The organism is Methanocalculus sp. MC3, assembly GCF_054767395.1.
Genome location: NZ_BAABMP010000005.1, coordinates 113,800 through 169,279, shown reverse-complemented (window position 1 = coordinate 169,279; position 55,480 = coordinate 113,800). Strand labels below are relative to the sequence as shown.

64 protein-coding genes (2 of these 64 running past the window's edge) are annotated in these 55,480 nt (G+C 50.8%); 30 read left to right on the top strand and 34 right to left on the bottom strand.

Annotated elements, in window-relative coordinates; all coding sequences use genetic code 11:
• The 22 genes from ACYUBO_RS09710 to ACYUBO_RS09605 form a co-directional block, all read left to right on the top strand.
• Positions 1 to 366 carry the 3' portion of a 30S ribosomal protein S3 gene (locus tag ACYUBO_RS09710; RefSeq protein WP_460373952.1) on the top strand. The gene continues 351 nt to the left of window position 1, outside the view, so only the last 366 of its 717 coding nucleotides appear in the window; its start codon lies off the left edge, out of view; it ends in the stop codon at positions 364 to 366.
• Positions 366 to 569, top strand: coding sequence for a 50S ribosomal protein L29 (gene rpmC, locus ACYUBO_RS09705; RefSeq protein ID WP_300328429.1), 204 nt, complete (start codon positions 366 to 368; stop codon positions 567 to 569). The genes ACYUBO_RS09710 and rpmC overlap by 1 nt, the downstream gene beginning before the upstream one ends.
• Positions 566 to 841: a ribonuclease P protein component 1 gene (locus ACYUBO_RS09700; RefSeq protein ID WP_460373949.1), complete on the top strand. Its 276-nt coding sequence runs from the start codon at positions 566 to 568 to the stop codon at positions 839 to 841. The genes rpmC and ACYUBO_RS09700 overlap by 4 nt, the downstream gene beginning before the upstream one ends.
• 9 nt (positions 842 to 850) lie before the next feature.
• Entirely contained in the window at positions 851 to 1,177 is a 327-nt protein-coding gene (locus tag ACYUBO_RS09695) for a 30S ribosomal protein S17 (RefSeq protein ID WP_300328438.1), read from the top strand.
• A complete protein-coding gene (locus tag ACYUBO_RS09690) occupies positions 1,174 to 1,572 on the top strand; it encodes a 50S ribosomal protein L14 (protein ID WP_300328442.1) in 399 nt (132 codons plus the stop codon). The genes ACYUBO_RS09695 and ACYUBO_RS09690 overlap by 4 nt, the downstream gene beginning before the upstream one ends.
• Positions 1,573 to 1,580: 8 nt before the next feature.
• A complete protein-coding gene (gene rplX / locus ACYUBO_RS09685; protein WP_300328445.1) occupies positions 1,581 to 1,946 on the top strand; it encodes a 50S ribosomal protein L24 in 366 nt (121 codons plus the stop codon).
• Entirely contained in the window at positions 1,946 to 2,674 is a 729-nt protein-coding gene (locus ACYUBO_RS09680) for a 30S ribosomal protein S4e (protein ID WP_460373946.1), read from the top strand. The genes rplX and ACYUBO_RS09680 overlap by 1 nt, the downstream gene beginning before the upstream one ends.
• Positions 2,671 to 3,183, top strand: coding sequence for a 50S ribosomal protein L5 (locus tag ACYUBO_RS09675; RefSeq protein WP_300328448.1), 513 nt, complete (start codon positions 2,671 to 2,673; stop codon positions 3,181 to 3,183). The genes ACYUBO_RS09680 and ACYUBO_RS09675 overlap by 4 nt, the downstream gene beginning before the upstream one ends.
• The gene (locus tag ACYUBO_RS09670; protein WP_460373944.1) at positions 3,183 to 3,347 is read left to right on the top strand and encodes a 30S ribosomal protein S14; all 165 of its coding nucleotides are present in this window, start codon (positions 3,183 to 3,185) and stop codon (positions 3,345 to 3,347) included. The genes ACYUBO_RS09675 and ACYUBO_RS09670 overlap by 1 nt, the downstream gene beginning before the upstream one ends.
• Positions 3,348 to 3,358: 11 nt before the next feature.
• A complete protein-coding gene (locus ACYUBO_RS09665; protein ID WP_300328454.1) occupies positions 3,359 to 3,751 on the top strand; it encodes a 30S ribosomal protein S8 in 393 nt (130 codons plus the stop codon).
• 12 nt (positions 3,752 to 3,763) lie between these two features.
• On the top strand, positions 3,764 to 4,288 hold the full coding sequence (locus ACYUBO_RS09660; RefSeq protein WP_300328456.1) for a 50S ribosomal protein L6: 525 nt from the start codon (positions 3,764 to 3,766) through the stop codon (positions 4,286 to 4,288).
• A gap of 5 nt (positions 4,289 to 4,293) precedes the next feature.
• Positions 4,294 to 4,731 carry a 50S ribosomal protein L32e gene (locus ACYUBO_RS09655; RefSeq protein WP_460373942.1) on the top strand — a complete coding sequence of 146 codons (438 nt, stop codon included), beginning with the start codon at positions 4,294 to 4,296 and terminating at the stop codon, positions 4,729 to 4,731.
• Positions 4,724 to 5,176: a 50S ribosomal protein L19e gene (locus ACYUBO_RS09650; protein ID WP_460373940.1), complete on the top strand. Its 453-nt coding sequence runs from the start codon at positions 4,724 to 4,726 to the stop codon at positions 5,174 to 5,176. The genes ACYUBO_RS09655 and ACYUBO_RS09650 overlap by 8 nt, the downstream gene beginning before the upstream one ends.
• Position 5,177: 1 nt before the next feature.
• The gene (locus ACYUBO_RS09645; RefSeq protein WP_300328465.1) at positions 5,178 to 5,705 is read left to right on the top strand and encodes a 50S ribosomal protein L18; all 528 of its coding nucleotides are present in this window, start codon (positions 5,178 to 5,180) and stop codon (positions 5,703 to 5,705) included.
• 1 nt (position 5,706) lies between these two features.
• Positions 5,707 to 6,327, top strand: a complete 621-nt coding sequence (locus ACYUBO_RS09640; protein ID WP_460373938.1) for a 30S ribosomal protein S5 — start codon at positions 5,707 to 5,709, stop codon at positions 6,325 to 6,327.
• Positions 6,327 to 6,788: a 50S ribosomal protein L30 gene (locus tag ACYUBO_RS09635; protein ID WP_300328472.1), complete on the top strand. Its 462-nt coding sequence runs from the start codon at positions 6,327 to 6,329 to the stop codon at positions 6,786 to 6,788. Before ACYUBO_RS09640 ends, ACYUBO_RS09635 begins: the two co-directional genes overlap by 1 nt.
• Positions 6,789 to 6,795: 7 nt before the next feature.
• Positions 6,796 to 7,218, top strand: coding sequence for an uL15m family ribosomal protein (locus ACYUBO_RS09630; protein WP_460373936.1), 423 nt, complete (start codon positions 6,796 to 6,798; stop codon positions 7,216 to 7,218).
• A gap of 17 nt (positions 7,219 to 7,235) precedes the next feature.
• The gene (gene secY, locus ACYUBO_RS09625) at positions 7,236 to 8,669 is read left to right on the top strand and encodes a preprotein translocase subunit SecY (RefSeq protein ID WP_460373934.1); all 1,434 of its coding nucleotides are present in this window, start codon (positions 7,236 to 7,238) and stop codon (positions 8,667 to 8,669) included.
• Between the two features lie 8 nt (positions 8,670 to 8,677).
• Complete coding sequence (locus ACYUBO_RS09620) at positions 8,678 to 9,250, top strand: adenylate kinase (RefSeq protein ID WP_460373931.1); 573 nt, start codon at positions 8,678 to 8,680, stop codon at positions 9,248 to 9,250.
• Positions 9,251 to 9,262: 12 nt separating this feature from the next.
• Positions 9,263 to 9,892 carry a DUF106 domain-containing protein gene (locus ACYUBO_RS09615; RefSeq protein ID WP_460373930.1) on the top strand — a complete coding sequence of 210 codons (630 nt, stop codon included), beginning with the start codon at positions 9,263 to 9,265 and terminating at the stop codon, positions 9,890 to 9,892.
• Complete coding sequence (gene cmk, locus ACYUBO_RS09610; RefSeq protein WP_460373928.1) at positions 9,892 to 10,422, top strand: (d)CMP kinase; 531 nt, start codon at positions 9,892 to 9,894, stop codon at positions 10,420 to 10,422. Before ACYUBO_RS09615 ends, cmk begins: the two co-directional genes overlap by 1 nt.
• 72 nt (positions 10,423 to 10,494) lie before the next feature.
• Positions 10,495 to 10,839 (top strand): DUF2769 domain-containing protein, encoded by a 345-nt coding sequence (locus tag ACYUBO_RS09605; protein WP_460373926.1) that lies wholly within the window; start codon positions 10,495 to 10,497, stop codon positions 10,837 to 10,839.
• Between the two features lie 5 nt (positions 10,840 to 10,844).
• Here ACYUBO_RS09605 and ACYUBO_RS09600 read toward each other — a convergent pair whose 3' ends face one another.
• From ACYUBO_RS09600 to ACYUBO_RS09560, 9 genes are all read right to left on the bottom strand, one after another.
• Complete coding sequence (locus ACYUBO_RS09600) at positions 10,845 to 11,189, bottom strand: hypothetical protein (RefSeq protein ID WP_460373924.1); 345 nt, start codon at positions 11,187 to 11,189, stop codon at positions 10,845 to 10,847.
• A gap of 66 nt (positions 11,190 to 11,255) precedes the next feature.
• A complete protein-coding gene (locus tag ACYUBO_RS09595; RefSeq protein ID WP_460373922.1) occupies positions 11,256 to 13,331 on the bottom strand; it encodes an ABC transporter substrate-binding protein in 2,076 nt (691 codons plus the stop codon).
• 75 nt (positions 13,332 to 13,406) lie between these two features.
• Positions 13,407 to 15,605 carry a tetratricopeptide repeat protein gene (locus ACYUBO_RS09590; RefSeq protein ID WP_460373921.1) on the bottom strand — a complete coding sequence of 733 codons (2,199 nt, stop codon included), beginning with the start codon at positions 15,603 to 15,605 and terminating at the stop codon, positions 13,407 to 13,409.
• Between the two features lie 93 nt (positions 15,606 to 15,698).
• Positions 15,699 to 16,067 carry a DUF134 domain-containing protein gene (locus ACYUBO_RS09585; RefSeq protein ID WP_460373918.1) on the bottom strand — a complete coding sequence of 123 codons (369 nt, stop codon included), beginning with the start codon at positions 16,065 to 16,067 and terminating at the stop codon, positions 15,699 to 15,701.
• Positions 16,064 to 16,933, bottom strand: coding sequence for an ATP-binding protein (locus ACYUBO_RS09580; protein ID WP_460373917.1), 870 nt, complete (start codon positions 16,931 to 16,933; stop codon positions 16,064 to 16,066). Before ACYUBO_RS09580 ends, ACYUBO_RS09585 begins: the two co-directional genes overlap by 4 nt.
• The gene (locus ACYUBO_RS09575) at positions 16,930 to 17,781 is read right to left on the bottom strand and encodes a nucleotide-binding protein (protein ID WP_460373915.1); all 852 of its coding nucleotides are present in this window, start codon (positions 17,779 to 17,781) and stop codon (positions 16,930 to 16,932) included. Before ACYUBO_RS09575 ends, ACYUBO_RS09580 begins: the two co-directional genes overlap by 4 nt.
• A 10-nt stretch (positions 17,782 to 17,791) precedes the next feature.
• Positions 17,792 to 18,493 carry a NifB/NifX family molybdenum-iron cluster-binding protein gene (locus ACYUBO_RS09570; protein WP_460373912.1) on the bottom strand — a complete coding sequence of 234 codons (702 nt, stop codon included), beginning with the start codon at positions 18,491 to 18,493 and terminating at the stop codon, positions 17,792 to 17,794.
• Positions 18,490 to 18,723 carry a DUF5320 domain-containing protein gene (locus ACYUBO_RS09565; protein WP_255332607.1) on the bottom strand — a complete coding sequence of 78 codons (234 nt, stop codon included), beginning with the start codon at positions 18,721 to 18,723 and terminating at the stop codon, positions 18,490 to 18,492. Before ACYUBO_RS09565 ends, ACYUBO_RS09570 begins: the two co-directional genes overlap by 4 nt.
• Positions 18,724 to 18,904: 181 nt before the next feature.
• Positions 18,905 to 19,105 (bottom strand): DUF5320 domain-containing protein, encoded by a 201-nt coding sequence (locus ACYUBO_RS09560; RefSeq protein ID WP_460373911.1) that lies wholly within the window; start codon positions 19,103 to 19,105, stop codon positions 18,905 to 18,907.
• 116 nt (positions 19,106 to 19,221) lie between these two features.
• Here ACYUBO_RS09560 and ACYUBO_RS09555 point away from each other — a divergent pair, with 116 nt between their 5' ends.
• Complete coding sequence (locus tag ACYUBO_RS09555; RefSeq protein ID WP_460373910.1) at positions 19,222 to 20,523, top strand: methyl-coenzyme M reductase glutamine C-methyltransferase; 1,302 nt, start codon at positions 19,222 to 19,224, stop codon at positions 20,521 to 20,523.
• 41 nt (positions 20,524 to 20,564) lie between these two features.
• Here ACYUBO_RS09555 and mtrH read toward each other — a convergent pair whose 3' ends face one another.
• The 15 genes from mtrH to mobB form a co-directional block, all read right to left on the bottom strand.
• The gene (gene mtrH, locus ACYUBO_RS09550; protein WP_460373908.1) at positions 20,565 to 21,587 is read right to left on the bottom strand and encodes a tetrahydromethanopterin S-methyltransferase subunit H; all 1,023 of its coding nucleotides are present in this window, start codon (positions 21,585 to 21,587) and stop codon (positions 20,565 to 20,567) included.
• Positions 21,588 to 21,603: 16 nt separating this feature from the next.
• Positions 21,604 to 22,341 (bottom strand): tetrahydromethanopterin S-methyltransferase subunit A, encoded by a 738-nt coding sequence (mtrA, locus tag ACYUBO_RS09545; RefSeq protein ID WP_460373907.1) that lies wholly within the window; start codon positions 22,339 to 22,341, stop codon positions 21,604 to 21,606.
• Between the two features lie 6 nt (positions 22,342 to 22,347).
• The gene (locus ACYUBO_RS09540; RefSeq protein WP_460373905.1) at positions 22,348 to 22,536 is read right to left on the bottom strand and encodes a tetrahydromethanopterin S-methyltransferase subunit F; all 189 of its coding nucleotides are present in this window, start codon (positions 22,534 to 22,536) and stop codon (positions 22,348 to 22,350) included.
• A gap of 5 nt (positions 22,537 to 22,541) precedes the next feature.
• Complete coding sequence (gene mtrA / locus ACYUBO_RS09535) at positions 22,542 to 23,267, bottom strand: tetrahydromethanopterin S-methyltransferase subunit A (protein WP_460373904.1); 726 nt, start codon at positions 23,265 to 23,267, stop codon at positions 22,542 to 22,544.
• A 6-nt stretch (positions 23,268 to 23,273) separates the two neighbouring features.
• A complete protein-coding gene (gene mtrB, locus ACYUBO_RS09530; protein ID WP_460373902.1) occupies positions 23,274 to 23,561 on the bottom strand; it encodes a tetrahydromethanopterin S-methyltransferase subunit MtrB in 288 nt (95 codons plus the stop codon).
• A 16-nt stretch (positions 23,562 to 23,577) separates the two neighbouring features.
• Positions 23,578 to 24,423: a tetrahydromethanopterin S-methyltransferase subunit MtrC gene (gene mtrC / locus ACYUBO_RS09525; protein ID WP_460373901.1), complete on the bottom strand. Its 846-nt coding sequence runs from the start codon at positions 24,421 to 24,423 to the stop codon at positions 23,578 to 23,580.
• A 10-nt stretch (positions 24,424 to 24,433) separates the two neighbouring features.
• Positions 24,434 to 25,291: a tetrahydromethanopterin S-methyltransferase subunit D gene (gene mtrD / locus ACYUBO_RS09520; RefSeq protein ID WP_460373898.1), complete on the bottom strand. Its 858-nt coding sequence runs from the start codon at positions 25,289 to 25,291 to the stop codon at positions 24,434 to 24,436.
• On the bottom strand, positions 25,291 to 26,202 hold the full coding sequence (mtrE, locus tag ACYUBO_RS09515) for a tetrahydromethanopterin S-methyltransferase subunit E (protein ID WP_300334009.1): 912 nt from the start codon (positions 26,200 to 26,202) through the stop codon (positions 25,291 to 25,293). The genes mtrD and mtrE overlap by 1 nt, the downstream gene beginning before the upstream one ends.
• 232 nt (positions 26,203 to 26,434) lie before the next feature.
• Complete coding sequence (gene mcrA, locus ACYUBO_RS09510) at positions 26,435 to 28,141, bottom strand: coenzyme-B sulfoethylthiotransferase subunit alpha (RefSeq protein ID WP_460373896.1); 1,707 nt, start codon at positions 28,139 to 28,141, stop codon at positions 26,435 to 26,437.
• 6 nt (positions 28,142 to 28,147) lie between these two features.
• On the bottom strand, positions 28,148 to 28,909 hold the full coding sequence (gene mcrG / locus ACYUBO_RS09505) for a coenzyme-B sulfoethylthiotransferase subunit gamma (protein ID WP_460373894.1): 762 nt from the start codon (positions 28,907 to 28,909) through the stop codon (positions 28,148 to 28,150).
• Positions 28,910 to 28,912: 3 nt separating this feature from the next.
• Entirely contained in the window at positions 28,913 to 29,554 is a 642-nt protein-coding gene (gene mcrC, locus ACYUBO_RS09500; protein WP_300332662.1) for a methyl-coenzyme M reductase I operon protein C, read from the bottom strand.
• 1 nt (position 29,555) lies between these two features.
• Positions 29,556 to 30,026 carry a methyl-coenzyme M reductase operon protein D gene (gene mcrD, locus ACYUBO_RS09495; protein WP_300332659.1) on the bottom strand — a complete coding sequence of 157 codons (471 nt, stop codon included), beginning with the start codon at positions 30,024 to 30,026 and terminating at the stop codon, positions 29,556 to 29,558.
• Positions 30,027 to 30,050: 24 nt separating this feature from the next.
• Positions 30,051 to 31,358 (bottom strand): coenzyme-B sulfoethylthiotransferase subunit beta, encoded by a 1,308-nt coding sequence (mcrB, locus tag ACYUBO_RS09490; protein ID WP_460373892.1) that lies wholly within the window; start codon positions 31,356 to 31,358, stop codon positions 30,051 to 30,053.
• A gap of 336 nt (positions 31,359 to 31,694) precedes the next feature.
• Positions 31,695 to 32,591, bottom strand: coding sequence for a ferredoxin-like domain-containing protein (locus ACYUBO_RS09485; protein WP_300332105.1), 897 nt, complete (start codon positions 32,589 to 32,591; stop codon positions 31,695 to 31,697).
• Positions 32,592 to 32,614: 23 nt separating this feature from the next.
• Positions 32,615 to 33,370: a molybdopterin-guanine dinucleotide biosynthesis protein B gene (mobB, locus tag ACYUBO_RS09480; RefSeq protein ID WP_460373890.1), complete on the bottom strand. Its 756-nt coding sequence runs from the start codon at positions 33,368 to 33,370 to the stop codon at positions 32,615 to 32,617.
• Positions 33,371 to 33,476: 106 nt separating this feature from the next.
• Between mobB and fdhF (ACYUBO_RS09475) the strand changes: the two genes are divergently transcribed.
• The 3 genes from fdhF (ACYUBO_RS09475) (at position 33,477) to fdhD (ending at position 37,822) form a co-directional block, all read left to right on the top strand.
• Positions 33,477 to 35,543, top strand: a complete 2,067-nt coding sequence (fdhF, locus tag ACYUBO_RS09475; protein ID WP_460373889.1) for a formate dehydrogenase subunit alpha — start codon at positions 33,477 to 33,479, stop codon at positions 35,541 to 35,543.
• 2 nt (positions 35,544 to 35,545) lie between these two features.
• Positions 35,546 to 36,790: a Coenzyme F420 hydrogenase/dehydrogenase, beta subunit C-terminal domain gene (locus tag ACYUBO_RS09470; protein ID WP_460373886.1), complete on the top strand. Its 1,245-nt coding sequence runs from the start codon at positions 35,546 to 35,548 to the stop codon at positions 36,788 to 36,790.
• Positions 36,791 to 36,994: 204 nt separating this feature from the next.
• Positions 36,995 to 37,822 carry a formate dehydrogenase accessory sulfurtransferase FdhD gene (gene fdhD, locus ACYUBO_RS09465; protein ID WP_460373883.1) on the top strand — a complete coding sequence of 276 codons (828 nt, stop codon included), beginning with the start codon at positions 36,995 to 36,997 and terminating at the stop codon, positions 37,820 to 37,822.
• Between the two features lie 110 nt (positions 37,823 to 37,932).
• Here the strand turns inward: fdhD and ACYUBO_RS09460 are convergent, their stop codons facing one another.
• Positions 37,933 to 38,523, bottom strand: a complete 591-nt coding sequence (locus tag ACYUBO_RS09460; RefSeq protein WP_300334762.1) for an FmdE family protein — start codon at positions 38,521 to 38,523, stop codon at positions 37,933 to 37,935.
• A gap of 500 nt (positions 38,524 to 39,023) precedes the next feature.
• On the opposite strand from ACYUBO_RS09460, the gene fdhF (ACYUBO_RS09455) reads away from it, so the two are divergent.
• The 4 genes from fdhF (ACYUBO_RS09455) to ACYUBO_RS09440 all read left to right on the top strand — a co-directional run bounded on the left by fdhF (ACYUBO_RS09455) (position 39,024) and on the right by ACYUBO_RS09440 (position 46,008).
• Entirely contained in the window at positions 39,024 to 41,087 is a 2,064-nt protein-coding gene (gene fdhF / locus ACYUBO_RS09455) for a formate dehydrogenase subunit alpha (RefSeq protein WP_460373882.1), read from the top strand.
• A gap of 5 nt (positions 41,088 to 41,092) precedes the next feature.
• Positions 41,093 to 42,244, top strand: coding sequence for a Coenzyme F420 hydrogenase/dehydrogenase, beta subunit C-terminal domain (locus tag ACYUBO_RS09450; protein ID WP_460373880.1), 1,152 nt, complete (start codon positions 41,093 to 41,095; stop codon positions 42,242 to 42,244).
• A gap of 453 nt (positions 42,245 to 42,697) precedes the next feature.
• The gene (gene fdhF, locus ACYUBO_RS09445) at positions 42,698 to 44,761 is read left to right on the top strand and encodes a formate dehydrogenase subunit alpha (RefSeq protein ID WP_460373878.1); all 2,064 of its coding nucleotides are present in this window, start codon (positions 42,698 to 42,700) and stop codon (positions 44,759 to 44,761) included.
• 5 nt (positions 44,762 to 44,766) lie between these two features.
• Positions 44,767 to 46,008, top strand: coding sequence for a Coenzyme F420 hydrogenase/dehydrogenase, beta subunit C-terminal domain (locus ACYUBO_RS09440; protein ID WP_460373875.1), 1,242 nt, complete (start codon positions 44,767 to 44,769; stop codon positions 46,006 to 46,008).
• Positions 46,009 to 46,147: 139 nt separating this feature from the next.
• On the opposite strand, the gene ACYUBO_RS09435 is transcribed toward ACYUBO_RS09440, so the two are convergent.
• From ACYUBO_RS09435 to ACYUBO_RS09395, 9 genes are all read right to left on the bottom strand, one after another.
• Entirely contained in the window at positions 46,148 to 47,995 is a 1,848-nt protein-coding gene (locus tag ACYUBO_RS09435) for a molybdopterin-binding protein (protein WP_460373872.1), read from the bottom strand.
• Positions 47,992 to 49,200, bottom strand: coding sequence for a molybdenum cofactor synthesis domain-containing protein (locus ACYUBO_RS09430; RefSeq protein WP_300328351.1), 1,209 nt, complete (start codon positions 49,198 to 49,200; stop codon positions 47,992 to 47,994). The genes ACYUBO_RS09435 and ACYUBO_RS09430 overlap by 4 nt, the downstream gene beginning before the upstream one ends.
• A gap of 116 nt (positions 49,201 to 49,316) precedes the next feature.
• Positions 49,317 to 50,105: an ABC transporter permease gene (locus ACYUBO_RS09425; protein WP_300328355.1), complete on the bottom strand. Its 789-nt coding sequence runs from the start codon at positions 50,103 to 50,105 to the stop codon at positions 49,317 to 49,319.
• Positions 50,106 to 50,138: 33 nt separating this feature from the next.
• Positions 50,139 to 50,954: a molybdate ABC transporter substrate-binding protein gene (gene modA / locus ACYUBO_RS09420; RefSeq protein ID WP_460373869.1), complete on the bottom strand. Its 816-nt coding sequence runs from the start codon at positions 50,952 to 50,954 to the stop codon at positions 50,139 to 50,141.
• Positions 50,955 to 51,466: 512 nt separating this feature from the next.
• Positions 51,467 to 51,604 carry a hypothetical protein gene (locus ACYUBO_RS09415; RefSeq protein ID WP_300328363.1) on the bottom strand — a complete coding sequence of 46 codons (138 nt, stop codon included), beginning with the start codon at positions 51,602 to 51,604 and terminating at the stop codon, positions 51,467 to 51,469.
• A gap of 245 nt (positions 51,605 to 51,849) precedes the next feature.
• Entirely contained in the window at positions 51,850 to 52,533 is a 684-nt protein-coding gene (locus tag ACYUBO_RS09410; RefSeq protein WP_460373867.1) for a sulfate/molybdate ABC transporter ATP-binding protein, read from the bottom strand.
• The gene (locus tag ACYUBO_RS09405; protein WP_460373865.1) at positions 52,526 to 53,329 is read right to left on the bottom strand and encodes an ABC transporter permease; all 804 of its coding nucleotides are present in this window, start codon (positions 53,327 to 53,329) and stop codon (positions 52,526 to 52,528) included. Before ACYUBO_RS09405 ends, ACYUBO_RS09410 begins: the two co-directional genes overlap by 8 nt.
• A gap of 38 nt (positions 53,330 to 53,367) precedes the next feature.
• Positions 53,368 to 54,213 carry a molybdate ABC transporter substrate-binding protein gene (gene modA, locus ACYUBO_RS09400; RefSeq protein WP_460373864.1) on the bottom strand — a complete coding sequence of 282 codons (846 nt, stop codon included), beginning with the start codon at positions 54,211 to 54,213 and terminating at the stop codon, positions 53,368 to 53,370.
• Positions 54,214 to 54,450: 237 nt separating this feature from the next.
• Positions 54,451 to 55,480: the 3' portion of a formylmethanofuran dehydrogenase subunit B gene (locus ACYUBO_RS09395; RefSeq protein WP_460373862.1), read on the bottom strand. It continues 767 nt past the right edge of the window; only the last 1,030 of its 1,797 coding nucleotides appear in the window; its start codon lies beyond the right edge, outside the window; it ends in the stop codon at positions 54,451 to 54,453.

Genomic DNA, 55,480 nt, shown 5'->3' with positions numbered 1-55,480 from the left:
CGCCGTGTGATGGAATCCGGTGCCCTTGGGTGTGAAGTGATCATCGCAGGAAAACTGACCGGATCACGTTCCCGTGTGCAGAAGTTTGTTGAAGGATACATCAAACACTCCGGCGAGCCTGCAATCAGCATCGTCGAGACCGGATATGCAGTGGCGATCAAAAAACTCGGCACCATCGGTGTCCAGGTGAAACTCATTCCACCAGGTGCACGTATTCCTGACCACTTTGAAATTGTTCCGCCCGCAGCTCCACCAGAGCCGCAGGAGATTATTGTTGAGGATGTCGGCGATATTGGTGACGATATCGATCGCGAACTCGAGTCAGTCTCCTCACCAGAAGACGTATATGAGAGGGAGGATCTCTGATGGCAATCTTCCGCGCTCGTGAAGTGGCAGAGTTTTCGGATGTCGAACTGATCGAACAGGAGAGCAAACTCAGAACCGAACTCATTCAGCAGTACGGTAAGGTCAGTGCTGGCGGTGCCCCGGATAACCCGGGCCAGATCCGCGAACTCCGAAGAACCATCGCCCGGATAAAAACCGAGCAGAATAAGAGAAGAAGTGTATGATCACGCCAGAAAACGTTCTTCGTCACGAGTTCATCGGACGGAACGTTCTGGTTGTGCATGCGACAAACCCTGCCCAGGAGGGAATATCGGGTATGATCGTCGATGAGACGAAGAGCATGATTTCAATCCTGACACCCGTCGGATTAAAGCATGTTCCGAAGAAACATACTATATTCCGGGTTACCCTCCCGGACAGGGTGCAGGTGGAACTCTCCGGGTCGACGATTATCGGCCGGCCCGAGAAGCGGATCACCATGCGCATCAGAAAATGAGGGTTGTTAATGGCACGAAACATTGGGTTGAATGTTGCACTCCCAACACAGGAATGCAACGAAGATGATTGCCCGTTTCATGGCACTTTGCCGGTGCGCGGCCAGGTGATTACCGGCAAAGTCGTGAGCGAGAAGATGAAAGGGACTGTTGTGGTCGAGCGCGAATACCTGCACTTCATCAGGAAGTACGATCGGTATGAGAAGCGCTCTTCCAAGCTCCATGCCCATATCGCCCCCTGCCTTCATGTGAAGGTTGGAGACGAGGTGAAGGTAGCGGAGTGCAGGCCTCTGAACAAGACGACGCATTTCGTCGTTGTTGAGGTGAAATCAGCATGAGGGCGCTAGGATCGAAAATCCCGCGCGCACTCCAGACCGGGTCGCGTATGGTCTGTGCTGATAACACCGGTGCGCGTGTTGTCGAGGTTATCTCGGTTGACGGATACCATGGTGTGCGAAGGCGTCAGCCCAAACTCGGGCTTGGCGATATTGCAACCGTCTCTGTCAAGAAAGGGACTCCCGACATGCGCAAAAAACTCGTCAAAGCAGTTGTAGTACGGCAGAAGAAAGAATTTAGAAGGCCAAGCGGCCTCCGTGTCTCATTCGAGGAGAACGCAATGGTTCTCATCAATGAAAATGGCGATCCCCGTGGTACCGAGATTAAAGGCCCGGTTGCACGTGAAGTTGCCGCACGGTTCCCAAAGATCGCGTCTATGGCGACGATCATCATCTGAGGTGCTTTATGGTGCGAATAGCAAGCAGTCAGCCAAGAAAACAGCGGAAGATCCGGTACAATGCACCGATTCACCTCCGTGGTTCGCTTCTCCATGCGATGCTCTCACCTGAGCTTCGTGAAAAGCATGGCCGCCGTCACTTCAGGGTTGTAACCGGAGATACCGTAAAGGTGCTCCGTGGTGAGCATGCCGGAAAAACCGGTGTTGTCGATGGAATCGATTTGAAGCGTTTAGCGATACAGGTTCATGGCGTTACCGTGAAGAAAGCGGATGGCACTGAAGTTGCCCGCCCGCTCGATCCCTCAAAGGTAATGATCACAAAACTTAACCTGAAGGATCCAAAGCGCACGGAACGTCTCGGGGTGAAGGAATAATGGCACATATGAAGCGTATAGTTGCTCCGGGTTCCTGGAGTATCGAAAGAAAAGTCAGTACCTATTCCCCGGCAACCGCTCCCGGACCTCACAATGCAGGTGCGCTCCCGATTGCCGTCTGGATGCGGGATCACATGAACCTTGCCAGAAACATGAAGGAGGTCAAACAGATCCTTCATGACCGTCAGGTTGTGGTGAATGGCAGGATCTGTACAGATCCACATATTGGAATCGGAGTCTTTGATATCATCTCGTTCCCGCGCATCGGGAAGCATTACATCATGCTCCTTGACAAGCGTGGACGATTTGCAGCATCCGAGGTTGATGCAGAGGCAGCAAAGATCCGTATCTCAAAGATCAGAAACAAGACAACCCTTCCCGGAGGAAAAGTTCAGTTAAACCTCCTCTTCGGAGCAAATCTTGTTGCTGACAACTCCTACCGGCCGAAGGATTCGATCATTCTGAAACTCGGCATCGATTCCGATTCCCGCTTTGAGATCACCGATCACTTCCCCTATGCAGTCGGAAATGTTGCAATGGTCGTTGGCGGCCAGCATTCCGGCAGGGTAGCCAGGATTCGTGAAGTGATCCCGGTGCAGGGAAGTGTCCCAAACCGTGTCAGCCTTGAGGAACTCTCAACTGGTGAGGTATTCGAGACGATCGAGCCGTATATCTTTATGGTCGGGCGCGAGGAGCCATCACTTGGTATTTGGGGGATTACCGTATGACCGGGATGCAGGAGCTCTATGTCGATAAGATCGTTGTCCATATGAGTGTCGGTGAAGGCGGAGACAAGCTGATGAAGGCAGAGGCGCTCATGAAGGAGATCTGCGGCGGCGCAACATCCGTCCGGACCATCGCAAAGCGTACCGTCCCTGCCTTTGGCCTTCGGAAAGGACAGTCAATGGGGTGCAAACTCACCCTGAGAGGAGATAAGGCTGAAGCGTTCCTGAAAACCTCGCTTGATATCATTGGAAATAAGATCGATGCGACCCGGTTCGATCAGAATGGAAACTTCGGTTTTGGGATCGAAGAACACACAGATTACCCGGGCCAGTCCTATGATCCGCAGATCGGTATCTATGGTATGGATATCAATGTCGTCATCGAGAAGAAAGGCGTCAGGATTGCGCGGCGGGCTGCACAGAAGATGAAGCTTCCGACAAAACAGCATGTGAAGAAAGATGAAGCCATGTCGTTTATGAAGGAACGTTTCAATGTCGAGGTGGTAGAATAATGGCGGATAAGACAAAGGCTCCTCAGAAGAAAATCAGCTACGGGAGCAACAAATGCCAGATGTGCGGACGTAAGCAGGGTCTTGTGCGAAGATACAATATCATGTTCTGCCGCCAGTGCTTCCGCGAGTGGGCTCCGACGATGGGCTTTAAGAAGATGAACTAGGTGGCCGGAGAATGACACAACAGAATATTATTGCCGATGCGATGAGCGCCATCAAGAATGCAGGCGATGCAGGCAGGCTTGAGGTAACGGTTGAACCCGCCTCCAGGCTCTTTGGTGCGATGCTCGGTATCATGCAGGAGAACGGATACATCGCCGGCTTTGAATACATTGATGATGGCCGTGGAGGCCGTTTCTCAATCCAGCTGACAGGCCGGATCAATAAGTGCGGCGCAATCTCGCCCCGCTTTGCAGTAAAGACGGAAGACATGGAATCGTGGGAGACACGGTACCTGCCTGCCAAAGGCTTTGGCCTCCTGATGCTGACCACCTCACAGGGTGTTCTGTCTCATGAACAGGCGAGAAAAGCCGGAATTGGCGGCCAGCTGATCGGGTATGTTTACTGAGGTGCACTGAAGATGGTACACACAGAAAATATTCAGATCCCCGACTCGGTTCAGGTCTCTGTTGATGGCGATATGATCGTCGTCAAAGGTCCAAAGGGTGAGCTTCAGCGATCCTTCTACTATCCAAACATCTCCGTCTCCATTGAAGACGGAGCCGTTACGATCAGCACGCCATCCAACCGGAAGACGGTATATGCGATGGTCGGGACATTTGCTTCCCACATCCGCAATATGTGCACCGGTGTAACTGAAGGGTATGAGTTCTCAATGAAGGTTGTCTACAGCCACTTCCCGATCCAGCTCAAACTCCACCCGGGAATCCTTGAGATAGGAAATTTCCTTGGTGAAAAAATGGCACGGAACGCAAAGATTCATGAAGGCGTCACCGTGAAGCTGGGTTCAGACGAAGTCTTCGTGACGGGCATTGACAAGGAGAAGGTGGGTAACACCGCAGCCAACATCGAGAAGGCAACAAAGATCAGGAAACGTGATCCGCGTGTCTTCCAGGATGGCATATACAGAGTGGAGAAGGCGTGATCCAGATGGTTGCTATTAAGAGGCTGATTCGCGATCGCCATGCAAAACGGGGAAATTTCAGACGCCAGTGCCTGTCACAGAAAGCCAAGCTTGACGATGTCTGGCGCAGACCCCGCGGTGGTCAGAGCAAACAGCGAAAACAGAAGAAAGCAAAGGGCATAATCCCGGCCCCGGGATTTGCAGGTCCGGTTGCTGTCCGTGGCTTCCACCCCTGTGGAATGAAGGAAGCTCTCGTTATGACAGTTGCCACACTTGAGTCTCTTGACGCGGAAACCACTGCAATCCGGATTGGTGGAACTGTTGGGATGAAGAAGCGGATGGAGATTCAGGAGAAAGCACTCGCTGGCGGGTTCAAAGTCTTAAACCCGAAAGTAATTGCAGCAGAGGAGCCTGAGGTCGAGGACGAACAGGTCTCTGATGATGAGGTGACAGACGATGAGTGATCTGGCATCACAGAGGCGGATTGCAGCCGCAATTCTCAAATGTGGTGAGAACCGTGTCTGGTTCAATCCCGATCAGATCGATGAGATAACCAATGCGGTCTCCCGTGAGGATATCAGGAATCTCATTGGTGACGGTGCAATCACAGCCCACCAGAAGAAGGGTGTCAGCCGTGGACGAGCACGCCTCCGTACCATCAAGCGCGCCTATGGCCACTGCAAAGGGCATGGCCGCAGGAGAGGTGCACAGGGTGCCCGGACTCCATCAAAGCGGGTCTGGATCCAGAAGATCCGTGCCCAGCGCACGATGCTCCGCGAGATGCGTGACAATGGCACAATTGACCGCTCGGTATACCGGAAATTCTACAGGCGTGCAGCAGGTGGACAATTCAGGAATGTATCACACCTGAAACAGAACATTGAGCTGCACAAGGAGAAGGTGAACTGATATGGCGACAAGTGCGCGATATTTCGTCCCGTTCAGGAGACGAAAGGAAGGAAGAACCGATTACTATCAGCGGATGCGTCTTATCATCTCAAGAAGGCCACGGTTCGTTGTCAGGAAGACATCCCGCCAGATCATCGTTCAGCTTGTTGTTGCTGAGATGACCGGAGACCGGACACTTGTATCGGCAACCAGCGGCGAACTCTCAAAGTTCGGATATACCGGATACACCGGCAATACCCCGGCTGCATACCTCACAGGAATGCTCTGTGCGGTTCGTGCCCAGAAAGCAGGGTATGAGGGAGGTATCCTTGATATTGGTTTGAATCGTGCAACAAAAGGTGCACGGGTCTTTGCTGCTCTGAAGGGAGCGGTTGAGGCCGGATTTGACATCCCACACGGTGAAGAGATCCTCCCGGATGAAGACCGTGTCAAGGGTGTTACAATCGCTGAATATGCCCCCGATCGGGCAGGCAATCTTGTTGCAAATGTGGAAGAAGTGGCAGATGCCATTATGAAGGAGCTTGAGTGACATGGCATTTGAACGTGAGGAATGGATCCCTGTCACCGGCCTTGGTACAGCAGTAGCTGCAGGCGAGTATGCATCTCTTGAAGATGTGCTCAACAGTGGCCGCCCGATCAAGGAGGCAGGTATCGTTGACGCATTCATCCCTGATCTCAGTGATGAAGTGCTCTCCATCGATATGATGCAGAGGATGACTGACTCTGGCAGGCGGATTAAGTTCCGTGCAGTTGTTGTCGTCGGAAACCGTGACGGCTACATCGGCTTTGGCCAGGGTAAGGATGTCCAGGTCGGTACCGCCATCCGTAAGGCGATTGTTTCAGCAAAACTGAACATCATCAAAGTACGGCGTGGCTGTGGAAGCTGGGAATGTGGATGCAGCAATCCGCACTCGATACCCATGCAGGTGGAAGGAAAGGCAGGGAGTGTCCGTGTCACCCTGAAGCCCGCACCACAGGGCATCGGCCTTGTGACCGGTGAGATTGGAAAGAAGGTGCTTGATCTTGCAGGCATGAAGGATGTATGGGTGATGACGAAAGGAAACACCCGGACAACCCTCAACTATGCAAAGGCAACCTTTGAGGCATTGAAAGAGACGAATATGATTCGTATCGGGGGAGGTCGGCACTAATGTACGCAGTCGTGCAGGTGCGCGGCGTCGTCAATACCCGCCACGAGATCAAAGAGACGCTGAAGATGCTTCGTCTCCATCATATCAACCATTGTGTCCTCATCCCTGAGACTCCCGAGTACCTCGGGATGATCCGGAAAGTGAAGGACTTTGTCGCCTACGGAGAGGTTGATGCCGAGACGCTTGAGACAATTCTCAGGACACGCGGCCGCCTCCTTGGCAACAAGCCTCTCACCGATGAGTACCTGAAGAGTGCATCAGAGTATGGAAGTGTCAGCGAACTCGCAGAAGACCTTGCAGAAGGTAAAGTGAAGCTGAAGGATATCCCCGAACTCAAACCGGTGCTTAGAATGCACCCCCCGAGAAAGGGATATAAGACCATCAAGCGGACCTTTAACCAGGGTGGAGCGCTTGGCTATTATGGCAGGGAGATTAACGCTCTCCTGTATAAGATGAGGTGAATTCGCGATGCCAGTCAATAAGCGATCAAAATATCGTGGTTCGAGAACCTGTGGCGGTGGAACGCATAAGAACCGCCGTGGAGCAGGAAACAGGGGTGGCCGTGGTGCAGCAGGATGGCGTGACCATAACTTCACCCGTTTCCACCTTCTTGGCAAGCGTGAAGGAAAACATGGTTTCAACTCACCAACATCAGTCGAGGTTTCTGTCCTTGACATCGGTGAGATCGATCAGATGATTCCCATGCTGGTTGTGCAGGGCATTGCCCGCGAGGAGAATGGATGCGTCACCCTTGATGCAGCCAATCTCGGCATTGAGAAGATCCTTGGAGGAGGCCGGGTTCATCATAAGATGAATATTACGGCTTTGGAATTCTCTGAGCGTGCGAAGGCAAAGATCGAAGAGCTCGGTGGCCAGGCATTGGCCATTTAATTTTTTTTTGGTGACCTATGGGAGAACTGCTGGATCGAATGGAGCCTCTGCTGGCAAGGATGCCTGCGGTGAGGGCACCGGAAGGGCATGTCCATTTTAAAAATAAGTTAATCTGGACACTTGCTATTCTGCTTCTGTATTTTGTTCTGACAAACATTCCTGTCTTTGGACTTGCACCCGATTCTGTGGATATTTTCCAGTTCTATCGTGCACTTCTTGCAGGTGAGAGCGGATCTATTCTTCATGTGGGTATTGGTCCGATTGTGACGGCATCTATTGTCCTTCAGCTTCTGAAAGGCGCAGATTTGATCCCCCTCGATACGTCAGATGCCCGTGGGCAGGTTATGTACATGGGGCTCCAGAAGCTTCTCATCCTTGTGATGATCGTCCTGCAGGCAGCACCCAACCTTGTTGGTGGTTTCCTCCAGCCCGATCCAGCAGTTGCAGCAGCATTTTTTGGAGGCAGTTTATCGGCAGTTTCATTCCTGATCTTCCTGCAGATCTGCCTTGGCGGTGTTCTGATCTTCTTTATGGATGAGGTTGTGACGAAATGGGGTATCGGATCAGGTGTTGGTCTCTTCATCGTTGCAAGTGTATCTCAGGGTATTATTAACGGGTTCTTTAACTGGACTCCTGTGACGGATCCCTACCCGGTAGGTTTCTTCCCGCGTCTCTTTGCGATCATATTTGAAGGAGGGAATTTCCTTCAGTACTTTACACCCGATATCATCGCACTGCTCACAACGGTGATCATCTTCCTGGTGATCGTCTATGTTGAGTCAACCCGGATTGAGATCCCCCTTGCCCATGCAAATGTCAGGGGTTCGAGAGCAAAATTCCCTGTCAAGCTCATTTACGCTAGTGTGCTCCCGATGATCCTTGTCCGTGTCCTTCAGGCGAATGTCCAGATGTTTGGGATGTTCCTCTCAAGCATGGGGATTACGATATTCGGGCGCTTTGACGGGACACAGCCAGTTGATGGCATCATGTACTTCCTTGCACCGATCAACAGTCCCCAGGACTGGATGTGGTGGATGAGCGATCTCGGCCATGCGCCATGGGAAGTTATAGTACGCCTTGGCATAGATGTAACAATCATGGTTGTCGGCGGTGCAATCTTTGCCCTCTTCTGGGTGAAGACGGCAGGGCTTGACTCAAGCCATGTTGCACGGCAGATCCAGAACAGTGGTATGCATATCCCCGGATACCGCCGTAATCCCCAGGTGCTTGAACGGTACCTTGACCGGTACATTCCGCGTGTGACGGTCATCGGCGGTGTCTTTGTCGGTGTCCTTTCGGTTGCCGCAAACCTCTTCGGTGTCATCGGTGCCGTTGGAGGAACCGGTCTTCTGCTTGCGGTGAGTATCGTCTATCGTATGTACGAGCAGATTGCAAGCGAACAGATCATGGAGATGTATCCGTTCATGAGGCCGTTCTTTGGAAAGGAGTGAAAAAGATCATGGCAGGAAAGAAGATTATCATCACCGGGGTTCCCGGTGTCGGGAAGACAACAGTCATTAATCAGGCAATGGAGGCCCTCGCAGCAGAAGGGATCTCCTACCAGAATATTAATTTTGGTTCCTTTATGTTCGAGGTCGCGCAGTCCGAGGGGCTCGCAGAAGATCGCGACCAGATGCGCAAACTCGATCGGACTGTTCAGAAACGCCTTCAGAAACTTGCAGCTGAGAAGATGGCAGCAATTGATGGGAATGTTATCATTGATACCCATGCATCCGTGAAAACCCCGGCAGGATACCTTGCCGGCCTTCCCGAATGGGTGCTCACCGCGCTCATGCCCGATACAATCGTGCTTGTTGAGACAGATGATGATCAGATCCTTCTCCGCCGGCTCTCTGATGCATCACGTGTCAGGGATATGGAAGGTGCCGGTTCAATCCGCGAGCATCAGCAGATGAACCGGTCATTTGCCACTGCATATGCAATGCTCACCGGATGCACGGTTGCGATCATCACAAATGCTGATCATCTTCTTGAGCAGGGTGTCAAGGCCCTTGTTGCAGTGCTGAAATAGTGGAAGTGAACGATGCTGAACCTGATGAAGAAGTACGGAACCTATATTGCCTTCATACTGGCCTTTGGCCTGATGATGGCATATGCAGTGGAGTGGATACGGGATGGTATAGCAGAGGCGATCGATACGATACTCGGACCTCTCACCGATACCTTTGGTCTGCCGTTCTTTGCGGTTCTCCTCTTCCTCTCCTCGGCAACCGGACTGTACTCTTCACTTATTCAGAAGTACACCATCGACTATGAGAAGATGCAGGAAGTACAGGCAAAGATGAAGGAGTTCCAGATGAAGTTCCGTGAAGCCCAGCTTGCAGGTGATGAAAAAGCAATCAAGAAGCTCGAGGCAAAACGCGATGCCATGATGAAGGATCAGCTTGAGATGTCCCAGCAGCAGTTCAAGCCGATGGCATATATCATTCTCATCACGGTTCCCATCTTCTTCTGGCTCCTCTACCGGCTTCACGGGATGGATCTGAGTGCTGCACTTTCGATGGATACTGCTATCGTCTTCCCGTTCATGGGGATCACCAGCTTAAATGAGATGGCTGTCTGGATTCTCCCTGCATGGATTCTCTGGTACATGATCTGTTCGCTCACGGTCAGCCAGGTGATCAGGAAAGCCCTCAATATCGGGGGCATCTGATGAGAATCACCATCAGCGGCCTTCCTGGTAGTGGAACAACCTCTCTTGGAAAAGCACTTGCAAGGGATCTTGGTTTCACCTTCATCTCTGCGGGCGAAGTATTTCGTGCCTGTGCAGAAGAGCGGAATATGGATCTCGCGGAATTTGGGCGTCTTGCAGAGAGCGATCCAACAATTGACCGGCTTATCGATGAACGGCAGAAAGAGATCGGGATGAGATCAGATGATATCATCATTGAAGGGCGTCTTGCAGGCAGAATGGTGGAGAATGCCGATCTCAGGATCTGGCTGACGGCCAGCCCGGAGTGCCGTTCGAAGAGGATCGCCGCACGTGATATCCAGGATGGAGATACTGCAACAGCGGTGACAATCGAGCGTGAACGATCTGAAGCACAGCGGTACCATAGCTACTATGGGATCGATATCGGGGATCTCTCCTGTTATGATATGGTGCTCAGTTCAGAGCGGTTCGGACGCGAATCTGTTGTTATCATCGTCAAAACCGCAATCAACGATCTTTTAAACCACTGATTGTTCTCTCTCTTCATCAGACAATACCTTTTTTACCTTATGATCCCACTTGGTAGATGAGGGATTCCTGTTATGGATATAACCAAATTTGAAAAGTATCTGGCTCTTGTCACAGATCATCCTCTTGTCCTGAGTCCGGCTGAGAGGGCAGGGATTATTCTGACACGAAAAGAACACTGCATCTGTCCATCCTGTCCGACATACCGTGAATGTGCTGAGAAAGCAGGCGATCGTGCATTCTGCACAATCGGGAAGAGCAGGGAGGGATGCATCACCGATGAGAGCAGTGGATGCAGATGCCCTGATTGTTCCATCTACCGGGATGTCGGGTTTGAGAAGGAATTCTTCTGCACCCGGGGAACCGAACAGCAGCAAAGGATTCTCTCGGTTCTTGAGATGCGCGAAGAGGTCTATTGAACCTCTTATCCACACCCTTCATCATTTTCATAGATTGAGAGGAGTTCCTGTCCGGCTCTCTTTGACAGGCGCTCTGTGACAATGTCAAGGAGTATTGAGAAGAAGAACGGTGAGATACAGCCGACACTCTCGCTTCCTGTTCGCATCAGTTCGATCAGGTACTCAAGCTCTGTATCGGTGAGGCGGTTTACGCGGCTTTCAAAATCCTTCTCATCTGTTGAGTAGTGGTTGGCAACCGGTGGAATAATGGATCGGAACTCGGTTCTTGAACCATTGCAGATTAAGTCTTCACATTCGGGTGCAAGTTTTCTTAGTATGTCTATGTCATAGGGTGTCAGTTCACGTGGCATGTATATTCTCTCCCCTTCATCACCGTAATTGCCTGCTGTTTTTCAGTATTGCATCTCTGTTTCCGGTCACAGGATGGTCCTGTATACGCCGTTTCTCATCTGTATGATATGTGTGCCTCCATCATAAAGAGCTCCATATTCGGGTTTCATGGGAGCTGTCAGGATTGCAGTGTGGATGGTGGAAGGATCTCTACTATCCGCTCTTTCAGCCCCGTCTGCGATCATCATGATGCCGGTGAAAGCACGGGCAGTGATGTCGTTTGTCTCCTGTCCGGTCTGCCTGACCATGAGGGTGTTGACGCCACGGATTGCCTGGAACTGATTGATACTCTCTCTCTTGTAAACGGATCCGGCAATGATCCCTTCTGAAAAGATCCCTGCTCCCCTGATGAATGATGCCGATTTCCAGGCATCTCCGAGTGTAAAGATCATCTCAGGGGAATACTCTGCTCTCCGTATATAGCTTTGAATCAGAATCGCCTCGCCGGGTGAGCTGGCAGAAACAAAAAGGGGGCTATACGGGCTTTCTCTCATGATTGAATCTATTGCAGAACCTATTCCGGTACTGTTCTCATAGATACTATCGGCTCCAATCTGGTATCCGCGTGATTCTGCGGTTGTGCGGACGATCCCGATGAGGGGATCGTCTGGCTGGCTGGAGAGGAGGGCAATTGAACGCTTCTTTCCATCTGCATTTTGCTTTTCATCGAGGATATCATAGCAGAGGCTGATATATGCTTCATTGTCGATCCCGATTACTCTCTCAGGATCTGCGCCTCCACCTGAGATACTTGTTTTTCCATCAGGTGTGGCGGTGATCGTTCCAATAATCTCAGCTCCCTTCGGGATAGCTTCGAAATCATAGAGTACCCCGACACGGGCGTCAAAGAGAGAAGGAATGCCGTTACTTGTGGCAAGCGGAAGCTCAATGTTCGTCTCTTCATTGATCACCGTGAGTGCGGTATCTGCTCCCTTCTTCACCTCATCAACAAACCAGCCTTCCCCTGAGCCGGTAATGACACGAATATAGACGATCTTACTGGGTGCAGTGATCATCCCGACGGTTTCTGACTCGCCTCTCCGGATCTGGCGGATCTCATACTGATAACCAGCCTCTCTCTTCTCATTGAACCGGATAGTCCCGAGTGCGCCCAAATGGCTCCGGTTCCAGAACCAGCCTGCGATGCACTCCATATCGCCCCCGCATGTTGTGATTGATGTTGAAAGGGTATGCGCCGCATCAAATGATTCAGCTACGATACCTGGCGCCATACTAAATGGCTGTTCATCCATCCCAGAAAAAACGGGATGTGCAGCATTGGTTACCGGGGCAAGGACAAAGACTCCTTCTGCAAGCTCCGGAGCCTCCTCCACCAGCATGACACTACCGCGTTCCCAGACGAGGATGATCGGATGTTCTCCCCGGCTTCTGATTGCAGAGATAATTGCCGGAACCTGCGTCTTACCATAGATGATGAAGATCTCAGGGGGGTTTACCCGGAGTGGGCGCATCAGATCTGAATATTCTTTCTGCTCCTGTGTATACTCGATCAGCCGGAGATTCCGCAGGTTTGGAATGCTTCGTATCTGCTCTGCCATCTCCCTTCCTTCCCCGGTATCCGGGTAAATAAAGGCGACATCAGAGTAATCGGAGATGAATGGAGCGATTGCATAAATCTCTGTTGCTATTGGTGGTGTAAAACTGATCCTGCTTCTGCTTCTCTCCACTCCGGGTTGTATTGGGGCGGCTATTGAAGCAATCGGGATGCCCCATTCCTCGGCATAGGGAGCTGTTGCCAGAACGCAGTCGCTTCCTGATATGATGAGTGCATGAATGGCAATTGTGTTCCTCCGCTCTCTGAGGATCGCCACTGCATGGTCCGGGTCACCGCGTGAATCCTCTATATGGAGGTTAATCGGCTGATCCCGCGGCTGTATCGTTCCCCGGCTGATACCATACTGCTGTGCCATTCCAAGATCCATATCATCCCCGCTCAACGGCAGAATTGCGAGGATGTTCAGTGCCCGGGGTGCGTGTTCCGCCGACTCCACAGGCTCTTCCTCTCCTGCAGGGATTCCGATAAAGGCCATCATGATGTAGATGGCGAGGGCAATTGCGATTACTGTGATGAGCCGTTTCATCTCTCTTCACATCCAATCATGGGCGGTGGGATAGCCGGAATCTTCCAGTACTCATCCTTGATCTACTCCGTTCTCTCAACTCTGTAACGCTTGGATTGCGCTGTTTCGTATGGTGAGCACCTCTTCTGCCGCCATCATTTCCGGTGCCCACGAGGAACGAACAGGCTCTTCCCGGGTGGCAGCTTCGGTTTTGATCACTGCCAGGTACCGCCCTACAATTGATGAGGGTACAGCCCCACTCCAGGTAAACAGGCTGCGATCAATGGCATCAATCTGTTCCTGTAATTGAGGTTCAAGTCCATCAGTTTTGATCCGGTTATGGAGCAGGTTTTGGATCATCCGATACTCTTCCCTATCGGGAAGGTACCGGATGGCGGTGCTTATTGCCTCCTTTGCGCTATCATATTCTCCCTGCTGTGCATAAGCCCTGGCAACCCCTGCCCAACCTCCGGGAAACTCCTGGTGAAGTGCGACTGCACGCATATATGCCTCCGCCGCCTTCTTTGTCTGCCCACGGGTTTCATACCAGTATCCGATCTCAGAGAGGATACCGGCACGCGCCTCTTTTGATGTCGTTATCCTGAGCGCTTTTCGGAAGACTGGTACTGCATCGGGGATGCCACATTCTGAGAGCACTTTTGCCAGTATCCTGAGCAGCCGTGCTCTCTCTTCCTGTGGCACAGGCAGGTTCAGAAGATCCCCGGTGACTGTGTTGACAGACTCCGAAATAGATCTCCCTCTCATCCCTTCAAGGAGGACGAGGATGGCATCATATCCCTCATCTTCTCCCCCGCCGGGGATCAATCTGACAAGATTCCCAATCTTCTCCCCCCTGAGCAATCCTGAGATGATTTGTGTTTCGATCTGATCATTCTTGTCAGAGCGTATATCTATGGGTGGTTTATTGGCATACCATGCAGCCCTCGCTCTCCAGAGTCGGGTTTCGGGGCTGTTCTGAATGGAGACCGAGGCATTGAACCAGGTAAGGGCGTCATCGAACTGGAATGCGCCGAAAGCGAGGATGCCGCGGAGAGCAGTATATTCTGCTTCTGCTCCTGCTTCCAGATCGGCGAGGAGGACAGAATCAAGTGTTCCATCTCCTCTCATTGCCCGGTTCAGGGTATCCAATCGTGCAAAGGCTGCATCGCTGCATTCCTCCTCCCCGATAAGATCTTCAATAAGGGCATATTCACGATCAAACCATCCCGATCGCCGGCATGATGTGGCTATCTGCATGAGCAGGTGCACCCGCTCTTCACCCTCCCTATCCCGGGCGATCGAGATGAGGCGATCGAAGATGGTATCCCCCTCTGCTGATAAGCCAAGCTTCTCGGCGGCTTCACAGAGGTAGATCAGCTCATCCTGAAATGATCGGGCGTCTTCCCCTCTTTCACGGGCGGCTTCGAGTGCAGACTGGAACTCTGAGAATGCACGTTCATGCTCACCGATGTTCCGGGATAGAAGTCCCATCTCACGGTAACTGAGCTGTCTGATTTTTTGCTCCTCTGCACGGCTGCATGCAAGGGAATACAGGCTCCGTGCAGCAATAATTTGATGTGTTGCAGCACAATGCCGTGCTCCAACAAGCAATGCCTCTGCAGACGGCTCGAAGATCATCAGCGCAGAGATGAGCGGCTCCCATCCATCTTCCGGATATCGCCTGTTCAGAATGGAGAGCCTCTCTTCATAAGATAATATGAGGAAGGAGTGGCAGGCTATGGAAGTAATGGCGTCTGTGATTCTTCCAGGGAATGATGGATCTTCGGGATCTATTATGTTGACACCAGCGTCCGCCTCATCTCTGAAGGAGGTTATGATTGCCTGATCCATCGGGTGGAGGAGTTTTGGCCTTTCAGGAGGTGAGGTCTGGAGTGCAGTTGGGAATGAAATTGTCTGATACAACAATCCGGCTCTCTTCGTCTGCCAGTAGTGAAGCGGAAGGCCGGTCTCCTCTGCAAAGAGCATGCAGATGGCATCCGGGTTCTGTTCCATCATTCGTAGACGGAGAAGGCCCTCTTCTCTGTTCTCTTCTGATCCAGTGAGGAGACGGGTGATGGTCCGGCGCAGCATCTCAGATAATATTTCATCTGAAGAGATTCTGATGCAGATACTCCATCGGAATGCGGGATCGGTCTCCACCCTCCTGAGGAAGATGGTCTGAAGCAGGATCTCCCCAAACAGTGACTCAGCCTCATCCGGCTTTTTCGATCTGATCTCCTCTTGTATCACAAAATAATCCGGGAATACCTCTCCAATGCCTCCGGCCTGTTCCATGTATCAGAGTTAGTTATACAGCTATATCACTCTCTCCACCAGATGGGTGAAGAAATAGTTCAGAAAAAAGTATCTGAGGGGATTATGCCGTCTTCACTCAGACTGATGATATGGAGGACAGTCTGCTGCATCCTGACGCAGACAGCCAAGCACACGGATGGTCTTTCCATAGACGAGTGCATCGGCAACTTTTCTCCGTGCTTCATGGAGATCACGCCAGAGGGTCTTTCGTGAGATGCCAAGGGTAGCGGCTGCAGCCTCCTGTTCAAGACCGAGGAGATCAACAAGCCTCAACACCTCCAGCTCTTCCGGCAGCAGGAGGATCTGCTCTTCCTGGATTGTCTGGTCTCCGCAGAGGGGTGCAAAACATCTGAATTGCCCCTCATCATCGATCATCCGGGCAACCCGTGGCCGTCCACGCCGCTTTCCGCAGCATCCTCTTCTGTCCTGTTCTGGTGTCATGGCATATCAAGTTTGAATCTAATCTGTTCCCAGACTCCGGAGATGGCTTTCGATGCCGGACTATCGGCTCTTGTGATCGGGATGCCCTGCCTGACCGCTTTGACAACAGCAGCGTCAAAGGGAATCTTCCCAACAATTCCGATTCCCTCTTCGTCTGCATATGACTCGATCTCGCGGGTGATCTCATCAAGGAGGTCAAACCGGTTAATCAGCAGGAGGATGGATAGGTTAAACCGGCGGCAGACGGTCACCAGGCGTTTGCAGTCATGGAGGGCGGAAACGCTCGGCTCAGTGACGATCAGTACTGCATTCATCCCGCTGATCGTGGAGATAAGGGGACAGCCGATCCCTGGTGGGCCGTCGACGAGGAGTACCTCGGCAGATGGATCGATAGTGAGTGCCCTTTTCTTTACTTCATGGACGAGGAGTCCGGATGTGCCTGATCCGGGAAAGAGCCGGGCATGGACGAGCGGTCCATATGCTGTTGAAGAGGTGTAAATCTCGCCACAGACCCTCCTTTCCATCACCGCAGCACCTTCCGGACAGACGAAACAGCAGAGGCCGCACCCTTCACAATGGAGGGGGCTCACTTCTGCCCGATCGTCGTCCATTTTGATAGCGCCGAAGGCACAGGTGTTGACACAGACTCCACATCCCAAACAGCGATCGGGATCAATTCGTGCAACATCAAGACCGGTAAACGGCTCAGTGGTGAGCCGGGTGGGTGAGAGGAGGAGCTCGAGATTGGCTGCATCAACATCGCAGTCTGCCAGCACCTGTTTTCTGGTGTTGGTATCTGCGAGTGCACAGGCAACCATCGTCTTCCCTGTTCCCCCTTTCCCACTGATCACTGCAATCCTGATCATTGTACTCCCTCCTTTGCTCTGATCACCGATTCGAAGAGTTCGATGAACTGTTCTCTCCATCCCGGGAGTTCGCGCGCGATAAGGTTCCCTTTGTTCTGGATAGCAGCTATTGTGCGATCAAATGGTATTGTCATAAGGACTGGAAGTGAATGTTCCGCGCAGAAATCCCTGATTATTTCATCATCTCCATCACTGCGGTTTATCACAACACCGGCAGGAATTCCAAGCTCCTCTGCAACACCGTACGCGAGCTTGAGATCATGGATGCCGAATGGGGTTGATTCGGTCACAAATATGCAAAAATCCACACCCTCAAGTGTTTCGATCACAGGGCATGCAATTCCCGGTGATGCGTCATAGAGAATAAGCGGATGCCCTTCTGCCTGATCTTTTGCCATCCTGATTACAGGTGGTGCCTGTACTTCCCCTTCCTGCAACACGCCGGTAATCAGAGTGAGTCCAGATGTGGGTTTTCGTATCTGAACGATTCCAATCTGCCTCCCAATTTCATTGATGGCGCCAATCGGGCAGACCCGAACACACCCTCCACATGAGTGGCAGAGTTCAGGAAGAAAGAGGTGGCGATCCTTGAAGATGGTTAGTGCCCCATACCGGCAAAACTCTCCGCATGCTCCACAGTATGTACACCGTGTTGTATCAATCTCAGGGATCTGTACCATTACGGGCAGATCCTCTGATGGTGAAGGAAAGAAGAGGTGGAGGTTCGGCTCTTCAACGTCACAGTCGACAACGGCTAAGGGTTGTCTCTCTGCAAGTGAAAAGGCAAGATTGGCCACCACTGTGCTCTTACCGGTTCCTCCTTTTCCGCTTGCAATTGCGATCTTCATAAGCAAAGGATCAGGAGATTGAGGGGAGATTTCCAGCAAGAAATGCCTTCACCGCATCAGCAACCGAGCCGCCGCCGCGGTAGGAGTAGGCTTTAATCCCGCTTGTAGCAAGCGCTTCTGCTGCATTGCCTCCCATCTGTCCGGTGATGAGGTACTCTGCTCCATGGTCGACGACCGTTGAAACCGACCGTGGACCAACGCCGCCTGAAGCCTGGGCAAAAGCATTTTGAACCGATTCAACTGCACCTGTCTTCAGGTTAAGAATGATGAAGTAAGGAGCACGTCCAAACCGCTCTTCAAAGGGTGCATCCACACCTGTAGCCTGTGCAGTAATACAGATGATTGCTCCTTCTTTCTCATCGTGGCCGCATTCGTCTTCTGGCCCATGGTGGCATGTACTCTGTCCGGGTGTGAGATCCCCACGGATATATGCCTGTGCTACGGCATCGATGTCTCCTGAGGCACCGAGTATGACATCGATCCCATTCTCATGGAAGAGATCGATTGCACGGGGGCCCATCCCACCTGCGATAACGAGGTTTGCGCCATGCTCTGCAAGGAAACGGGGGAGCTTTCCCGGTTCATGTCCGGGGCTGTCAAGGTCTTCGCCCCGGATGATCTTGTTATTTTCAACATTGAAAATTGCATACTTCTGGCAGTGCCCGAAATGCTCAGACACGCGTGTTCCATCCATTGCAATTGCTATCTTCACTCTTGCACCTCCGTCTGGTTTGCGGGCTGGAAGAACCGCCCTCCACGCATACGTCCTCCTCCGAAACCTCTGCCGCATCCGCGTGGCAGACCGCCTCTTCCGAGTCCGTAGATTGGTCTTTCAGTCTGTACTGCACTCTGTGCATCTGGTGCCGGGGCAACACAGCGCCCCATGCGCCTTCCGGTCATTGGCCCCATACCCTGGGGCCCTGTTCCATCTAATCCTGGCATTATGTATCACCTGGTTTTGGTAATAAGTACTCATATGCGCATAAATACTTAAATCTTTCTATTATTCCCGATGAAGTGCATTGCTACTTTGCTATTCTCAGGAATATGCATTTTGAAATAAAGAGGGGAAATGAGGAGGTATGACAATTCACATTGTTTGTAGTTGCCAATCATTATTCATTTATGGGAATCGCCGTTGTACCCATCCTCTGCCAAATCCTCTGCCGCCTCCGCGTGGAATTCCGCCTCTTCCGAGTCCGTAGATTGGTCTTTCAGTCTGTACTGCACTCTGTGCATCTGGTGCCGGGGCAACACAGCGCCCCATGCGCCTTCCGGTCATTGACCCCATACCGCGGGGTCCTGTTCTATCAAATCCTGGCATTGTGTATCACCTGGTTTTGGTAATAAGTACTCATATGCGCATAAAGACAAAAAGGTATGGATCGTACGAACAACCCGGATTGTTTATGCTTGTGTCCTTTCAAATAATCCCATATCATGAGGATCAAGGTCATCTCTCCGGATATCATCACCTACGGCGCAATGGTGATCGGCGGAGTGCTCAGAGAGCACGGACACGATGTCTCCATATCACGTTTTATCGAAGATACAGATACGGATATCCTGCTTCTCTCCCTCTATTCCACCCAGCATCTTTTCGATGAGCGGATAAAAAAGGTGATAAGTGCCCGGAAAAAGCGGGGCGGCAGGTGTTATGTCGGAGGTCCGGTATCTTCGCATCCGGCAATGGTTTTGGGTGAATTATCGCCGGATGCAGTTGTTGTTGGGGAAGGTGAAGTGACCACGCCACGCCTTGTGGCAGATGGCCCCTCACCTGAAATACAGGGGATAGGCTATATGGAAGATGAGGTGATGGTCACTACCGGCCCATCTCCTCCATCTCCGATGACGCGCCCTCTTCCCCTGATCCCCGCCGATATCGGGGAACAGAATATCAGGGGTGCGAATGTGTATATTGAGACGCACCGTGGTTGTATCGGAGGATGCGGGTTCTGCCAGGTCCCCCGGTACTTCGGGCAGGAGATCAGAAGCCGGAGTATTGGGGCTATTCTCACTGAAGTACAGGCATTCATAGATGCCGGGGTGCATCGGATCTCAATCTCGGGGGGAACCGGATCGCTCTATGCTTCAGAACAGGGGAGGATGAATGTCCCTGCTTTTGTTGATCTACTCAGTGGGATTGCCGGGATTGTGGGAAGGAAGAACCTATCCTCCCCGGATATCCGGGTTGATTGTATCACCGATGAGGTGCTGGATGCAATCCGTGATCATACCATCGGCTGGGTATTTTTTGGAATAGAATCCGGGAGCGAAGCCATTCTCAGAAAGATGCGGAAAGGGGCAGATGTCAATCAGGTGAGGGAAGCTGTAAGGCGCTGCCGTGACCATGGGCTGAAAGTAGCGGGGAGTTTTATTGTGGGATATCCCGGTGAATCCGAAGATGATTACCAGAAGACAAAAGATCTCATTGAGGAACTCTCACTGGATGATGTCTTTGTGAGCGCCGCAGAGCCGATTCCCGGAACACCGCTTGCAGATCTTGTTCTTACCACACCTCAGGATGAAAACCCTGTATACCTACCGCATATGGGTGAATATAAGGCTCTTGGACTGTCTGTTGCAGAGGCGCGTGCCTTTGACCTGATGCTCCATGCCGATCTCAACAAGCCGGTATTCTCGATGGCAGATGATCGGACATTTGATCTCTATCTTGCAGAAGTACGGAAACAGGGATCTGATATTAAAAAAGCAACCGAATGTCTTCTTCGGTATTCTTAAAAAAAATGGGTGGAATGAATTTCCACCAATGATTCTCCTGTTTATACGAGTTTCATAATGGGGTGGTTTGGATCCTGCACATCTCCACCGAGTTCACGGCATGCCTCAGCAAGCACAATGTCGGTAAATGCGGCAGTCGTTGCCATCCCTTCACAGTTTTCGATTGGTCCGAACATGATTAAATCGGCACCAAGGGTCATTGCCATGATGTTGCACCCGATGTCAGGTGCAGCCCATGCAGTCTGCCTGATACCCTCGAATCCACCGAAGTGGTGATGTGCCATCTGTTCGAGGAGGACATCCTTTCCTTTGTATTGTTCGGCAAGGACGTTCTTTCTCCAGCGCTTCAGCCAGGTCCATGAAACAGTCATGTTGTGGTATGCACCACCGGTTGGGAGACCGTGGATTGCCTTGCATGCAAGGATCTCACGGAATGAACCGCCTGAGCCGATACCGAGCGGGGTTGCTGCTGTGTCGAGGATCGGGCGGGTGACCCCTGCCTCTTCTGCGATCTGGAGCATACCCTTTGACTGACCGGCAACGCCTCCCTCAACAAGCACCTTCTCACGTCCAACGACTGATGGGTCGCCGGGGTTGAAGGCAAGGACGATTGCGGAGTTGACATCTGAAGCAGCAAGTGCGTCGATGTTCTCCTGCGGGATCGACCCGTTGATCGAGTTGTAGATTGCACGGTCTGCAAGGCCGACTTCCGTGACGTACTCACATGCATGGGCAAGTGCTGCCGGTGCTGATGAGTCCATCAGGAAGGGGGTCTTGTTGTCGATACTGTCAAACCAGCTGAAGTAGCTCTCGAACGCCTCGCCATATTCGGCGATAATCTGGATGAAGTATGGGTTGCCGGTGATATCGTACAACTCCATACAGCGGTTCCAGAGCGCTTCTGCCTTTGGCTTGTCAATCTTTCCTGTGTGATCGTCAAGCACGGTCTCGTGCTTGTTGTAAAAGATGGATGCACCGAGTACCCTTGGGTATTCGCCTGGCTGTCCACCGATCTTGATTCCATTAAAGTCGAGAACGGTCTGTTCTTTCTCAAACCTGAACATAGTTGGAACACCTCACTTAGAGCATACTAATTTTCGGAAGGAGCATAAGCAGCATGATGAAGACGATGAGCCCTGCTACAAGGCCATAGAGGATACCAATATCCCTTCCGATCTTCCTGCCCACCCTCTGGGCAATCTCTGCGTCTGCAAATTCGATCTTCTTCTCAATTACGTCGAGACGTTTCTCAATCTCAAGGAACTGGGGGTTCGCTCCGGCAACTGCTGTCTCAAGACCGCCTCCGCCTGCCTCTTTGACCTCGACAAGCATCGGGTCTGCGGCAAATGCTCCCGGGTCTCGGCCCGTGAGTTCTGCGATCTTGGCATTAATCTTGCCGACGTCCTCAGTCTCCATGATGTTGACGTATTCGATCTGTTCCTGGAAACGCTTGATAGCTGCATCGTCGAGGTTCTCGATGAAGGGAATTGCTCCCTCTGCGCCAACGATTTTGCCGCCCGAGACGCCTCCTGCATGGAGAGCTTCAAGTGACTGGCCACTTAAGTGCCCTTTCACTTCTGTTCCACACGCGAGGACGAACCTGATGTTTGGGTTTGCAATGATGTTTGCGATGATCTTCTCAAGCCCGAGGTTCTCGGTCTTGCATGATCCGCATAATGCAGCTCCGCTTGCACAGATACCTCCTTCATCAAGGTGAGACCCCATGGTGACAACAGCTACACAGCTGTTTGCGTCACCTGAGTGGAAGTCTCCCTTAACAGTTGGCCATCCGCTTGCCGGTGATTTCTTCTCTGCCATCTCTCTTCACCCCAGAACCAGGATTGGTACCATCACGAAGATCAAGGCAAGGAGAAGCCCGGCAACAAACCCAGGCATTCCTGCATCCATTATGCCAGAGTCAAGCTTGTTTGTCCTGGCAATGATCTGCGCCTTGTATCGGATTTTCTCAACCATGTTGTCAATTGATGTCATTCTGATGCTAGAACCTGCCATTTTACTCACCCCATCAGAAGGAATCCAAGAATGGTAAATATTACCACAAGACCAATCATCAGCCCTTCGATTTTTCCTGAGTATACGCCAGCTGCGAACCTGTCACGGTACCCGATATCGGTGACCATTCCCTGGATGATCTTCATCCGGGCATGGATGAGTGCAAGTTCTCCTGAGAGAGGTTTCACTTCGCCGGTTGACTCTTCGCCACCGCTTCCACCTGCCTCTTTGACCTCGACAAGCATCGGGTCTGCGGCAAATGCTCCCGGGTCACGGCCCGTGAGTTCTGCGATCTTGGCGTTAATCTTGCCGACGTCCTCAGTCTCCATGATGTTGACGTACTCAATCTGTTCCTGGAAACGCTTGATAGCTGCATCGTCGAGATTCTCGATGAAGGGAATTGCTCCCTCTGCGCCGACGATTTTGCCGCCAGATACGCCTCCTGCATGGAGAGCTTCAAGTGACTGGCCACTTAAGTGCCCTTTCACTTCTGTTCCACATGCGAGGACGAACCTGATGTTTGGGTTTGCAATGATGTTTGCGATGATCTTCTCAAGCCCGAGGTTCTCGGTCTTGCATGATCCGCATAATGCAGCTCCGCTTGCACAGATACCGCCTTCATCAAGGTGCGATCCCATGGTGACAACAGCTACACAGCTGTTTGCGTCACCTGAATGGAAGTCTCCCTTGACGGTTGGCCATCCGCTTGCCGGTGATTTCTTATCTGCCATCTCTCTTCACCTCAGGTACTGAAACGCAACGATGGCTGCAATAAGCAGACCAACCGCAAGACCATACCAGAATGCGGTAACTCCACCGGCATAGACAAGCGTTTTGTCACGGCCAGGGTAGCTGTTCAGAAGGTTTCCTTCACCAGAGAGCATATTGACCAGGTCATCTGCAACCTTATCGAGTTCAGCAACCTGATCGATGATCGGCTGGTAGGACTCTCCGGCTGTCGTCACAAATCCGAGAATCGGATCGGCGACAAGGCCGAATTCAGGTAATACAAGAACATATCCCATGTCTTTCACCTCCAGTTTAGTCCTCAGTCTCCACGATCATCTTGGCATCAAGCCATGAGGCTGCATCGCGCTTTGAGAGTTCGATGAACTGTGCGTAGGTGTAGCCCCATCCGATGAGTGCAATCAGGAGTCCCAGGAGTGCAGATCCCATTGATATGAACGCAAACGAGATGATTGCCATCATGATCATTGAGAGGAACCCGCACTCTGCTGCGAGCATCAGTGTCCGATCCTGTGTGTTGGATGGACCAAGTGCTGCATTGAAGGGGTGCTGAATGGCGATGGCTCCGAGCATGAACGTAACTGCGGTAATGCCTCCACCGACAAACGATGCCTGTGCGGCAGGGATTGCGAATCCGAAGATGCTGATCGTTCCTGCTGTCAAAACTCCGAAGGTAAAGTCTCCGGTTGCCATTGCAGTGAATCCCATGATAGTGAGTGCTCCGATGATCGAGAGTTCAGCTAAGGACTGAACGAGCACCGGGATCTTCATGTTCAGCACGCTGTCTGCAAGGAAACCAAAGATGGCACCTGAGACGAGTGCAATAACAAGAGCTGCAAGTGGAGAGAATAAGCCGAACTTTGTTCCAACGAGCATTGCGATGATACCTGCACCAAATGCGACCATGCCTGCGGATGGAACACCTGTTCCGATACCGTAGCTGCAGAGCCTCTTGATGGTGCTCGTACCCCAGATGAGGGCGATGATTGCGCCAATACCGCCGAAGAACGAGAAGATATCAAGTCCGGTGATGGTATTGAGGTATGTCAGGTAGATGCAGACGATCGATCCGATTAATCCGACAATCAACAGGGTGTTGTGGGGGATTGAGTCTGCGGATGCTTCAACTTTTACTGTCATCTTCTTCACCTCAGATTGGCATCGGTACGATGATCAACAGTGCCAGCAGTCCGGTTAATGCTGATGCAACCGCACTGGCTACGATAGCCCGTGGGAACCGCTTGAACTTAGGATCATGCGGACCCTCGATTGTACCGGTGATGTTGTACGCGGTAAGGACAGCGTTTACAAGGAACATACCGATGGCAAAGATACCTGCAACACTGACGGCAATCGGCATGATGCTCTCGGTGCTTGCTCCCATCAGTGCGGGAAGCCCGTTTACGTATGCATCATAGAGCGAGATGTAAATCAGTGTTCCGCCAAAACCTCCGATAAGACCGCCAAGAACACCACCAACATAGGAGATGAACGGCAGGCCGTGACCTTCGGTTCCCTGGCTCTTGTACTCGTCCTGTGAGTCTCCGGTTATGGGATCGTTCCTGACCTTTCCGGATGCTGATGGAATGCCCATACCATAGACGTACGTTACATTGACGAACATACAGGTGAGCGCCATCAGCAGTGCGCCTCCGATAGCTCCCGTTCCGAGTGCCGGAAGGTAGCCGAACTGGGCTGCCCATGCTCCCTTGAAGAGACCGGCAAGACCGGCACCTGCTGCGAGCATCGTGACACCGGTAGCAATACCTGGTGCCTGGCCCATTGCGGCGGGTGCTCCACCGACCGGAACAAGGTGGACACTGAACGTAACAAGCATTCCGCCGATGATGATGCCGATTAATGAATAGAAAACGGCCATCGTGAAGAAGCCTGTCATGGTCATATAGTACCCGATACCGACAACAACGAGCAGTAATACAATTGCGATTGCTGCTGCGCCCTTTGGCATTCCTGCGCCGGCGGCGGGTTTAGCTGCGATTGCTGACATTATGCTGCCTCCTCGTCATGTTTTTTCTCTGGTGCCGAGTATGGGCCATAGGTCTTGCGTGCCCAGACTTCGATGTACCGTGCCATGATCGTAATGAGAAGAACGATGATTGCTCCAACAATGACCGAGCCCCATCCTCCGAAATAGTGTTCGAAGATGAGGTGTCTCCAGAGTTCGAAGAAGACGATCAGGCCAAAACAGACTCCTGATGCAGGTCCTGCGTACTTTGCTGTGAACCAGCCATTGTCGAGTGAGCTTCTTTCGCCTGCCTCGGCATATCGGACGATGTTTCCGGATGCTGAGATAGGGACACCGGCTCCGAACTTCTGGTTCTGGTACTGGCGTTCTTTCCCGTAATACGGGTTTCCAACGGCGGATCCGGCGGCTCCAAGTGCGATACCCCAGATAATACCGAGGATCGGAAGCGGGAACGGATGGCCGAGTACGGCGTTCATCAGGTAACAGATTGTTACCGTTGCAAATATCGCAACAAATGCGTGAGCTGTTGTAACGGGTGTAACCGATTTCAGGATATCAACATAGACCGGCTGCCCGAACTTGGCGAGACTTGCAGTCCTGCCAAGATATGCGGTGGTTGCATAGACGCCCTGGACAAACGATGCCAGTACGCTACCAAGAATGATAGCAAGAACCGGATTGACGTTCATTGCCATAAAGGCCCATGCAATACCCGCACCAAGAGCGATCCAGAGAGCCCAGGATGGTGGCTCACCTGCCACAGCCTTATTGAAGATACGGTGCATGTATCCCATCTGCGGTGCGAGCTGAACCTGTGAGTTCGGGTCACCCTGAGATCCGATATTGGATTCGGTATCTTCGGCTGCCCCTGCCACAGTGGCAAGCGCTCCCGCAAATGCTGCTACTCCAATACTTAATACGATGTTCTCCATGTGAGATTCTCCCTTGATCTATAAGAGTATGAGAGTGTTCGATCAGCGCTGCTTCTCCAGAGTCGGAGTACTACGTGTAGATATAAAAGACTTGATAGTGATTGAGTTAAAGGTTTCGAAATATTGCTGAAAGCGGGCATCGTCACTCTCCTTTTCAGGGAATGGCTCTGAATTTCCGACCCGTATTTCAGAACATCTTTCATTAGTGAAAAAAAAGTTTGGTTTAGAGGATTTACTTTGCGGGGATGATGAGCGAGCGCTCGCCTGCTGGCATGAACTCGCGGATCGCACCGCGTGCAAACTCCTTCCTTGGCTCGGCGAAGTCGAACTTCAGGGCTGGGTCTGCGAAGCAGATCTTGATGAGTGGGGAGAGTGAGAATGCGTCGCCACGTCCGTAGTGGGATGCTCCGACAATAGCTGCATATTCTCCCTGGTGGCCGACGTTCATTGCGTAGTTGGGGTAGTTCGGTCCACGGAACTCGCCGATACAGCCTTCATCAGGCCGGACAGAGAGGGTGTTTGCTGAACCACACTGGTCCTGCAGGTCGTAGCCGAAGAATCCGAGACGTGACCATCCCTCTTTGTGCATGAGCATCGAGAGGTACCAGCCGTTCAGACCGGCGTTGGAGTGACCGGTTGCAATTGCAGTCGAGAGACCGCAGGCTGCTGCCAGGACACCGGCACGCTGGGAACCGCCGAAGTGGTCTTCCATCATGGTCGGGTACTGTTCGTACTGTTCCATACCGTTGAGGTTAACCTCGGTTGCGATGTCGTTGACGACTTCCTGGGTTGGCTTGACCTTGTCCTTTGCGTTCGGGTTCTGCCAGTCGACCTTGTACTTGTCTTTGATGTAGTCCATACCGTAGTAGGTGAACTCATCGAGGATGTTGTCGGTGTATGCTGCTGTTGCATACTGGGTGAATCCGACACCACCGGACATGTAGGAGCCGAGCCAGATCTGGTCGAAGAGCATTGTTCCTGCACCGACAACCTCAAGGGCTGCCTTTGCGGGGTCATTTGGATACTTCCGGTCTGCCTGGATCATGTCGGCGAAGTTGCCAAACAGGATACCACCTGGCTCGTTTGGACCACGGGCACGGCGGGCTGGCAGGTGTGAGGACATCTGGATGACACCAGCGTGCTTTGCTGCGTAGGAGAGGTCAGCGACTGCTGCTTCGCCTGCGCACATCCGGTATGCACCGATGAAGGACATACCGATCTGCATGGCGGACCACCTGGAGGTTGTTCCACCATCACAGGTGCGGGAGACGGTTGTCGGGATGTGGACACACTGCCACATGGACTTGCCGACTGCGCCCATCAGGGTTTCTGCCTGCTTCTTCGGGAAGAGCTTCTCGACATTGATTAAGAACTGTGGTTCGATGTCGTCTGCAAGCTCGGAGTCTCCGGTGAAGACCTTGACGTAACAGTCGTCGGTGAGTGCAGGGTGGGTCTCGACCATGTGTTCCTGAACAACGGCTGCTCCGGGCATTGCGTGGTTGACAACGTGGAGGTATTCGTTGATCGTCTCTGGTGTAACTTCCTTGCCAAGACGCTTCTGGAGGGTCTGGTGGGCAAGGTCCATGTTGACGATAACGGTTCTCCTGATGTCGTCCCAGAACTGCTGCATGGCAGCGTTGTTGACGAAGTGGAGGTCGTCACCCTCAACGAAGGTGCCGGTTCCTGAGACCTCGTAGGTCATCAGCTGGCGCTGACCCATCGGGATACCACCAAGGTGGCACCGTGCGGGGTCATACATGTCAATGCCACGCTCTTTGACGATCTTTGCGTTCTCAGCCATGAACTCCTTCTTACGGGGAGACTGGTTGAGGCCGTCAAATGCATAGAACTTGGCTTTCTGGGATTCTACATCCTGTCCCGGGAACTTCTCCTTCAGTGCCTTCAGGAAGAGTTTCTGTGCTCTCTCAATTTTTGCCATCTTTTATCACTCCTTGGGCATGTATCCGTATTTTGTTCTCAGGCTGTGGATACGCTGGATGTACTCAATGTACTCTGCGTCATTCCTGTAGGGGTTCCCGCCGAGGACGTGGAAGATGGTCGTGTTCTCGCCGAGCCATTTCTCGTCCATGGGCTTGCCGACTGCGACTTTCTTGTCGAGCGGGACACCGATCTGGTCTTTGACGTACTTGACGATGCCGTCTTTGTCGAGGACGCACCTCTGAAGCATGTCAAACATCATGCCGTCCTCTGCGAGACGGAGCGAGTGTCCGTGCACAGTTGCGCCACGGATACCGACACGTGCCGGGTCGAAGAGGTTCGTGTTGATTAAGTCCTTTGAGATCTGCTCAAGGTCACGCTCACGGCACTCGACGATCTGACGGCCGGAGAGCGTACCTGGGTCAATACCACGGTACCGGTACATCTCTGTGTAGGTCCTCTGGTATGGCTGTGAGGGTGCGTTCAGCATTGAGTCAGCGAACTGGACATACCGGACGCGGTCTCCTGCCTTTGCTCCCTCTGTTGGGGCGACGATCTTTCTGATCGGGCAGTCCGGCTCACCCTGCTCTGCGAGTGGGGGGTGTGCGGTTGGATATGCCTGGCCTGGTGCACGGTGTCCGAGGATAAGAACAACGTCCTCATCGGTTACATCGCGAATCTTCTCGAGTTTTACTGCCGGGTTCATCTGCTTTCGCCGGTTTTCGGCGACCTTGGAGGTTCCCGGGCCATACTGTGGTTTGTATGCCATAAATTAATTCACCTCTGTGAAGGATTTCTCCTTCATTGTTCGTAATACTTCACGGATGACATCTGCCAGCTTCTCCCGTGTCGGTGTCTGCCCACGAGTTACTCCGCTCACAATGGCAACAACGGTTCCTTTTGTCCGGATTGCATCTGCGGGGGGCATCACATAGGCGGTCTTTACTCCTTCCCGTGCAAGATCCTCGTAATCGATCGGCGCCTGTGAGACGACGACCGCTTTCGTGTCGCATGATTCAAGTATGCTTCTGACTTTATGAACAACGTGCGATCGAACATTGCCATGGTGAAGGACTGCGACTTTATGCCGTTCGATCTGTTCGATCTCACGGTAATTCAAGCCGAAATTTGCACCGATGGCCGCTCCGCCTGCGTTTCCTGCATCAGCGGGGATGCCGCTGCCCGCGTTCAACACCAGGGTACTTACGCTGTATTCGACCCCCTGCTGCCTGAGTGCTGACGTGATATCGCAGATCGGCTTTGTCACATGCCTCCGTCCGGGAGACATTGCCACCACGATGACGTCCGGGTACCGGCATTCGGAGATCGTCCCGCGTTGTGCGAGCGATCCTCCTTTGCCCATCCCCATGGACTGGCGGCAGTCGACGACCTGTGTCACACGTCCTATTGGCATGTTACTTGTTCCCCTGCAGGATGATCGGTCGGGTTTTGCTCTTTGGGTCAACTATGCCCAGGATACGTTCGTCTTCGACGATACCGTACTTTGCATAATCGGTCATGGTCATACTGGAGCGCATGAATCTGCCCTCCTGGAGAGTGAATGGGAAGTTCGTAAGAACCGTTTCGCATGCTTTTCTGATCTCCGGTATTGGTGTTTCATCCTCAAGTTCGATGAGGATTGTTCCAACCTGTACCTGGAGTTTAATCGTCTCACCCATCACCTCGATCTCCCGCCTCTGGGCAACCACATTGGGGGTGCCCCGGGCAGGCCCATACGGGACGATCTCTGGTACACGGGGTCCGTTTAAAACGATCCGTCGGATACCGGTGGTTGAGAGGATCTTATTTATAAGAGTCTCTGCGGTATCCGGGGTGAGGAAACGTGCGGGAACGATTCGTATCTGGGGGTAGCTGGTTTCTGCCATTTGAATCCTTGATTACAGACTGGTTTATACAGCCTTTGCAATTGCCTGGATTGGCTTTGCAAACTCATCGATCTGGCCGAAGGTGTCCTGGTAGATCTTCGATGTTGACTCTGGCGAGAACATCTGGGTTCCTGCATCAAGTGCACAGGCGGCAACGATACAGGGGATACCGACACCGGCTGCGTGCCTGGTGACAACGTGGTTTCCATTGAAGATACCTGGACCTCCACCACCGTAGATCGAGTGGCTGAAGAAGGAGAAACCGACTGCAACACCCATTACACGGCCGTAGTCACAGCCTGGGAGACCGGTTTCGTGCTCAAGCAGGTCGTTGAAGTACAGGAGTGTTGAAGAGACTGCCTGTGCGAAACGGCCGGCACCACAGTTGACCATGGTTGCGGCGAGGGTACCTGCTGCTGCATATGCATTCCAGAGCATCGGGTCCTTTGTGTCATAGAACTGGAAGTATCCGCCTTTCTTGCCTGGTGCGATGACCTTGTCTTCGATTGCACGCTCAACAAGCGACTGGACGACGGTACCGACGGTTCCGGTCTGGCCGTTCTTCTTGACGAGGTCGTAGACGAGGTTGTTTGCATTCAGTCCCTGGTAGGCGTAGAGGAGCATCTGTGCACGCTCGAACGGACCGATTGCGGCTCCCATCTCGAACTCTCCTGCCTGCTCAAAGGTGGCTGAAAGGGCTGCACCCTGCATTGCGTTCTTGTGGGTCATCATGACGGCGTGGTTTGCCGGGATGTTCCTGAGCGCGTAGCCGAGACCTTCGTTGTTCTGTGGTATGGAAAGGATAGACTGAACTCCTGCTCCTGCCATGTCCATGGTCTGCGGGTAGGTACCCCAGACAGCTGCCTTGACGGTGTTTGCATCAAACATGCCGACATTGAACTGGTCCATGATGGCATAGGTTGTTGCGGATGCTACTGCCGTGATAGCTGCATCGTAAGTGGATGCTGCAGTCAGACGTGCAGTTGGTGCCTGAACGAGGAGGAGCTTCCCTCCGCCGTAGGTGTTGATCTTGGTGTCATCGCCGTCTGCGACCTGCACCATCTCCTTGATCCTTGCGGTGACTGCGTCAGCATTCTTGACGATGTCAAGGTCAAGTTCACGGCCAAGGATCTGTTGGTGTTTGCCGATCTTACCGGTCTTGAGTGCTGCTTCGATTCCACCGAGGTTCACTGCGACTGTCCTCTTGGTGAGGTTGACGAGTTTCAGGATCGCCGGGTTGGTCAGCGGGCTGACCTTCGAAAGGGCGACATTGCTCTTCAGGAGCTTACCGTTGTCGTCATAGAGGTCGATTGTGTCTGTATATTTTGCCATAATTTTTCCTCCAATTATTATTTGATTTGATACATTCCGGTCATTGAATACTGAATGCTAAAAGACGTCACTGAATTGGGTACTGGTAATGATTGGCACGTCCCCTCTGGGACATGAAATAATACCGTATATCAGAATATAAGTGTTGTCTTTTCATCTTCTGGGATTATATTATTTAAGAAAGTAAAATAAAAATAAAAAAAGGGGTAATATTCAAATATAGGAACTAATTTCAGTTTTTCACCGAACACTAGTATGATAAAAAAGAGGTTTTTGTACAACTATGTATGTTGTAATACCAACTCCTCATCCTACAACTCACTGCGCTCCTGATCTTCATGGAATCTCCGGGCCGGATACGACGTGCTCCGGTTGAATCCTCTTGAGAACATCCTTTTTGAGTGTGTCAAACCCGATCTCATCGAGCTGATCCCCAAGAAGGCGGCCGTCCCATGCCTTCCGGTAGATCCAGGTGACGACCATGTCGATGACGGTATGTAAATCCTCTATTGTTGTCACGGTAACAAGAGGGCGGCCTGCCTTTGGGTGCCTCCCACGCTTGCCGCCGATGGTGATCAGGTATGCGGGAGGATCCCCTTTGATGATATGGAACGGGCAGATATGGATGCAGTTTCCACAGTCGATGCACTTCTGGCGATCAAGGATGATATCACCACTTTTCACGACAAGAGCACCTTCCTTACAGAAATTGACGCAGGTGCCGCAGCCTGTGCAGAGTCCGGGGTTTCTTATCGGCTGCTGTACTCCTGTAATGCCAATCTCACAGAGCCGCTCTGATACACAGCTGTTTGGGCAGGCAGATACTGCAATCCTGACCCTTACCGGCATATTTTTGGCAAAATACTTCCTGTCTGTCTCAAGAGCAATCCCGATAGAGTCGATATTGGCAAGCCTGCACCGGTCTGTTCCGGGGCATGCGGTGATATTGACGATCTCTTCCCGCTCGGCACCAACGGGTGTGCCGTTTGCTTCAAGTGCTCTTCCAAGTTTCTCGAGATCTTCGATTTTGACATGCGGGATCTCCATCGTCTGCCGGGTGGTGAGATGGGCGGTGCCTGCTCCATATTTCTTTGTGATCCGTGCAATCCCTGACAGTTGCTGCGGATTGATGATTCCTGCCGGAAGCCTGATCCTGACTGTGCAGAAATCGCTGTTCCTCTCGGTGATCACACCTCCGCGGGTATGCATTCCGGTGTCTCGCTCAATCTCCATACGATATCTCCTTCGTCTCTATCCTAATAATTCCTGTCATCTTCTGCATCACTGAGGAGGTCTGCACACCGGGTGAGGGCTTGTGTCACGGATCGTGGGGTGGTTCCTGCTATGGCGAGGCATCCTTTTGTGTCACAAAATGCATCTCCGTATCCGATGTGCAGTAATCTCCCTTCTGCTCCGGTGATGCCGGGGGCTCTGCGTGCCGCCTCAGCGGCAACCCTGAGTGCATCTTCGTCAGCTCCATGAAGGATCAGCATACTGCCGGATGATTCTGGTCCGGCATCATCCAGAAGCCTGTCCAGAAGAGTTTTTGGGGTGGTCCATGTCGGAAACCGGTCAAGGTTCATGAGGATCTCTTCAACAGTCGGGTTCCTCATGAGGATGTGATCGCCCCCGACATCTCCAAGTGCAATGCCCGGCAGGGGGACGTTCTTGAATCCCTCAACGATGCAGAATGCCGCTCCCCTCTCCGATGCGGCATCGAGAGCGTTGGTGAGGCGTTCATCTGCAAGGATCAGGATGCTCTTCTCTTCATCTATGGCGCAGGCTCCGGATGCACCTGCCCGGTAATGGAGTGTGGTGTCTTTCCCCTCCTCCAGGGCAAGCGGGTGGTGTCCGCTATGTTTTATCGTCTCGATCCGCCCTCTCCCGGCAAGCCTCCTGCATAGTGCTTCGATCAGGGTTGTCTTGCCGGAATTTGATCTCCCGAAGATGTGGATGACAATCATCTGGTGTGTAGGTGGTGTGGTTGAACAATTAGTATTGTCTCTCTCCATCTCCTCTCCCCCCGGTTTCCACCGTTATTCATCACTTTTTGGAGAAAAATGGCTATGTATAAATAGTCTGGTCGGCATACTATCAGTTATCCGAGGTAAGTTAACCATGGAAATGAAGTATGTACCAACGACCTGCCCGTACTGCGGGACAGGCTGCACATTCAACCTCGTCGTCGTCGACGGCAAGGTAACGGGCGTTGCCCCCTATCAGCGTTCCCCTGTCAATGAGGGAAAACTCTGTCCAAAGGGTATCTATGCCCACGAGTTCGTGAACCGCGAAGATCGTCTGACCACCCCGCTGATCAAGAAGGACGGGAAGTTTGTCGAAGCCGGCTGGGACGAGGCATATGATCTCATCGCCCAGAAGCTGAAGTCGTACAAGCCCGATGAGATGGCGGTCCTTGCCTCCGCGAGAACCTCGAACGAGGACAACTACGCGATCATGAAGTTCGCCCGTGGTGTCTTAAAGACCCGTCACATCGACCACTGTGCCCGTCTCTGCCACGCCTCGACCGTTGCCGGCCTTGCCGCTACATTCGGCTCCGGTGCAATGACCAACTCGATTGGCGATATCGCTGACTCGAAATGTGTCTTCATCATCGGGAGCAACACCTTTGAACAGCACCCGCTGATCGGCCGGAGAGTCATGCAGGCAAAGAAGAACGGCGCGAAGATCATCTACGCCGACCCCCGTCTCACCCCGACCGGCAAACAGGCCGACCTGTACCTGCAGTTTAGATCCGGCAGCGATGTCGCTATTCTGAACGGTCTGATGCAGGAGATCATCAGAAATGGCTGGGAAGACAAGGATTTCATCGCCAACCGGACAAAAGACTTCGAAGCGATGAAAGAAGTCGTGATGAAGCCCGACTACAGCCTTGAGAACGTCTCGAAGATCTCCGGCATCCCGGTCGACCAGCTGAAGACCGCCGCCGAGTGGATCGCGAAATCCGGTGCCACAGCAATCCTGTACTCGATGGGTATCACGCAGCACACCACCGGTGTGGACAATGTCAAATCCGTTGCCAACATCCAGATGCTGACCGGCAACCTCGGCAAAGCCGGTGCCGGCGTGAATGCACTCCGTGGCCAGAACAATGTGCAGGGCGCCTGTGATATGGGCTGTCTGCCAGTCGTCTTCACCGGGTACCAGAAGGTCATCGATGAAGCCGCCCACAAGAAGTTCTCAGACGCCTGGGGCTTCCCCGATGGCATCTCAGCACCTCAGAACGGGTATGAAGTCACCACCATGATGGATGTCCTAACCGGGAAACCCGGTGAACTGAAAGCGATGTACATCATGGGCGAGAACCCGATGCTCTCCGACCCTGACCTGACACATGTCGAACACGCAATCAAGAGCCTTGACTTCCTCGTCGTGCAGGATATCTTCCTGACCGAGACCGCCCAGCTCGCCGACGTTGTGCTTCCGGCGACCTGCTATGCAGAGAAGGATGGCACCCAGACCTCGACCGAACGCCGTGTCCAGATGTGGCGGAAAGCCCAGGACCCGCCGGGCGATGCAAAACTCGACTGGCAGATCCTCGCCGAACTCTCGGCAAAGATGGGATATGCTGCACAGTTCCCCTGGCAGAGTGCTGAAGATGTCTTCACCGAGATAGCGAAAGTCACGCCATCCTATGGCGGTATGAACTATGAGCGTCTCCGCAAACCCGAAGCGCTGCACTGGCCCTGCCCGGCAGGCGACCACCCCGGCACCCCGATCCTGCATATCGGCAAATTCTCACATCCCGATGGGCTTGGTGTCTTCTTCCCGATCGAGTTCAAGTACCCGGCCGAAGTTCCGGATGCCGAATACCCGTATATCTTCACAACCGGCAGGAACCTGTTCCACTGGCATACCGGTTCGATGACCCGGCGTTCAATCTCGCTTGAGAGCGAGGTTCCAACCGGCTGGATCGAGATCAATACTGAAGATGCAAAAGATCTCGGTGTTGTTGATGGCGAGATGGTAATTGCCAAAACCCGCCGTGGCGAGATCAAGGTGCCTGCCCGCGTGACAAAGGAGATCATGAAGGGTGTGATGTTCATGCCGTTCCACTTCGCAGAATGTGCGGCAAACGTCCTGACTAACAACGCACTTGACCCGATCGCAAAGATTCCGGAGTTCAAGGCCTGTGCTATAAAGATTGAGAAGATACAGGAGGCCTGAAGATGGTAGCAAAAGGCGATATGCTCTATGCATGGGCAAAGGAATCCGAACTTGCAGAGAAGGGTGAGTGCGGAGGAGCAGTATCCACGCTCCTGAAGTACGCGCTTGAGAGCAAGATGGTCGATGGTGTCCTTGCTGTTAAGAAGGGTGCGGACATCTACGATGCAACACTCGAACTCATCACCGATCCTGCTGAGATCGTGGGCTCTGCCGGTTCACTCCACTGCGGTACGCTCCTCATCCCAAAGATGATCAAGAAGTACCTCGGCGGTGCAAACAACATGAAGATCGCCGTCCCCGTAAAGGGATGCGATGCAATGGCATTCTATGAGCTTGCCAAGAGGAACCAGATCAATCTCGATAACGTCATCATGATCGGTGTTAACTGTGGTGGGACTGTCTCGCCGGTTGTTGCCCGAAAGATGATCAAGGAGAAGTTCGAGGTTGACCCTGCCGATGTCGTGAAAGAGGAGATCGACAAGGGCCAGTTCATCATTGTCACAAAGGATGGACAGCACAAGGGCATCTCAATCGATGAGCTCGAAGAAGAGGGATATGGCCGGAGGAGCAACTGCCGCCGGTGCAAGATGAAGATTCCCCGCCAGGCAGATCTTGCCTGCGGTAACTGGGGTGTCATCGGCGACAAGGCCGGGAAGGCAACCTTTGTCGAGGTCTGCTCCGAGAAGGGTGCGAACCTCGTTGATGGAGCGGTTAAGGCAGGAGCTCTTGCGACCTCCGCAGCAGATCCAAAAGGCCTTGCAATCCGTGCCAAAGTTGAAGGCGCGATGCTGAAACTCGGCGACAAGTGGCGCAAGCATGACTTTGAGGCACTCGGCGAAGGCCGTGCACGCCTTGAGACGATCATGAAGGAGACTTCCCGTTGTATCAAATGCTATGCATGTATCGAGAACTGCCCGATCTGCTACTGTGTTGAGTGCAGCACCAGGAAGCCGCACCTCGTCACACCCGGACAGGTTCCGCCAGGCCCGATGTTCCACATGATCCGGTTTGCCCATGTTGCAGACTCCTGTGTCAACTGCGGCCAGTGCGAGGAACTCTGTGCAATGGATATTCCAAATGCACTCTTCATGCACGCCCAGCAGGTCGAGCTTCAGAAGATGTTCGGCTTCACACCCGGTATCAACATGGACCCACCGGTTCTTGCATATGCCGAGGAGAAGGTTGAGCGGAAGCGTCTTGATGACACCGGCTCAGACCAGATCTTTGACAACGTATTCAAGGAATAAACGGTTGAATGTCTCTGTGGGAGAGATCCCACATGAGTTTTTTTTAACAAAATTTAGATTCATTTTTATTTGTTTCTTCATTGGCTTATCGCCAGATCTCCTCGATTAGCCGTATAATAACTCTTTATAATATACTGGTTTATTGAATGTGGTTAACAAAATGGAAAGAAACAATCATGAAGCTATCTCTCCATACTCTATTTGATGAATGATACAATGGATCTGAAAATATTCAGATCTTCCGGGGGAGAATGCGTTCTGACACGCGATTATCCTGTTATTGCATTTGATGGATCCGGATTTCTCTCAGATACCGTCTCTCTCTGTATTGAAGGGCGGGTGCGCCTGCTTCTGAATGGAGAGCATTGTACCACCATGGTGGCAACCCCCGATGATCTTCTGGAATTTGCAGTTGGCTTCATCATTGATGAAGGTTTTTTACAGGGGATTCATGAGATTGACTCGATTAGTATCGACGATCTGTCGATAGATATACGGACCAGATCCGATGCGGCTTATATGAATGTTCATGATCTGGAAGTTGGGAGTTCCGGAGGGGTGGAGAATGCCAAAAGATCCGACGAAGAGGCTCCCGCTCTTCCAGAAGGGTGTGTCTTCCCTATTGACGCGGTTTTCTCAGCAGTTGATGTATTGCATGATCTCTCAAACACCTGGAAAAAAACCGGGGGCACCCACTCTGCCCTTATTCTTTCAACTAATGGAGATCTGGTTGCATATGCTGAGGATATGGGGAGACATACTGCAATTGACAAAGCAATCGGAAAGGCACTGATAAAGGGCGCTTCACTCTCCACCTGTTCTCTGACATGCAGCGGCAGGCTTCCTGCCGGCATGATCCGGAAAGCCTATCGCGTTGGTATCCCTCTTATCATATCAAATAATGCACCGTTTAGTTCTGGCATTGACATAGCTAACAAACTGAATATCACTGTTGCCGGTTTTGTCCGGAGACCACGGGCGGTTATTTATTCAGGCATGAACAGAATTCGGGGTGCAGATTCCTGTCTCTGAAAAGAGGTGGCTGGTAGTGGGCTTTGTGCTTAATTTATTATCTTAAGGATGGCGTGCCCTTCAATGCTCTGTCCCTCATTATTCAGCCCATCCAAAAAAAGGTTTTTTATTCAGATTGTTCGGAAATAGTTCATACCTGCACAGCTGATGCAACGATCTCCGTCTGCCAGATAGTCCGGCACTGTTTCTCCACAGATCGTACAGGTTACCGATCTCCATTTCTTCTTGGTTTCAGTCGTAACCATCACCTTTTCATTACTCAGAATCTTCCTCCCTGCAGCAAAGATCTCCTCAAGAAGCGGCATTACATTGCCATGGTGATCGAATGAGGGATCATTGGTAAACCATGCATGAATTATCGGATAGTGTTTGAGCTTTTCGAGATCAACAAACACCCGCACACCTTCAACTTCCGGATCCCAGGATTTGCGGTTGACTGTGATTGCAAATCTGCCTATGGGAATGACTCTCAGCCGGTTGTTCCCTACGGTGCAACCGGCGATGATCTGTAATGCATCCGGTGCACATTTGTGTGTTTCACTGACTGCATAGAGAATCTCATCTGGTTGTGCCTTGAGCAGTTCGAGAGCATATTCTGTCATATATACTCCGATGAGAAGCCCTGGTGCTGAAAAGGTGTGGAAACGACTGCATTTTAATAAATGTTCCTTTGTTTGAGGGTTTACACCTTGTTTGTCCATTAATGACTCTATTTCCGGAAGTATGTCGAGTGTCAACATAGCTCAACTATTTGATAAGTACATCATAATATCTTTTCGATATAGGTAACTTCCTGACATTAACCGGGATTTCGGGTTAATTCTCCTTTTGTACCTGCTCTTCTTCCTCTTCTCTCCATAGTGTCAGGATAGGTGTCATGCTCAAATTGATTGTATGGTATATGGGGTGCAGGATAATTGGAGCCGGGTTCGGTCCTTAACAATGTTAATATAGATAAAATGGGCTTTTTTAAATTTATATATATAGATTTCCGTACGTCTTTAAATTGAGAATAACACAAGCGCGCATAGGATCCGCGCCCGGATGATGGTGTGTGTGAGATACCTTTTTATTAGTACATTGGGTTAATTTTACTTTTTATTTAAAAATTATGTATTGTTTTTATATGTCGTTATTCTGAGTACGATTGATCTCAAAGTGATGGAGCAATCATTTTAGATCATAGTTTTGGAGAATAGGCATGAGTGATAATACAGAAATGATGAGGTATGTCCCAACCACCTGCCCCTATTGCGGTGTTGGCTGCGGGCTGAACCTCGTTGTGAGTAATGGGAAAGTTGTCGGTGTCGAGCCTTTTAAGCGCTCACCTGTCAACGAAGGCAAACTCTGTCCAAAAGGTATGACCTGCTGGGAGTTTGTGCACAGCCCTGACAGGCTGACAAGCCCGTTGATCAAGAAGGACGGGAAGTTTGTCGAAGCGAGCTGGGACGAGGCACTTGATCTCGTTGCCTCGAAGTTCACTGAGGCTTATGAGAAGGGAGGGCCCAAGGCTCTTGGTTTCCATGTCTCGTGCCGGACACCGAACGAGGAGTGTTATGCACTTCAGAAACTGGCTCGTGTTGCGTTCAAGACGAACAACATCGACAACTGTGCCCGTATCTGCCATGGTCCGTCTGTTGCCGGATTATCTCTTTCCTTTGGTTCAGGTGCTGCCACCAACCCGTTTGAGGACGTTCTGAACTCCGATCTGATCTTAATGGTTGGATCGAATGCAGTTGAAGCCCACCCCCTTGCCGGGAGGCGTATTGCCCAGGCAAAATTAAAGGGCATTCCGATCATCGTTGCTGACCCCCGGTTTACCCCTACCGCCCGTCTGGCAGATGAATGGCTTCAATATAATCCCTCGACCCATATTGCGCTGATCAACTCGATGATGTACTGGATCATCAAAGAAGGAAAGCACGACAAGGAGTTCATCGAGAAGCGGACGAAAGGATTTGAAGACCTGAAGAAGACCGTTGAGCAGTATGCGGATGTCGAGTCTGTCACCGGTGTACCGACTGAGAGGGTCAGGGAGCTTGCTCTGAAGTATGCTGCCGCAAAGAATGCAGTCATCATCTACTGCCTTGGTATCACTGAATTAACCACAGGAACAGACAACGTCCGTTCTCTTGGGAACCTTTCGATGCTCTGCGGCAATATCGGCCGTCCCGGCGTCGGTGTAAACCCGCTCCGTGGCCAGAACAATGTGCAGGGCGCCTGTGACATGGGGGCATATCCGAATGTCTTCTCAGGATACCAGAAATGCGAGGATGAAGCTACCCGGAAGAAGATGGAGGAGCTCTGGGGTGTCACCGGACTTGCATCTGAATATGGTGTCACGCTCACCGAGCAGATCACCCAGTGCGGGGACCCGATCAAGGCGATGTACATGTTCGCTCTGAACCCGGTCGTCTCATATCCAGATTCAAACCACGTGATGCGTTCGCTTGAAAAGCTTGACTTCCTGGTTGTGCAGGATATCTTCTGGACCGAGACCTGCGAGTTTGCGGATGTTGTTCTTCCCGGTGCCAGCTTTGCCGAGAAGGATGGTACCTTTACGAGCGGTGAACGCCGTATCAACCGTGTGAGAAAAGCAGTTGATCCCCCCGGCAATGCAAAAGCTGACTGGGAGATCTTTGTGATGCTTGCAGAGAAGCTTGGCATCCATGGCTTTGACTTCAAATCTGCCGAGGATATCTGGAATGATGTGCGTAGGGTTACCCCGTCTATGGCCGGTATCAGCTATGCCCGTATGGAGAAACCCGAATCGGTTCACTGGCCATGTCCGGCAGACGATCACCCGGGCACCCCGATCCTGCACCGTGAAAAGTTCTCTTCAGCAGACGGGCTTGGCGCCTTCTTCGGTATCGAATACCGCGAACCAGCCGAAGTTGCAGATGCCGAGTATCCGTTCACCCTGATGACCGGCCGGATTATCTTCCACTATCACACCCGGACACAGACTGACCGGTGCGCCGCACTGCATTATGATGCACCGGAAGGCTTTATCCAGATGAATGTGGAGGATGCCAAACGGCTGAACATCAAAGATGGTGAGAAGATCCACATCCGGAGCCGTCGTGGTGAGACCGATACCATTGCCCATGTCGGCACCGATGTTGCACCCGGCGTTCTGTACATGTCAATGCACTATGGCAATGCTCCTGCAAACAAACTGACCAACACCGCTCTTGATCCGCTCTCGAAGATGCCTGAGCTGAAACACTGTGCTGTGGCTATTGAAAAGATTGAGGAGGCCTGATTACGATGGTAGCAAAAGGCGATATGCTGTATGCATGGACACCCGATTCCGGCCTTCTTGAGAAAGCCGAATGCGGTGGCGCAGTCACAGCACTCTTAAAGTATGCCCTTGAGAACAAGATCGTTGATGCGGTTCTTGCCATTAAGAAAGGGGCTGATCTCTATGATGCTGTGCCAACAATCATCACCAATCCCGAAGAGATTGGCGGATCAGCAGGATCACTTCACTGCGGGACACTTCTTGTCTCGAAGCTGATTACAAAATATCTTGATGGAGCAAAGAACCAGAAGCTCGGTATCACGGTAAAAGGATGCGACCTGATGGGTATCATTGAACTTGCCAAAAGAGATCTGATCAACCTTGACAACATCATCATGATTGGTGTCAACTGTGGTGGGACAGTTAATCCTGTAACTGCCCGAAAGATGATCGGCGAGAAATTTGGTATCGATTCAAATACTGTTCGCAAGGAAGAGATCGACAAGGGCCAGTTCATCATCGAGTATGAGGGCGGTCACAAGGGCATCTCCATCGACGAGCTTGAAGAAGAGGGATATGGCCGGAGAAGCAACTGCCGCCGGTGTCTCTATAAGATCCCCCGTCAGGCCGATCTTGCCTGTGGAAACTGGGGCGTCATCGGTGACAAGGCAGGAAAGGCTACTTTTGTCGAGGTCTGCTCTGATAAGGGTGCAAAACTCGTTGATGGTGCTGTAAAGGCAGGTGCTCTGGAAACCTCGGCAGCAGATCCAAAAGGCCTTGCAATCCGTGCCAAAGTCGAAGGAGCAATGCTGAAACTTGGTGAAAAGTGGAGAAAGCATGATTTCCATGCCTTATCAGAGAATCTGTGGGATACCATCAGAGATGAAACATCCCGGTGTATCAAATGCTATTCCTGCATTGACAACTGTCCGGTCTGCCAACCGATTTCAATTGAACTTACTTCTGGGACGACTATGGTTCCTGTTGGCCAGCTTCCCCCGAAGCCGATGTTCCATATGCGCAGGTTTGCCCATATCTCTGATTCCTGTGTGAACTGCGGCCAGTGTGAGGAACTATGCCCGATGGAAATCCCACTTGCCCTCTTCTCCCATGCGATCAGGGTAGAGGCGGATGCTACATATATTCCAAAATTCGGTGAAGCACCATATAAAAATTAGGTGCCTGTGCGAAAAAAAGAAAATGGTTCCCGGGATTTTTCCCGCATATTTTTTATAAAATTAAATTAATACTCATATCCGGCCAGATAACAGAGTTTTCTGGTTGTATCCGGATTTCTTCTTCAGGTCTGCAAAATCCAATTTGAATCTCTTATCTCTTGTATTATTCTCACATTAAGGCTTTTTGGGTGCTATGAATGGATTGAAAGCGCTCTCATACCGATCCTATATATAATTATGGTTATTGTTTTATATTTTGGTTTTGCGCGGCATTGTATGGTTTAAAAAGCGAAGCGGGTGAGAAGTCAATCGAAGTTGAAAATGTTAATCAAATCAATTGAACTTATATGAATATTCTGGTACTTTATGTTTATATATTCAAAGAATAGAGTTATACTTGATCTCAAAGGGTGTCCCATCGGTGCCTGAAGATCAATAGAACGGAGAATAGGCATGAGTGATAATACAGAAATGATGAGGTATGTCCCAACCACCTGCCCCTATTGCGGTGTTGGCTGCGGACTGAACCTCGTTGTGAATAATGGGAAAGTTGTCGGTGTCGAGCCTTTTAAGCGCTCACCTGTCAACGAAGGCAAACTCTGTCCAAAAGGTATGACCTGCTGGGAGTTTGTGCACAGCCCTGACAGGCTGACAAGCCCGTTGATCAAGAAGGACGGGAAGTTTGTCGAAGCGAGCTGGGACGAGGCACTTGATCTCGTTGCCTCGAAGTTCACTGAGGCTTATGAGAAGGGAGGGCCCAAGGCTCTTGGTTTCCATGTCTCGTGCCGGACACCGAACGAGGAGTGTTATGCACTTCAGAAACTGGCTCGTGTTGCGTTCAAGACGAACAACATCGACAACTGTGCCCGTATCTGCCATGGTCCGTCTGTTGCCGGATTATCTCTTTCCTTTGGTTCAGGTGCTGCCACCAACCCGTTTGAGGACGTTCTGAACTCCGATCTGATCTTAATGGTTGGATCGAATGCAGTTGAAGCCCACCCCCTTGCCGGGAGGCGTATTGCCCAGGCAAAATTAAAGGGCATTCCGATCATCGTTGCTGACCCCCGGTTTACCCCTACCGCCCGTCTGGCAGATGAATGGCTTCAATATAATCCCTCGACCCATATTGCGCTGATCAACTCGATGATGTACTGGATCATCAAAGAAGGAAAGCACGACAAGGAGTTCATCGAGAAGCGGACGAAAGGATTTGAAGACCTGAAGAAGACCGTTGAGCAGTATGCGGATGTCGAGTCTGTCACCGGTGTACCGACTGAGAGGGTCAGGGAGCTTGCTCTGAAGTATGCTGCCGCAAAGAATGCAGTCATCATCTACTGCCTTGGTATCACTGAATTAACCACAGGAACAGACAACGTCCGTTCTCTTGGGAACCTTTCGATGCTCTGCGGCAATATCGGCCGTCCCGGCGTCGGTGTAAACCCGCTCCGTGGCCAGAACAATGTGCAGGGCGCCTGTGACATGGGGGCATATCCGAATGTCTTCTCAGGATACCAGAAATGCGAGGATGAAGCTACCCGGAAGAAGATGGAGGAGCTCTGGGGTGTCACCGGACTTGCATCTGAATATGGTGTCACGCTCACCGAGCAGATCACCCAGTGCGGGGACCCGATCAAGGCGATGTACATGTTCGCTCTGAACCCGGTCGTCTCATATCCAGATTCAAACCACGTGATGCGTTCGCTTGAAAAGCTTGACTTCCTGGTTGTGCAGGATATCTTCTGGACCGAGACCTGCGAGTTTGCGGATGTTGTTCTTCCCGGTGCCAGCTTTGCCGAGAAGGATGGTACCTTTACGAGCGGTGAACGCCGTATCAACCGTGTGAGAAAAGCAGTTGATCCCCCCGGCAATGCAAAAGCTGACTGGGAGATCTTTGTGATGCTTGCAGAGAAGCTTGGCATCCATGGCTTTGACTTCAAATCTGCCGAGGATATCTGGAATGATGTGCGTAGGGTTACCCCGTCTATGGCCGGTATCAGCTATGCCCGTATGGAGAAACCCGAATCGGTTCACTGGCCATGTCCGGCAGACGATCACCCGGGCACCCCGATCCTGCACCGTGAAAAGTTCTCTTCAGCAGACGGGCTTGGCGCCTTCTTCGGTATCGAATACCGCGAACCAGCCGAAGTTGCAGATGCCGAGTATCCGTTCACCCTGATGACCGGCCGGATTATCTTCCACTATCACACCCGGACACAGACTGACCGGTGCGCCGCACTGCATTATGATGCACCGGAAGGCTTTATCCAGATGAATGTGGAGGATGCCAAACGGCTGAACATCAAAGATGGTGAGAAGATTCACATCCGGAGCCGTCGTGGTGAGACCGATACCATTGCCCATGTCGGCACCGATGTTGCACCCGGCGTTCTGTACATGTCAATGCACTATGGCAATGCTCCTGCAAACAAACTGACCAATACCGCTCTTGATCCGCTCTCGAAGATGCCTGAGCTGAAACACTGTGCTGTGGCTATTGAAAAGATTGAGGAGGCCTGATTACGATGGTAGCAAAAGGCGATATGCTGTATGCATGGACCCCGGATTCCGGCCTTCTTGAGAAAGCCGAATGCGGTGGCGCAGTTACTGCACTCTTAAAGTATGCCCTTGAGAACAAGATCGTTGATGCGGTTCTTGCTATTAAGAAAGGGGCTGATCTCTATGATGCTGTGCCAACAATCATCACCAATCCCGAAGAGATCGGCGGTTCAGCAGGATCACTTCACTGCGGAACACTTCTTGTCTCAAAACTTGTGAAGAAATACCTTGATGGTGCTTTTAACATGAAACTAGGTGTCACAGTGAAAGGCTGTGATGCAATGGCGTTTTATGAACTGGCAAAACGCAATCAGGTAAACCTTGACAACATCATCATGATCGGTGTCAACTGTGGTGGAACTGTTCCACCGGTTCTTGCCCGGAAGATGATTGCTGAAAAGTATGAGGTTGATCCAAACTCGGTCCATAAGGAAGAGATCGACAAGGGCCAGTTCATCATCGAGTATGAGGGTGGCCACAAGGGTATCTCGATCGACGAGCTTGAAGAAGAGGGATATGGCCGGAGAAGCAACTGCCGCCGGTGCAAGATGAAGATCCCCCGTCAGGCCGATCTTGCCTGCGGAAACTGGGGTGTCATCGGTGACAAGGCAGGAAAGGCTACTTTTGTCGAGGTCTGCTCTGATAAGGGTGCAAACCTCGTTGACCGTGCTGTTAAGGCCGGCGCTCTGGAAACCTCGGCAGCAGATCCAAAAGGTCTTGCAATCCGTGCCAAAGTCGAAGGAGCAATGCTGAAGCTCGGGGATAAGTGGCGGAAGCATGACTTCGAAGCACTTGGAATCGGTCGTGAACGCCTTCAGTTCATCATGAAGGAGACCTCACGGTGTATCAAATGTTATGCCTGTATTGAGAACTGCCCGATCTGTTACTGTGTCGAATGCAGTACCAAGAAACCGTATCTTGTCAAGCCAGGCCAGATCCCGCCGGACTTCATGTTCCATATGATCCGGTTTGCCCATATCTCTGACTCCTGTGTGAACTGTGGCCAGTGCGAAGAGAACTGCCCGATGGAGATTCCAAATACACTCTTCATGCACGCCCAGCAGGTTGAACTGGAGAAGATGTACGGCTTTACTCCGGGTATCAACATGGAGCCTCCGGTTCTTGCCTATGCCGAAGAGAAAGTCGAGCGGAAGCGTCTTGATGACACCGGCTCAGACCAGATCTTCGACAATATCTTCAGAGAATAACTGCAATGGATAATGGAGAAAAACTCCAATATCCTTTTTTATAACGCTTCCTTCACGTTGTTTTGATTAGTAGACGAGAAGATTGTTGATCTTCGTTTACATTCAAGAAAAACGGCACTATTCTCAGGTACGTTGCCGCTCACCCGATCTCCAGGATAGTGCCTGTCCGGGATGTATCAAAACCAGCATCATGCAACTGCCGGATGAGTGTGTCCGTGGTTACCGATTCAATGAGCTGCACAATTCTGTAATCATCAGAACAGCCCTTCATCAGGAGGATCTCAAACTGTTTGGTTTCGAGGGGTGTAAAGCTAAGGTTATGGAGATCAGCCGTCTTTTGATCTCCAATACATATATCTGCAAGATTTTCCCGTACTGCTTCCGCCGGCGTATGTCTTTGTGCGTTCTCCTTATCGCTGAATATGACCAGATCATGGGCATCAAACCGGGTATGAAGATGGTGAAGAAGGTTTTGTGACAATACCTTTTCTGTATCCTCAACAAATCGTATTCGATTTGATTCAATGGTATCTGGTGAATTACATGAGAGAATTCCATACTGCTTTTGTGCAATGTGGAGTGCGGCAAGTTCTCCCTTGTCAAAATAATCGGCAATATAGGGTATCTGTGTACCGCATGATGATCCAGAATAACTGAGCGGGGTTGCATGGCAGGCTTTTTTTCGGAGTGAGAGAATGCCTCCTAAAATGCCTGAATTCCTCACATATAATGAAATGTGTTTGTTGCTGATACAATTTGAAAGCCAGTCGAGGTATGGATGATACTGGCCGGAGAATAGTAAGCTTCGTTCAATCTCGCTTCTCTTACCGGTAAGATGAATATCAACGATACTTCCTGTCTGATACCCTTCGATATGTTGTGGAATATGGATGTATCCATTTGCAGTAAGTGCTGATCGCTGCATACCCGGGGCTCTTGAAAGGGGAGAAGCAACCATTTCATTATTAAGATTTCCAATGATAAGTGGCACAAACTCATCAAATCCTGCCTCTGATGTAATTGCCTGTGTCAGGCGAACGGTGCATTGCTCATCATCGTTGCCTGACATGCCCCATTCAGTGCAAAGGGGGATGACAAGTTCCCTGAGGACTGTCTGGGCAGCTTGTGGAGATCCCGGCAGTCCGATGACCGGTTTCCCGGAGACTCTGCTGATAATTGTTGGTTTGCCTGGTATCATGGCAATACCATGGACGAGAATCTCCCCGATTTCTGTTAGTATCCGGGAAGTGTAATCCCGTGATCCGGCAGAGGTGCCGGCAGAAATGATGACCAGATCATTCTCTGAAACTGCCTCTTCTATTGCAGATCTGATGCTTTCCGGTTGATCTCCTGTAATGGGATAACGTCTGCATGTTACCCCGATTCCGCTGAGCCAGACATCTGCCATCACAGTATTGCTCTCAACAACCTGCCCCGGACCCGGGATCATCCCGGATGAGACGAGTTCACTTCCTGTTGGGATCAAACCGACAGAAATGCTTGCAACATCAACTGATGAAATGCCATAGGTGACAAGGGGGGCGATATCATATTTTCGGATACAATGGCCGGGTGGCAGGATCAGTCCCTCTTTCTGTATCTCAGATCCCATCTTTCTGATATTCTGCCCCTGAAGTACGGTATTTCTGGTGAGAAGGTTCCCATTGTCTGAATATACATCTTCAACTGCTATAACTGCATTATATCCGGGTGGAATGCTGTTGCCGGTATTGACCCAGACTTCGTCACATAACCTGACAGGGTTTCTATCCGATGCATCTGCTAAATCTTCAGCAGATACTGCATATCCATCCATTGTGGAAACATCTGTGTTTGGAATGGTGAAAGAAGAATAAAGTGGTTTTATGGTGAGTCTGCCTCCGGATTCCTCCACAGGGATCGTTTCACTTTTTTCAGGATGGCAAAAGCTCTTCTTGAGGATCGTTACCGCTTCCTCCATGCTGGTGAGTGAGAGGTACCGTTTCACCAGTAGATCACCTCAACTCCTTCACCAGCTTCTATTCCTTCTTTATCCTGTGGAATGCGAATGAAACCATCACTTTCCACAAGTGTTCTCACCAGCCCGGATTTTCCTGGAAGGGGAGTGATGATGTCTCCGCTTCGTGCAACCCTGAACCACTCTTCTCTTCCACGCTCGGAGGTGATGTTCTCCTGTAATGTGCCATATCCGGTAGCAGGCCTGAACCTGGTGGTGCCGGAAAATTGTGCAATCATCGGAGTGGCAAGCACATTCAGCACGATATAGGTGGATGAGGGATGTCCCGGAACTCCAATAACCGGCTTTCCCCTGCATGTACCAATGATTGTCGGTTTTCCCGGTGCAAGAGCAAGCCCGTGGGCGAGAATCTTTCCCAGGCGGGTTATTATCGATGCGGTAATATCCTTAGTATCCTTGGAACTTCCACCTGATATCAGGACGGCATCACATTCATCAAGAGCCCTTGAGAGGATAGAATAACCTTCTTCAGGATCATCCCTGACAATCCCGTACATCTTTGGTGTGCCACCGTGTTCTGTTAGAAAGGCGGCAATAACCCAGGAGTTTACGTCCCTCACTTCACCTCTGCGAGGATTTGCTGTTGTTTCGACCAGTTCTATCCCTGTGGAGATAATTCCAATAACGGGCTTTCGTATGACCGGAACAGAAAAGACTCCGCTTGCAGCCAACACTCCGATTTCACGCGGCGATATGGTGGTTCCCCGTTGAATGAGTCTTTCACCAATTCTGAAGTCTTCATCCGGGAGAAGAACGTTTTCGTTTGGTTTTACGCTTTTTGTGATGACTACCCGTGGTCCTGCCCCCTCGGTATATTCAACCATCACAACGGCATCAGCACCACCTGGTAATTCCGCACCGGTTGGTATGTACATGCATTCGCCTTCATTGATGGTTCTGGCTTCATTTTGAAAACCCATGGTGGTGGGTCTGACCTTTTTCAGGATTGCAGGAGTTACTTCAGAGGCAGTTCTTATATCCTGTGATCGAACTGCATATCCGTCTTTTATCGATCGCCTGAAACCAGGTATATCTTCGGATGAGGTGATATCGGATGCTGTGACACGGCCAAGGCTTTCCAGTAATGGTACTGTTTCCAGGTCTAATGTTGGCGTGATAGTCCGGATTATGTCTATCGCTTCATCAACCCTGATTACTTCAAAGAACAGAACCATCTGAATACACCTGTTGATAATATATTTCTGTTTACTGATGTATATTGTTTATGATAAGGTGTGAACAATATCATTATATTTATATATGTTAATTCCTGTCAAAGATTTTTCATCTTTCACCAATGAGATGCACGGCCGTTTTCCAGATAGTCAAATAGTATAAGAACGATGAGGGAGATTCCCATAAGAATTGTAGCCGCGGCGATCGCCATATTCAGATTTCCTGTAGACATATTGATAAAGAGGGCTATTGGAAGGGTTTCTGTCTTCATCTGTGTTGCACCCGCAAGCATCAAGACTGCTCCAAACTCTCCCATTGCTTTTGACCATGTGATAACGGTTCCGGATATAATCCCTCTTCTTGCCATCGGAAGGGTAACTCTCCAGAAGGTGCCGGCATCAGTGCATCCGAGGGTTCGTGCAATATGTTCGTATCGTGGATTGATCCCGGAAAAAGTTCCGTTAAGCACTCTGATCAGATATGGGACATTGACAAAGAACTGTGCGACAATGATACCAAGAGGGGTGAATATAATGTTTAATCCAAGTTCTTCAAGTGCTTTGCCAGCAGGGTTTGTGGCGAAAAAGATCAATAAGGCTATACCTGCAACAAGTGGTGGAAGGGTAAGCGGTAGGTTGGTTATGGTACTGAAAAACCTTTTTCCTCTGAAATTAAAACGTGCAAGTGCATAAGCAGCCGGGATTGCAGCGCAGAGGCAGAGCGCTGTGGATACCAGTCCGGTGATTATACTCAGTTCTATTGCAAAAAGGATCTCATGATCAGTCAGGTTCCTTATCAGATCTTCTGGTTGTACAGACCAGATGAGACTTCCCAGTATGATAATGGTGCTGATTGAGATTGAGAGTATTATAATAATGAAAATAAAACGGAGATTGGATTTCATCTCTGGTGCATGCTCCACTTCTTTCATCTGTTATTATAGTGAAATGGTGCCGTACTGCGGATCCGGATAGGGAACGAAGTTATGATCGGCAAATATTTGTTTTCCTGTATCTGATAAAACAAATTCAAGGAATATCTCTGCCATGTCTTTTTTCTCAGAAAATGTCAAGACACTGATAGGAATGACAGAGATAACATTATCCTCATTTGATAATCTGATGCAATCCATGGTTTCGGGATTAAAGAGATCCTCCATCATGATCGCCACATCGGCAGTACCCAGAGTGATATATGTGACAAGCTCATTGACGGTGGCGGTTCTGGCGACGACATTTTTATTCACTTCCTGAAGAATCCCCTTATTTTGAAGAATTTTATTTGCCTGCTTTCCAACAGCTGTTGCATTTGCATCTCCTAATGCAACTTTAATGCCTGGTTTGCCAAGATCTTCAATTGATCTGATCTGAGCCGGGTTTCCTTTAGGGGTGACGATAATCGGGACATGGTATGCAACAAGCTCACAATCGGTGACAAGCCCCTTCTTCAATGCAGCCTCATATGCTGGCATGCCGCCTGCAATAAAGAGATCTCCTTTTTGTGTAATCTCCATCTGGGGTAACAGTGTTCCGCTTCCTCCGAAACTATATTCGATTGTCACTCCGTGTTCCTTTTCAAACACTGTCTTGATATCTTTCATCGGGGCGCTCAGGCCGGCACCTGAATAGACAAGGAGTGTCTGCTCGCCGGATGAGCTTTCGTGTTCCTGTGAGGACGCTGTGAGGCATCCTGCAGAGAGGGACAATCCCATTAACAGCAGGATTACAATAGATGCAATTCGTTTGTTATTCATAAGGTTCTCGTCATTTCTTTAAAATTTAATGTTTTCTATATGATATTTATTAATAATATTTATTTAACCTGGTTAAGAATAATGAAAGAAGGTGATCGTGTCAGTTTATTCAGATCTTTTCAGAATCTGTTTTGGTGTTGGGGGTTAATTGAACCTTCAATTTATCCTGATAAAAACTACCTCCGCGCGAAACTAGTCAGTTATGATCTCTCATCTGGTTCAGACATCGGGTTGATCTGAATCTGTATCATCCCAAAAATTGTACAAATAACCCGTTTTGAAGAACTGGTTTCCCACAGCACCTGGAAAACTCCGTCCGGCATCTGAAAGTATTAGAGCGACGCGTATCGCGAAAAGTGAACGGATCGAAGACCTCCTCAAGGTATGGGTGATATGGATAATGTTTGTCTGTATGATGTTGTGGAGGGATTTCAGTTCTTTCTGTCGCTTTTACCTGGTCTTTGCATAAAGTGCGCTGAGTGGCTCATCCAGGAGGAGCGCCCCCGGATTCATCACGATCGCCCTGCAATAGCCGTCCGCTGCTGTTTGCCTCCGGAGAGTGTATAGGATAACGATGGAGTATGTAGTCGATATGGAGCATCTCCCTTTCCAATACCAAGAGAGACTGAATCAAGGAAGAATTCTCTCATTTCTTTGGATATCCTGTATCTGTTTAATATGTCTTTCCTAAAACCTGGTAACTCCGTTCTAACCGTTCAAAGATTACGGATCGAAACGAAATTCATGGTGATCAAAAATGGTGCTGGTGTTGATCCTTTTACTGAGAATCTACGTGTTTCTCCTCTCATAAACTATATGTGGGTTTATCTTCGATATGTTCCGGCTGATCCTTATCCTGCTGTTATTCTTTTATTCCTGGCAAAAGCCTTAGCTCTCATGTGGCATTATCAAAATAGCCTCTCATGCTGTTATCCTCTATAACACAGCCGCGATCAATGACACAGACGGAATCGCCCACTGCCTCTGCATCAGTTGGATTATGGGTTACCAGCAGGCAGGGGATCTTCTGCTCACGTACACAGAGAGAGATCCATTCTCTGACAGCAATCTGGTTTTTTTGATCAAGTGCGGTAAATGGCTCATCAAGCATCAGGAGATCCGGTTTTGTTGCCATTGCCCGTGCAAGGGCAACGCGTTGTTTCTGCCCGCCTGAGAGGTGGCCTGCCCGGACTGTTGCAAGATTTGAAATGGCAAGCCGATCCATCCATTCATCTGTCCTGTCAGCCAGTTCCAGAGAATCGACGCGACGGGCTCTCAGGCCGAATGCGACATTATCATAGACACTCATATGCGGAAAAACTGCTGCATTCTGAAAGACATACCCGATATTCCTATTCTGTACCGGACAATTGGTCTTTGACTGATGGTGATAGAGGATCCTCTTTTTGGTTTCTATCACTCCGGCATCCGGGGTGAGGAGTCCTGCTGTAAGCCTCAATACGGTCGTTTTTCCGGCACCGTTTCCACCCATCAGCACCATGATCTCCCCATCTGCAACCTCAAGGGAGAGATCAAGGGTGAAATCCCTGAGTTCCTTTCTGGCAGCGAATTTAAACATTGTACCTCCATTTCTCAGTCAGTAGTTTGACAGTCAGCATGATTGCAAGTGATATTGCCACAAGCAGAACCGATATGGTGATTGCTACATCGAAATCTCCCTGCATGGCTGCATATATGGCAAGGGGCATCGTCTGGGTAATGCCGGGCAGGTTTCCTGCAAACATAATGGTTGCCCCAAATTCCCCGAGCGCACGGGCAAATGTCATGATCGCGCCGGAGGTGAGTCCGGTTGCACAGAGTGGCAGAATGATGAAGAGAAAGGTCCGCAGGGATGATGAGCCAAGTGTCTTTGCAGTCTCTTCGTATGAAGGATCCAGCTGTTCGAAGAGTGCTTTTGCCTGTCTGATGTAGAAGGGTGAGGAAACGAAGATCTGTGCCAGAATAACTGCGAAGGTCGTGAATGCAATATCAATTCCGATCACATTCAGGTACTTCCCAAGGAGCCCGGTTCTCCCAAAGAGGAGGAGAAGTGCAAGACCTGCCACTGCCGGTGGAAGGACAAGGGGGAGATCGATGAGTGTGTCAACGAATGATTTTCCGGGGTAGTATGATCGGGAATGAAAGTAGGCAGCCGGCGTTCCTATGAGAATCACGATGGCCATTGAGATGATTGATGTCGTAATGCTGAGCCAGAGCGCCTTTTGTACGGTTTCATTCGGGATATAGGTGGCAAGCAGCTCAGGCGTAACCCGCAGAAGAAGGGCGATAAGTGGTAACGAGAGAAAGAGGCAGACAATAAGAATGAGGGATGCACCAACTCCCCGCCCAACCCATATTCCAATTATCTGCCGCATAGCATCAGGTCTGTTGTTCATTCGAACGTAACCAAAAATCAGGTGGTGGAGATTGATGTAAAGCCATAATCTTTCAGGATACTCTGGCCCTCATCTGAGAGTATAAACTCAATGAACGTCTCACCTGTCTTTTTGTTTGTGCTGTCTGTCAGAATACCAAGGGTATATATCTGGAGTGCATTGTATTCCCCGGGGATCGGAATGAGTTCAAGACTGCCGGTTTTTGCGGCACTGAACGATGATTCGTACACAAATCCTGCATCCACCTCACCGAGGCTGACCTTGGTTACAACACCCGGCTCGGTTGTCTCGTAGGTGACAACATTCTGAAATACAGCGTCCTTCCATCCATCAGGAGTATCTGGTGAAGCAGACAGCTTATCGAGAACAATACGGGTATTGATACCTACCGGCACCTCCTCGGTTCCCATCGCAATCTTAAGTCCGGGCCTTGTGAGATCGGTGTACGATTGTATATCCCCTGGATTTCCTGACGGAACAATGATGACGATATAATTAGAGGAAAATTTTTTGACGGTATCATTTACCAGGTATCCTCCACCCATTAACTCATTTGTATAGCGGGTTGAAGCTGACATGAAGACATCGGCGTAAGCTCCCATTTGGATCTGGTTTTTAATGGTCTGGGTTCCTGCGAGATTAAACGTGATTTTTGTACCGGGATACCTGCTCTCAAATTCACTGCCGAGATCTTTTGATACTCCGGTCAGTGATGCTGCTGTATATACAATCAATTCTCCCTGTGCTCCAGTTTCAACTGGCTTCTCTTCTCCCTGTATTCCGGTACATCCGGCAATGATGAGGGATGCTGCCAGAAGAATGAGTATAAGGAGGCAGGTGTTTTTGTTCATTATTTTTAACATAATCCATATGTATCAATTTAGTTGTAATAAATTTTCTTAAATGAATTAAATATTTATTTATATTAAGTGAACGTTGTTTACACAAAATACGATGGTTTCCATTGGATTTGTATAGTATTTGTTGTTGATTGGATGGGGTGAATGAATGGGTTAAATGAATGTGGTTATTTTTCTCATCAGATCCGGTTTGTGCATGTTCGCATACCAGAGCCGATCATATGCAGAAAAATGAGTATTTCATGATCCCGACAGGTGGGGGCGGCGATCATCATCAACCGGTATGATCGTGGCTTGGGCATCGATCTCTGAAGCAGGAGTGGCGATCTGTTGTGCATTCCCCTCCTGAATTGCTTTTAGGATCCGTCTGAGTAATTCGGCATCATCGGGTTGTATGGAGTCCATCACCTTTTTGACCATGAGCGGTACGGTATCCATCCGGTACGCAATTCCCTCCGCATCAACTCCTGTCATCGCAACCGGTATGTGAAGGGTGGCAACAGCTGTACTCATTATCGGGAAAGGGTCGATAACAATTGTCGGGATTGTTGCAAGGTGTTCATTACAGGCTCGTGGGAAATGGGCACCCGGATCGCTTCCGATGATCACACATGCATCAACCTCTTTCCTTGCGAGCAGATCAATGGCAGAGGTTTCACCGGGATTAAAATATGTGACTCCCCGGGCAAAATCAACAGCATATGGATAGCCGGTAAGAAAAGTAAAAGTCTGATTCGTGCCATTGACATTCCAGTGGCCACGCATCGGGGTGAGAGTATATTTTGTGTGCCGGTTTAGTTCATCAATGAGTTCGATCGCGTTTCTGACATTTTTATATTTTCCCCTGGATTGAGTTAGTCCGATACCGGTGAAAAATGCTCCGAATTTTGCGTTGAGTAATGTCCGGGCGAGGTTGATTAATGTATCTTTTGGAACCCCGGCAACGCTGTCAGGAAGAACGCCCTCTTTCCCAAGGATAATGGCCCTGAGGGCAGAAAATACTGCATAGTCACCACCGGATTTTATCTGGATGAATTCATCGGCAACCTTTGCAGTTTCGGACTCCCTCACATCGACGACGATTATTGTTCTGTCACAACTGGCATTTTCCAGAAAATGGCTGTCAGAAAAGGTTGAATATCGGCTTAAATGCCGTGGATGGGCTGCGAGTGGATTGGCACCCCAATAGACGACAACATCAGCACGGTGACGCACCTGACCAAGCGTACATCCGGGATGCCCGACCTCCTGGATCGCCATTATTGAAGGC

Coding starts and splice junctions, on each gene's coding strand:
- rpmC (WP_300328429.1), top strand. CDS start 366: ATGGCAATCTTCCGCGCTCGTGAAGTGGCAGAGTTTTCGGATGTCGAA.
- ACYUBO_RS09700 (WP_460373949.1), top strand. CDS start 566: ATGATCACGCCAGAAAACGTTCTTCGTCACGAGTTCATCGGACGGAAC.
- ACYUBO_RS09695 (WP_300328438.1), top strand. CDS start 851: ATGGCACGAAACATTGGGTTGAATGTTGCACTCCCAACACAGGAATGC.
- ACYUBO_RS09690 (WP_300328442.1), top strand. CDS start 1,174: ATGAGGGCGCTAGGATCGAAAATCCCGCGCGCACTCCAGACCGGGTCG.
- rplX (WP_300328445.1), top strand. CDS start 1,581: ATGGTGCGAATAGCAAGCAGTCAGCCAAGAAAACAGCGGAAGATCCGG.
- ACYUBO_RS09680 (WP_460373946.1), top strand. CDS start 1,946: ATGGCACATATGAAGCGTATAGTTGCTCCGGGTTCCTGGAGTATCGAA.
- ACYUBO_RS09675 (WP_300328448.1), top strand. CDS start 2,671: ATGACCGGGATGCAGGAGCTCTATGTCGATAAGATCGTTGTCCATATG.
- ACYUBO_RS09670 (WP_460373944.1), top strand. CDS start 3,183: ATGGCGGATAAGACAAAGGCTCCTCAGAAGAAAATCAGCTACGGGAGC.
- ACYUBO_RS09665 (WP_300328454.1), top strand. CDS start 3,359: ATGACACAACAGAATATTATTGCCGATGCGATGAGCGCCATCAAGAAT.
- ACYUBO_RS09660 (WP_300328456.1), top strand. CDS start 3,764: ATGGTACACACAGAAAATATTCAGATCCCCGACTCGGTTCAGGTCTCT.
- ACYUBO_RS09655 (WP_460373942.1), top strand. CDS start 4,294: ATGGTTGCTATTAAGAGGCTGATTCGCGATCGCCATGCAAAACGGGGA.
- ACYUBO_RS09650 (WP_460373940.1), top strand. CDS start 4,724: ATGAGTGATCTGGCATCACAGAGGCGGATTGCAGCCGCAATTCTCAAA.
- ACYUBO_RS09645 (WP_300328465.1), top strand. CDS start 5,178: ATGGCGACAAGTGCGCGATATTTCGTCCCGTTCAGGAGACGAAAGGAA.
- ACYUBO_RS09640 (WP_460373938.1), top strand. CDS start 5,707: ATGGCATTTGAACGTGAGGAATGGATCCCTGTCACCGGCCTTGGTACA.
- ACYUBO_RS09635 (WP_300328472.1), top strand. CDS start 6,327: ATGTACGCAGTCGTGCAGGTGCGCGGCGTCGTCAATACCCGCCACGAG.
- ACYUBO_RS09630 (WP_460373936.1), top strand. CDS start 6,796: ATGCCAGTCAATAAGCGATCAAAATATCGTGGTTCGAGAACCTGTGGC.
- secY (WP_460373934.1), top strand. CDS start 7,236: ATGGGAGAACTGCTGGATCGAATGGAGCCTCTGCTGGCAAGGATGCCT.
- ACYUBO_RS09620 (WP_460373931.1), top strand. CDS start 8,678: ATGGCAGGAAAGAAGATTATCATCACCGGGGTTCCCGGTGTCGGGAAG.
- ACYUBO_RS09615 (WP_460373930.1), top strand. CDS start 9,263: ATGCTGAACCTGATGAAGAAGTACGGAACCTATATTGCCTTCATACTG.
- cmk (WP_460373928.1), top strand. CDS start 9,892: ATGAGAATCACCATCAGCGGCCTTCCTGGTAGTGGAACAACCTCTCTT.
- ACYUBO_RS09605 (WP_460373926.1), top strand. CDS start 10,495: ATGGATATAACCAAATTTGAAAAGTATCTGGCTCTTGTCACAGATCAT.
- ACYUBO_RS09600 (WP_460373924.1), bottom strand. CDS start 11,189: ATGCCACGTGAACTGACACCCTATGACATAGACATACTAAGAAAACTT.
- ACYUBO_RS09595 (WP_460373922.1), bottom strand. CDS start 13,331: ATGAAACGGCTCATCACAGTAATCGCAATTGCCCTCGCCATCTACATC.
- ACYUBO_RS09590 (WP_460373921.1), bottom strand. CDS start 15,605: ATGGAACAGGCCGGAGGCATTGGAGAGGTATTCCCGGATTATTTTGTG.
- ACYUBO_RS09585 (WP_460373918.1), bottom strand. CDS start 16,067: ATGACACCAGAACAGGACAGAAGAGGATGCTGCGGAAAGCGGCGTGGA.
- ACYUBO_RS09580 (WP_460373917.1), bottom strand. CDS start 16,933: ATGATCAGGATTGCAGTGATCAGTGGGAAAGGGGGAACAGGGAAGACG.
- ACYUBO_RS09575 (WP_460373915.1), bottom strand. CDS start 17,781: ATGAAGATCGCAATTGCAAGCGGAAAAGGAGGAACCGGTAAGAGCACA.
- ACYUBO_RS09565 (WP_255332607.1), bottom strand. CDS start 18,723: ATGCCAGGATTAGATGGAACAGGGCCCCAGGGTATGGGGCCAATGACC.
- ACYUBO_RS09560 (WP_460373911.1), bottom strand. CDS start 19,105: ATGCCAGGATTTGATAGAACAGGACCCCGCGGTATGGGGTCAATGACC.
- ACYUBO_RS09555 (WP_460373910.1), top strand. CDS start 19,222: ATGAGGATCAAGGTCATCTCTCCGGATATCATCACCTACGGCGCAATG.
- mtrH (WP_460373908.1), bottom strand. CDS start 21,587: ATGTTCAGGTTTGAGAAAGAACAGACCGTTCTCGACTTTAATGGAATC.
- mtrA (WP_460373907.1), bottom strand. CDS start 22,341: ATGGCAGAGAAGAAATCACCGGCAAGCGGATGGCCAACTGTTAAGGGA.
- ACYUBO_RS09540 (WP_460373905.1), bottom strand. CDS start 22,536: ATGGCAGGTTCTAGCATCAGAATGACATCAATTGACAACATGGTTGAG.
- mtrA (WP_460373904.1), bottom strand. CDS start 23,267: ATGGCAGATAAGAAATCACCGGCAAGCGGATGGCCAACCGTCAAGGGA.
- mtrB (WP_460373902.1), bottom strand. CDS start 23,561: ATGGGATATGTTCTTGTATTACCTGAATTCGGCCTTGTCGCCGATCCG.
- mtrC (WP_460373901.1), bottom strand. CDS start 24,423: ATGACAGTAAAAGTTGAAGCATCCGCAGACTCAATCCCCCACAACACC.
- mtrD (WP_460373898.1), bottom strand. CDS start 25,291: ATGTCAGCAATCGCAGCTAAACCCGCCGCCGGCGCAGGAATGCCAAAG.
- mtrE (WP_300334009.1), bottom strand. CDS start 26,202: ATGGAGAACATCGTATTAAGTATTGGAGTAGCAGCATTTGCGGGAGCG.
- mcrA (WP_460373896.1), bottom strand. CDS start 28,141: ATGGCAAAAATTGAGAGAGCACAGAAACTCTTCCTGAAGGCACTGAAG.
- mcrG (WP_460373894.1), bottom strand. CDS start 28,909: ATGGCATACAAACCACAGTATGGCCCGGGAACCTCCAAGGTCGCCGAA.
- mcrC (WP_300332662.1), bottom strand. CDS start 29,554: ATGCCAATAGGACGTGTGACACAGGTCGTCGACTGCCGCCAGTCCATG.
- mcrD (WP_300332659.1), bottom strand. CDS start 30,026: ATGGCAGAAACCAGCTACCCCCAGATACGAATCGTTCCCGCACGTTTC.
- mcrB (WP_460373892.1), bottom strand. CDS start 31,358: ATGGCAAAATATACAGACACAATCGACCTCTATGACGACAACGGTAAG.
- ACYUBO_RS09485 (WP_300332105.1), bottom strand. CDS start 32,591: ATGGAGATTGAGCGAGACACCGGAATGCATACCCGCGGAGGTGTGATC.
- mobB (WP_460373890.1), bottom strand. CDS start 33,370: ATGGAGAGAGACAATACTAATTGTTCAACCACACCACCTACACACCAG.
- fdhF (WP_460373889.1), top strand. CDS start 33,477: ATGGAAATGAAGTATGTACCAACGACCTGCCCGTACTGCGGGACAGGC.
- ACYUBO_RS09470 (WP_460373886.1), top strand. CDS start 35,546: ATGGTAGCAAAAGGCGATATGCTCTATGCATGGGCAAAGGAATCCGAA.
- fdhD (WP_460373883.1), top strand. CDS start 36,995: ATGAATGATACAATGGATCTGAAAATATTCAGATCTTCCGGGGGAGAA.
- ACYUBO_RS09460 (WP_300334762.1), bottom strand. CDS start 38,523: ATGGACAAACAAGGTGTAAACCCTCAAACAAAGGAACATTTATTAAAA.
- fdhF (WP_460373882.1), top strand. CDS start 39,024: ATGAGTGATAATACAGAAATGATGAGGTATGTCCCAACCACCTGCCCC.
- ACYUBO_RS09450 (WP_460373880.1), top strand. CDS start 41,093: ATGGTAGCAAAAGGCGATATGCTGTATGCATGGACACCCGATTCCGGC.
- fdhF (WP_460373878.1), top strand. CDS start 42,698: ATGAGTGATAATACAGAAATGATGAGGTATGTCCCAACCACCTGCCCC.
- ACYUBO_RS09440 (WP_460373875.1), top strand. CDS start 44,767: ATGGTAGCAAAAGGCGATATGCTGTATGCATGGACCCCGGATTCCGGC.
- ACYUBO_RS09430 (WP_300328351.1), bottom strand. CDS start 49,200: ATGGTTCTGTTCTTTGAAGTAATCAGGGTTGATGAAGCGATAGACATA.
- ACYUBO_RS09425 (WP_300328355.1), bottom strand. CDS start 50,105: ATGAAATCCAATCTCCGTTTTATTTTCATTATTATAATACTCTCAATC.
- modA (WP_460373869.1), bottom strand. CDS start 50,954: ATGAATAACAAACGAATTGCATCTATTGTAATCCTGCTGTTAATGGGA.
- ACYUBO_RS09415 (WP_300328363.1), bottom strand. CDS start 51,604: ATGAGAGAATTCTTCCTTGATTCAGTCTCTCTTGGTATTGGAAAGGGA.
- ACYUBO_RS09410 (WP_460373867.1), bottom strand. CDS start 52,533: ATGTTTAAATTCGCTGCCAGAAAGGAACTCAGGGATTTCACCCTTGAT.
- ACYUBO_RS09405 (WP_460373865.1), bottom strand. CDS start 53,329: ATGCGGCAGATAATTGGAATATGGGTTGGGCGGGGAGTTGGTGCATCC.
- modA (WP_460373864.1), bottom strand. CDS start 54,213: ATGTTAAAAATAATGAACAAAAACACCTGCCTCCTTATACTCATTCTT.